41 protein-coding genes and 1 other RNA gene are annotated in these 48,283 nt (G+C 67.0%); 32 read left to right on the top strand and 10 right to left on the bottom strand.

The window, feature by feature from the left end; translation table 11 throughout:
- Window positions 1-372 precede the first annotated feature (372 nt).
- From QRM60_RS10345 to QRM60_RS10325, 5 genes are all read left to right on the top strand, one after another.
- Complete coding sequence (locus tag QRM60_RS10345) at window positions 373-714, top strand: hypothetical protein (protein ID WP_285446142.1); 342 nt, start codon at window positions 373-375, stop codon at window positions 712-714.
- Window positions 704-976 (top strand): hypothetical protein, encoded by a 273-nt coding sequence (locus QRM60_RS10340; RefSeq protein ID WP_285446141.1) that lies wholly within the window; start codon window positions 704-706, stop codon window positions 974-976. Before QRM60_RS10345 ends, QRM60_RS10340 begins: the two co-directional genes overlap by 11 nt.
- A complete protein-coding gene (locus tag QRM60_RS10335) occupies window positions 973-2,508 on the top strand; it encodes a PepSY-associated TM helix domain-containing protein (RefSeq protein WP_285446140.1) in 1,536 nt (511 codons plus the stop codon). The genes QRM60_RS10340 and QRM60_RS10335 overlap by 4 nt, the downstream gene beginning before the upstream one ends.
- A gap of 172 nt (window positions 2,509-2,680) precedes the next feature.
- The gene (locus tag QRM60_RS10330) at window positions 2,681-3,145 is read left to right on the top strand and encodes a metallophosphoesterase family protein (protein WP_186829451.1); all 465 of its coding nucleotides are present in this window, start codon (window positions 2,681-2,683) and stop codon (window positions 3,143-3,145) included.
- Window positions 3,146-3,274: 129 nt separating this feature from the next.
- Window positions 3,275-4,423, top strand: coding sequence for an aldo/keto reductase (locus QRM60_RS10325; RefSeq protein WP_285446139.1), 1,149 nt, complete (start codon window positions 3,275-3,277; stop codon window positions 4,421-4,423).
- Between the two features lie 206 nt (window positions 4,424-4,629).
- Here QRM60_RS10325 and QRM60_RS10320 read toward each other — a convergent pair whose 3' ends face one another.
- From QRM60_RS10320 to QRM60_RS10310, 3 genes are read right to left on the bottom strand one after another with little or no spacing between them, the layout of a single operon-like run.
- Window positions 4,630-5,589 (bottom strand): rhamnogalacturonan acetylesterase, encoded by a 960-nt coding sequence (locus QRM60_RS10320; protein ID WP_285446138.1) that lies wholly within the window; start codon window positions 5,587-5,589, stop codon window positions 4,630-4,632.
- Window positions 5,590-5,611: 22 nt separating this feature from the next.
- Window positions 5,612-7,231, bottom strand: coding sequence for a carboxylesterase/lipase family protein (locus tag QRM60_RS10315; protein ID WP_285446137.1), 1,620 nt, complete (start codon window positions 7,229-7,231; stop codon window positions 5,612-5,614).
- The gene (locus QRM60_RS10310; protein ID WP_285446136.1) at window positions 7,228-8,217 is read right to left on the bottom strand and encodes an alpha/beta hydrolase; all 990 of its coding nucleotides are present in this window, start codon (window positions 8,215-8,217) and stop codon (window positions 7,228-7,230) included. The genes QRM60_RS10315 and QRM60_RS10310 overlap by 4 nt, the downstream gene beginning before the upstream one ends.
- 206 nt (window positions 8,218-8,423) lie before the next feature.
- Here QRM60_RS10310 and QRM60_RS10305 point away from each other — a divergent pair, with 206 nt between their 5' ends.
- The 10 genes from QRM60_RS10305 (at window position 8,424) to QRM60_RS10260 (ending at window position 19,681) form a co-directional block, all read left to right on the top strand.
- On the top strand, window positions 8,424-9,245 hold the full coding sequence (locus tag QRM60_RS10305) for a 2-keto-4-pentenoate hydratase (RefSeq protein ID WP_285446135.1): 822 nt from the start codon (window positions 8,424-8,426) through the stop codon (window positions 9,243-9,245).
- Between the two features lie 36 nt (window positions 9,246-9,281).
- Window positions 9,282-10,280 carry a TRAP transporter substrate-binding protein gene (locus tag QRM60_RS10300; protein ID WP_011035404.1) on the top strand — a complete coding sequence of 333 codons (999 nt, stop codon included), beginning with the start codon at window positions 9,282-9,284 and terminating at the stop codon, window positions 10,278-10,280.
- Window positions 10,281-10,290: 10 nt separating this feature from the next.
- A complete protein-coding gene (locus QRM60_RS10295; RefSeq protein WP_161960236.1) occupies window positions 10,291-10,812 on the top strand; it encodes a TRAP transporter small permease in 522 nt (173 codons plus the stop codon).
- Entirely contained in the window at window positions 10,812-12,095 is a 1,284-nt protein-coding gene (locus QRM60_RS10290) for a TRAP transporter large permease (protein WP_005989684.1), read from the top strand. The genes QRM60_RS10295 and QRM60_RS10290 overlap by 1 nt, the downstream gene beginning before the upstream one ends.
- Before the next feature lie 98 nt (window positions 12,096-12,193).
- The gene (locus tag QRM60_RS10285) at window positions 12,194-13,774 is read left to right on the top strand and encodes a family 43 glycosylhydrolase (RefSeq protein ID WP_274341401.1); all 1,581 of its coding nucleotides are present in this window, start codon (window positions 12,194-12,196) and stop codon (window positions 13,772-13,774) included.
- A 140-nt stretch (window positions 13,775-13,914) separates the two neighbouring features.
- On the top strand, window positions 13,915-14,973 hold the full coding sequence (locus QRM60_RS10280; protein WP_042596642.1) for a LacI family DNA-binding transcriptional regulator: 1,059 nt from the start codon (window positions 13,915-13,917) through the stop codon (window positions 14,971-14,973).
- An 870-nt stretch (window positions 14,974-15,843) separates the two neighbouring features.
- Window positions 15,844-16,698 carry a 5-dehydro-4-deoxy-D-glucuronate isomerase gene (kduI, locus tag QRM60_RS10275; protein ID WP_285446134.1) on the top strand — a complete coding sequence of 285 codons (855 nt, stop codon included), beginning with the start codon at window positions 15,844-15,846 and terminating at the stop codon, window positions 16,696-16,698.
- Between the two features lie 75 nt (window positions 16,699-16,773).
- Window positions 16,774-17,529 carry a 2-dehydro-3-deoxy-D-gluconate 5-dehydrogenase KduD gene (gene kduD, locus QRM60_RS10270; RefSeq protein WP_011035409.1) on the top strand — a complete coding sequence of 252 codons (756 nt, stop codon included), beginning with the start codon at window positions 16,774-16,776 and terminating at the stop codon, window positions 17,527-17,529.
- A 157-nt stretch (window positions 17,530-17,686) separates the two neighbouring features.
- On the top strand, window positions 17,687-18,349 hold the full coding sequence (locus QRM60_RS10265; RefSeq protein ID WP_076037498.1) for an RpiB/LacA/LacB family sugar-phosphate isomerase: 663 nt from the start codon (window positions 17,687-17,689) through the stop codon (window positions 18,347-18,349).
- Between the two features lie 213 nt (window positions 18,350-18,562).
- Entirely contained in the window at window positions 18,563-19,681 is a 1,119-nt protein-coding gene (locus QRM60_RS10260; protein ID WP_285446133.1) for a GDSL-type esterase/lipase family protein, read from the top strand.
- Between the two features lie 258 nt (window positions 19,682-19,939).
- Here the strand turns inward: QRM60_RS10260 and QRM60_RS10255 are convergent, their stop codons facing one another.
- Both QRM60_RS10255 and phhA read right to left on the bottom strand, forming a co-directional pair.
- Complete coding sequence (locus QRM60_RS10255) at window positions 19,940-20,584, bottom strand: DUF4375 domain-containing protein (protein WP_042596648.1); 645 nt, start codon at window positions 20,582-20,584, stop codon at window positions 19,940-19,942.
- A gap of 410 nt (window positions 20,585-20,994) precedes the next feature.
- On the bottom strand, window positions 20,995-21,885 hold the full coding sequence (gene phhA, locus QRM60_RS10250; protein ID WP_285446132.1) for a phenylalanine 4-monooxygenase: 891 nt from the start codon (window positions 21,883-21,885) through the stop codon (window positions 20,995-20,997).
- Between the two features lie 127 nt (window positions 21,886-22,012).
- On the opposite strand from phhA, the gene QRM60_RS10245 reads away from it, so the two are divergent.
- The 3 genes from QRM60_RS10245 (at window position 22,013) to QRM60_RS10235 (ending at window position 25,221) form a co-directional block, all read left to right on the top strand.
- Window positions 22,013-22,495, top strand: coding sequence for an Lrp/AsnC family transcriptional regulator (locus tag QRM60_RS10245; protein ID WP_230433723.1), 483 nt, complete (start codon window positions 22,013-22,015; stop codon window positions 22,493-22,495).
- A 261-nt stretch (window positions 22,496-22,756) separates the two neighbouring features.
- Window positions 22,757-24,973, top strand: a complete 2,217-nt coding sequence (locus QRM60_RS10240) for a TonB-dependent siderophore receptor (protein ID WP_285446131.1) — start codon at window positions 22,757-22,759, stop codon at window positions 24,971-24,973.
- Between the two features lie 173 nt (window positions 24,974-25,146).
- Window positions 25,147-25,221: non-coding RNA, sX9 sRNA (locus QRM60_RS10235), on the top strand.
- Window positions 25,222-25,526: 305 nt separating this feature from the next.
- On the opposite strand, the gene QRM60_RS10230 is transcribed toward QRM60_RS10235, so the two are convergent.
- From QRM60_RS10230 to QRM60_RS10220, 3 genes are all read right to left on the bottom strand, one after another.
- Window positions 25,527-26,564, bottom strand: a complete 1,038-nt coding sequence (locus QRM60_RS10230; protein WP_115557081.1) for a patatin-like phospholipase family protein — start codon at window positions 26,562-26,564, stop codon at window positions 25,527-25,529.
- Window positions 26,565-26,904: 340 nt separating this feature from the next.
- On the bottom strand, window positions 26,905-27,921 hold the full coding sequence (locus tag QRM60_RS10225) for a TIGR00266 family protein (protein ID WP_115557080.1): 1,017 nt from the start codon (window positions 27,919-27,921) through the stop codon (window positions 26,905-26,907).
- Window positions 27,922-28,193: 272 nt separating this feature from the next.
- The gene (locus QRM60_RS10220) at window positions 28,194-29,030 is read right to left on the bottom strand and encodes an ATP-binding cassette domain-containing protein (RefSeq protein ID WP_285446130.1); all 837 of its coding nucleotides are present in this window, start codon (window positions 29,028-29,030) and stop codon (window positions 28,194-28,196) included.
- 154 nt (window positions 29,031-29,184) lie between these two features.
- On the opposite strand from QRM60_RS10220, the gene QRM60_RS10215 reads away from it, so the two are divergent.
- Genes QRM60_RS10215 through QRM60_RS10200 form a run of 4 tightly spaced genes read left to right on the top strand, consistent with a single transcriptional unit; the run spans window position 29,185 to window position 33,039 of the window.
- Window positions 29,185-30,390: a fatty acid desaturase gene (locus tag QRM60_RS10215; RefSeq protein ID WP_103701231.1), complete on the top strand. Its 1,206-nt coding sequence runs from the start codon at window positions 29,185-29,187 to the stop codon at window positions 30,388-30,390.
- A gap of 28 nt (window positions 30,391-30,418) precedes the next feature.
- A complete protein-coding gene (locus QRM60_RS10210; RefSeq protein ID WP_012436985.1) occupies window positions 30,419-30,772 on the top strand; it encodes a hypothetical protein in 354 nt (117 codons plus the stop codon).
- 60 nt (window positions 30,773-30,832) lie between these two features.
- Entirely contained in the window at window positions 30,833-31,570 is a 738-nt protein-coding gene (locus QRM60_RS10205; protein WP_011035421.1) for an ATP-binding cassette domain-containing protein, read from the top strand.
- On the top strand, window positions 31,567-33,039 hold the full coding sequence (locus tag QRM60_RS10200) for a glycine betaine ABC transporter substrate-binding protein (RefSeq protein WP_285446129.1): 1,473 nt from the start codon (window positions 31,567-31,569) through the stop codon (window positions 33,037-33,039). The genes QRM60_RS10205 and QRM60_RS10200 overlap by 4 nt, the downstream gene beginning before the upstream one ends.
- A 121-nt stretch (window positions 33,040-33,160) precedes the next feature.
- On the opposite strand, the gene QRM60_RS10195 is transcribed toward QRM60_RS10200, so the two are convergent.
- Window positions 33,161-34,342, bottom strand: a complete 1,182-nt coding sequence (locus tag QRM60_RS10195) for an aminotransferase class V-fold PLP-dependent enzyme (RefSeq protein ID WP_285446128.1) — start codon at window positions 34,340-34,342, stop codon at window positions 33,161-33,163.
- Window positions 34,343-34,407: 65 nt separating this feature from the next.
- Here QRM60_RS10195 and egtB point away from each other — a divergent pair, with 65 nt between their 5' ends.
- From egtB to QRM60_RS10180, 3 genes are read left to right on the top strand one after another with little or no spacing between them, the layout of a single operon-like run.
- A complete protein-coding gene (egtB, locus tag QRM60_RS10190) occupies window positions 34,408-35,697 on the top strand; it encodes an ergothioneine biosynthesis protein EgtB (RefSeq protein WP_285446127.1) in 1,290 nt (429 codons plus the stop codon).
- Window positions 35,694-36,680, top strand: a complete 987-nt coding sequence (gene egtD / locus QRM60_RS10185) for an L-histidine N(alpha)-methyltransferase (RefSeq protein WP_014509477.1) — start codon at window positions 35,694-35,696, stop codon at window positions 36,678-36,680. The genes egtB and egtD overlap by 4 nt, the downstream gene beginning before the upstream one ends.
- Window positions 36,681-36,697: 17 nt before the next feature.
- On the top strand, window positions 36,698-36,970 hold the full coding sequence (locus QRM60_RS10180) for a DUF3253 domain-containing protein (protein ID WP_285446126.1): 273 nt from the start codon (window positions 36,698-36,700) through the stop codon (window positions 36,968-36,970).
- 185 nt (window positions 36,971-37,155) lie between these two features.
- On the opposite strand, the gene QRM60_RS10175 is transcribed toward QRM60_RS10180, so the two are convergent.
- Complete coding sequence (locus QRM60_RS10175) at window positions 37,156-40,866, bottom strand: indolepyruvate ferredoxin oxidoreductase family protein (RefSeq protein WP_285446125.1); 3,711 nt, start codon at window positions 40,864-40,866, stop codon at window positions 37,156-37,158.
- A gap of 161 nt (window positions 40,867-41,027) precedes the next feature.
- On the opposite strand from QRM60_RS10175, the gene QRM60_RS10170 reads away from it, so the two are divergent.
- From QRM60_RS10170 to QRM60_RS10140, 7 genes are all read left to right on the top strand, one after another.
- Window positions 41,028-41,666 carry a tetratricopeptide repeat protein gene (locus QRM60_RS10170; protein WP_115557074.1) on the top strand — a complete coding sequence of 213 codons (639 nt, stop codon included), beginning with the start codon at window positions 41,028-41,030 and terminating at the stop codon, window positions 41,664-41,666.
- 306 nt (window positions 41,667-41,972) lie between these two features.
- Entirely contained in the window at window positions 41,973-42,890 is a 918-nt protein-coding gene (locus tag QRM60_RS10165; RefSeq protein ID WP_285446124.1) for an AEC family transporter, read from the top strand.
- A 66-nt stretch (window positions 42,891-42,956) separates the two neighbouring features.
- A complete protein-coding gene (locus QRM60_RS10160) occupies window positions 42,957-44,021 on the top strand; it encodes a hypothetical protein (protein WP_161962862.1) in 1,065 nt (354 codons plus the stop codon).
- Between the two features lie 358 nt (window positions 44,022-44,379).
- Complete coding sequence (locus tag QRM60_RS10155; RefSeq protein WP_011035431.1) at window positions 44,380-45,012, top strand: ParA family protein; 633 nt, start codon at window positions 44,380-44,382, stop codon at window positions 45,010-45,012.
- Between the two features lie 15 nt (window positions 45,013-45,027).
- Entirely contained in the window at window positions 45,028-45,504 is a 477-nt protein-coding gene (locus QRM60_RS10150) for a histidine phosphatase family protein (RefSeq protein ID WP_011035432.1), read from the top strand.
- A gap of 3 nt (window positions 45,505-45,507) precedes the next feature.
- Window positions 45,508-46,080: a YceI family protein gene (locus QRM60_RS10145; RefSeq protein WP_012436993.1), complete on the top strand. Its 573-nt coding sequence runs from the start codon at window positions 45,508-45,510 to the stop codon at window positions 46,078-46,080.
- Entirely contained in the window at window positions 46,077-48,056 is a 1,980-nt protein-coding gene (locus QRM60_RS10140) for a phospholipase D family protein (protein WP_228419741.1), read from the top strand. Before QRM60_RS10145 ends, QRM60_RS10140 begins: the two co-directional genes overlap by 4 nt.
- Window positions 48,057-48,283: the final 227 nt, after the last annotated feature.

Genomic DNA, 48,283 nt, shown 5'->3' with positions numbered 1-48,283 from the left:
CATCCATTTGGCCTTCTTGGCCCTATTACTCAGAAGATCGTGAACAGGTTCTTAGTGGGTGACACCGGCCACGCCTCCGTTGGAGGTAGTCGTGCTGGTCATCGTTGAACAGGCAGCCCTGGGAGGGCTGCCGGGCACAGCCGCCGCCATGCCTCTTGTCGATCGTCTTCGCGGGAGAGCTGTGCGTGCGCGTTTTACAAAGGGTGGGTCGAACTTGGTGTGTGCGGGCGCGTGGAGCCGATTGGCCAGCGCGTGCGCGTCTGTGTAGGCAGAACGGCGCACTGGTGCGGGCGTTGCCGATCCCGCGCGCTGGCATGCAACGGCGCCAGCGCGGTGTCGAGACTTCGGCTGCACGGCATGGCACCACGGCGCATGTGCGTAGTCGCGTCTGCGGTGGACTGCAAGGCCGCGCACATGCATAGCCTGATGACGTGCCTTTACCTGCTGTGCGCGGGCGCTGCGGCGTGCGGTTTTTATCTCGCCACCGCGCATCAGCGCCTGTGGCTGCGCAGCCGCCCGCGCGCCCGCGTGCTGCGTGCAGGCGCCAGCGTGCTGCTGGTGCTGGCGGTTATCTGCGCCATCGCCGCCTTAGGCACCTGGGCCGGCGTCTTCTCGGCACTGACGGCAGCGATGCTGGCCGCGGTGGCCCTGCCATTTCTGGACGCCTGGCAACAGGCATGCACGCAACGCCGGCAGGTGCGCCATGTGGAGTAGATGGGTGGCGGCGGTGCTGCTCGGTTTGCCGCTGGCGGTGGGCGTGGTTGGCCTGTGCGCGGTGTTGCTGCCTGGCCCGCAGCGTAGCTACACGCTGGCCTGGCTGTTGTTGATGTTCCCAGTGTGGATTGGCGCCATGGCCTTGCCGTTCGTGTTTCGCAGTGCTGCGCGCGCCTGGCTGTGGTTAGGCGGGGTGACCGTGCTGTGCTATCTCGCGCTGGTAGCGATCAAGGCGCTGGGCTGGGTGGAGGTGATTGCATGAAGGCTGCAACCTTGCGCGCGTTTCTGTCCGTGCACAGCTGGATGGGCCTGCTGGCGGGCATGGCCTTGTTCATCGCGTTCTATGCCGGTGCCATCACTGTGTTCACGCACGCATTGAGCAGCTGGCAGACCACACCGCCTGCCACGCAGGCTGCACCGGCGGACCCGGTGGCCGCCGCGCAAACCTTGCTGGATACGGTGATTGCCGCGCACCCGCAGGTGGCCGAGTCGTTCCTGGTGCTGCTGCCCGGCGAGCATGGGCCGCTGGCACGGTTGTATTGGTACGGCCCGCAGGCCGATGCCAGCGGTGGCATGCGCCAGTATCAGCTCAGCAGCAGCGGTGCGCTGCTGGAGCTGCCGCAGCGCGTGGGCTTTGCCGATTTTCTCTACGACCTGCATTTCACTGCCGGCTTGCCACGCACCTTCGGCACGTATCTGTTCGGCGTGGTGAGCGTGCTGTACGGGCTGGCCCTGGTCAGTGGCGTGGTGCTGTATGCGCCGGTGTTCTTCAAAGACCTGTTCGCGCTGCGCATCGGTGCCAACCTCAAGCGCCTGTGGCAGGACGCGCACAATGTGGTGGGCATGCTGTCGCTGCCGTTCCATGTGATCTTCGCCTGGTCCGGTGCGGTGTTGTGCCTGGGTGTGCTGCTGCTGGCGCCGTTCCAGTTTCTGGTCTTCGACGGCAAGTTGTTGCAGATCCTGGAGCCGGACTTCGAACTCACCCCGCATGTGGAACCGGCCAACCGCGCAGCGCCGGTGTTGCCGATAGCGACCTTGCTGGAGAAGGCACGCGCCGCCAGCCCCGGCTTCGTGCCGGAAAGTGTGAGTTACCACGACGCAGGCGATGCCAATGCGCGCGTGGAAGTCTATGGCCATCACGATCAGCGCCAGCTCAACACGTTGGGCGGTGTGGCATTGGAAGGCGCCACCGGCAAGGTGCTGCGCGTGCTCTCGCCGCGCACGATGCGCGCCGGTACCGCCGCCTTACGTGGCCTGCAGGGGCTGCACTTCGGCAACTTCGGGCATGCGCCGCTGCAGTGGCTGTATTTCCTGCTCGGCCTGGGCGGCGCCTTCCTGTTCTACAGCGGCAATTTGCTGTGGATCGAGACACGCCGCAAGCGCCGTCAGCTTGCGCAGCCGCGTCGCACCCATGCCATGGCACGGCTCACCGTCGGCGTCTGTCTGGGCAGCGTGGCCGGGATCTCGGCGTTGTTCAGTGCCGCACGGGTGCTGCCGCCGGGTCAGGAGCGCGTGGTCTATTACGCGGTGTTCGCCGTTTGCGTGCTGTGGGCGGCGCTGCGCCCCACTGCACGCGGCGCGTATGAAGTGCTGCTTGCCTGCGCGGCGTTGACCGCGGCAATTCCGCTGGCCAGCTGTTTTTCCGCAACGGGCCTGGTGCTGCCCTGGCACGACACCCTGGTGTTGACCGTCGACGTGGTCGCCCTGGTCATGGCGTGGAGTTACTGGCAACTGGCGCGCGCCAGCAAGCGGCGTGGCGCGCAGGGCGACCCGAACAGTGTGTGGGCATGGTGATGGCCGTGGCGTTGTGCAGCGTGCGGCCTTTGCGATTTCGCCAACGGCTGTAGTGCCATTGGATGGGGTCGCAGCAGTCAACGGCAACAGTCATCGCGTTGCACACTGACACCTGCTGGACGCCGCAGGGCGCATGCTGTGCGGCATTGTTTGCAACGCTTGCCTTATCACGATGCCCGCTGCCCAACGCATTGGTTTGATCTCCGACACGCACGGTCTGTTGCGGCCCGAAGCGGTGGCCGCACTGCAGGGATGCAGTGCGATCCTGCATGCCGGCGATGTGGGCGGGCCGGAGATTCTGCAGGCACTGGCCGCGCTGGCGCCGCTGCATGCGATTGCCGGCAATATTGATATCGCGCCCTGGGCAGCCGCGCTGCCACCCACGCGTGATCTGGTGATCGCCGGCGTGCGTATCCACATGCTGCACGATCTGAAAACGCTGGCGCCTGATGTGCAGGCCGATGTCATTGTCAGCGGGCATTCGCACAAGCCGCTGGTGCACACGCGCGCTGGCGTGCTGTACGTCAATCCCGGCAGTGCCGGGCGCCGCCGCTTCAGCCTGCCCATCAGCGTGGGCACGTTGTGGCTGGGCGATGGCGCACCGCGTGCGGAGCTATGCGTGCTGGACGTGCGCTGACGCAGTTGCCGCGTGTGTGACGTGCACCACGCGCGTGGCCGCACACGCGCAGCAATCACGGCAACGATGACCTGGCCTGCACACCGGCGCGCCCATCCTCGTGCGCTGATTCGTTGCGAGGACATCAGCATGAATACACGTCGCCAATTCCTGTCTGCTGCCGCGGCCGGCACCACGGCGCTGGCCGCATCGCCATTGCTGGCACAGTCGTCCGCACCCGGAAGCGTGATGCCCACGCGCGGCCGCACGGCGGCCTCTGCCGTGCCAACTAGCGCTCCAGCCAAGGGCGCACGTTATCGGCCGACCACGCGGCTGGGCTTTGGCGGCGTTGCGATCGGCAATGGGTTTGCCCCTGCCACCGATGCGCAAAGCGAGCAGACGCTGGCGGCGGTGTGGGACTCGGGCGTGCGCTATTTCGATACCTCGCCGTGGTACGGGCTGGGCCTGTCCGAACGCCGCACCGGCCATCATCTGCATAACCATGCCGCCGATAGCTACGTGCTCTCGACCAAGGTGGGGCGCTTGCTGACCGCGACCGACAAGCCACCGAAGACCATGTGGCAGCAGCCGTCGCCGTTCGATTACCGCTACGACTACAGCGCCGCCGGCGTGCGCCGCTCGATCGAAGACAGCCTGCAACGGCTGGGGGTGTCGCAGATCGACATCGTGTACATCCACGACCTCTCACCGGAAAACGAAAAAGACCTCGGCATGCCGTGGGAACAACGCTTTGCCGAGGCCGCCAAGGGCGCGATGCCGGAGCTGACCAGGATGCGCAAGGAGGGCCTGATCAAGGCCTGGGGCTTTGGCGTCAATCGCCCGGAACCGGCCTTGCGTGCGATTGAAGAAGCCGACCCGGATATCTTCTTGCTGGCCTGCCAGTATTCGTTGCTCGACCACGCGCAGGCCTTGCACGACACCTTCCCGAAGATCGCCAGGCACGGCGCGTCGGTGGTGGTGGGCGCGCCGCTGCTGGCCGGTTATCTGGCCGGACGCGACCGCTATCTGTACGAGGGCACGGTGCCGGAGTGGGCGCCGGCCAAACGCCGGAAGGCCCTGGCGATCTGCGACAAACACGGCGTGGATCTGCGCACGGTGTCACTGCAATTTGCTGCCGCACCAGAGGTGGTGTCGGCAGTGATTCCCGGCGCACGCACGGCCGAACAGGCGCAGGCCAACGCGGCCTCGATGCGGGTGGCGATTCCTGCCGCGCTCTGGGAAGACCTCAAGCGCGCGCAGGTGATCGAAGCGGATGCACCGGTGCCGGTGGCTGGATGATCTGACTGCCCGCTGCTGGTTGCGAGGAGGGTTTGGAGAAGGTTAGCCGCGTGCAGTGAGAGGTAGCGCGCTGTCTCCATTGCAGTGCTGACGAGGTCGTCGCAGCACTGCAATAAGCAACCGTCCTTCAGGCGGCGTGCCCGCAGTCATGGCGGCGCGCCCATCTGCAGTGAGCTGTTGCACGACAGCAACAACCACTAAGAACATCACGGAATCAACAGCGGTCGCAACGCAGGCACTTGCTGCGCCAACTCATCGGCCACGATCGCCGCAAACAGGTCCGCACCATCGGCGCCGAGATGCGTGTAGTCGAACGCGAGCTTGGCCTGGCCCATCGGTTCTGCGCTGGCGTTGTCCTGCGCGGTGGCAGCGGTGGTGGTGGTCTTCGCCACTGATGCAGGCGCCGAAGAGGGCGCAACCGTCTGCGCCGGCGTCTTGCCGATGGTGGTGCCCGACTGCGCGGCAACCAGTTGCGCCGGCTCTGCCGGGCGCTGCGCCAGCCGCATTGCCAGCACCGGGCCCATGCCTTGCACCAGCGCCCGGCTGCGTGCGTGCAGGTCGATGAGTGGCACCTGCAGCTCGCGTGCCACCGCACGCGTGGCCGCTGCCCACGGCGCCAGGTCGTCGATCAACTGGCCGCGTTCGAATTGCCGCCGCGTCAGCGGCGTCACCAGCACCGGCAGCGCCCCGGCCGCACGCGCTTCGTTGACGTAGCGACGCAGGTTGGCCGGGAATTCGGTGGCCAGATCGGTCGAGCGCCCCGGCTTGCCGGGTTGATCGTTATGGCCGAACTGGATCAGCACCACCACCTGCCGATAGCCGCCGCTGCGTAGCTCCTTCAGCGCGATCTCCCACGAGCCTTCGGCGCGGTAGTTGGACGTACTGCGGCCACCGCGCGCCAGGTTGAGGCAGCTCAGAAACGAGGTGACATGCTGCGCACAAAAGCTCGGTCCCCAGCCGCCTTGCACGGCGGTGGTGGAGTCGCCCACCAACACGATCTTGCTGGCGGCCAACGGTGTGTTGGATGTCGCGGACACGGACACGGGCACGGTGGACGCCGGCACCGCTGGCGCTGCTGCAGCGCCCGTTGCACCAGCGGCCGCCTGCGCCGACAACGCCATGCACATGGCCAATAGCGTCAACACCGCGAAAGAAAACATACGCATGGATCACCGTAGAGCAGGGCGGTCAGAACGTGCCGCGTTGAATGAAGGGGGCTTGTTGATACAGCTGCCGCTCGCCGCCGCGCGGGTCGTTCGCCAGCTGGCTGGGTAGATCGAACAGCAGCGTCTCGCGGCGTTCCAGCGAGTACTGTTTCCAGCGCGGCAGGCTGCGATGATTGGGGTCGCCGTGACGCGCGAACGCGAGCAAGGCCGTGCTCATCTGGTCGGCCATCTGCTGCGCGTCATGGCTATTGCCGGTACGCGATCCTGGCTGGGCAATGGTGTCGAAGACCAGCGGAATATCCAGCGTGTGGAAGGCGCCGAACTTGCCGCCGTCCAGTGGCGAGCCCCAGTCGAGTTGATACGCCCAGGTCGGTGCGCCCTGGCGTGCGCGTGCCTCGGCTTCCTCGATGGCGCCGCGCCAGGAGCGCCCCGCCGTGGTGGCCGCGAAAAACACCTGCGACGGCGTGTAATGCGGATACAGCCGGCGGTAGTGCGCAATCACCACCTGCGGCAGCAGGTCCACGTATTGCTGGGCTTCCAGCTTGGCCGGCAACGTGTCCCAGGTCAGCGCGAAGTTGCCTGCATCGTTGCCCAGAAACGCACGCGTTTCATCGCGTGTATTGCCGATCACCATCGGGATGCGCGCCGACTGCACCGGTGCGGTCGGCCAGAACGGATGCACCGGCAACGCACGCGCATCCAGCACCGGGCCCAGATACAGCGCGCTGTTTTCCACCCGCGAGGGGTCGCGCACCTGCGCGGCGGCCAGCAGCTGTGCCGCCGGCAGGGTGCGAATGCGCGCCAGCGTGTCGGGTGAAAGTTTCAGCGCATCCAGCAACAGCTGCGCGCGCTGGGTGGCCGCACGTGGGCCGGCGGCGGTGACCTGCTGGCCGCTCATGGTCCAGGCCCGGTGGAACAGCCCGCGCGCCGCCGGCATCGCCATCAGCGTGGCGATCTTGGCACCGCCGCCGGACTGGCCGAACACGGTGACATTGCCCGCATCGCCGCCGAATTCCGCCGCATGCGCGCGCACCCACTGCAAGGCCTGGATCAGGTCGAGCTGGCCGGCATTGCCGGAATCGGCAAACGTCGCATCGCCGAGCTGCGCCAGGTACAGATACCCGAACACATTGAGGCGGTGATTGACGGTGACCACCACCACATCGCCGCGCGTGCACAGACGGGTGCCGTCGTACAGCGGGTCGCTGCCGGAGCCGGTGGTATAGCCGCCGCCGTGGATGTAGACCAGGATCGGCCGCTTGCCACCATCGCGCAGCGCCGGCGTCCACACGTTGAGGAACAGGCAGTCTTCGCTGGTGGGTTCGCTGGCCTTGGGCTGCGGGGCGGCCGCACCGTAGGCAGTGGCATCGCGGATGCCGTCCCACGGCGTTTCCAGCACTGGCGCCTGAAAGCGCCGTGGCCCGGTGTCGCCCCCATAGGGAATGCCCTTGAACACGCAGATGCCCTGGCTGCGCACACCGCGCACCTGGCCGCTGCGCACGCGTGCCACCGGTGTGCTGGTGTCGCGCGGCGCTGCCGGTGCGGCGGCGCTCAGGCCGGGCACTGCGGCGGCAGCGCCGGCCAGCAGGCCGCCACACACCAGCAGGCGGCGGCGCGGATCAACGCGGTTGGCGCGCGTCACCGCGGCGCATCCTGCGGCGTGGCGGGTGCGCTGATGTGCTGGATCCAGGCCTGGGCCAGCTGTGGCCACGCGGCCAGGGTCAGGCCGGTGGTGCCGCGGGTGCCGAAGCCATGGCCGCCCTGCGGGAACACATGCAGCTCGCTCGGCACGCCGGCGCGCAGCAGCGCATCGTGCATGAGCAGGCTGTTGCGTACCGAAACAACGGTGTCGTCCTGGGCATGCAGCAGGAAGGTGGGCGGCGTGCGTGCATCCACGTGCCATTGCGGCGAATACGCGCGCACCTTGGCGGCGCTTGGGGCATTGCCGAGCAGGCGTTCGCGCGAGCCCATGTGCGCGTTGGCGGCGTCCATGTCGATCACCGGGTAGATCAAGAGCTGGAAATCCGGGCGTGCGCTGAGCGTGTCGGCGCGGTCCACCGCTGGATACACCTGCGCGGCATAGCGGGTGCCCAGGCTGGCGGCCACATGCCCGCCGGCGGAAAAGCCCATCACGCCCACGCGCTGCGCATCGATGCCATAGCGCGTGGCATTGGCGCGGATCAGCCGGAGCGCGCGCTGCGCGTCGGCCAGCGGCACGTCCGCGCCATTGGGGCGGCCCTCGCCGGGCAGGCGGTAACGCAGCACGAACAGGGTGATGCCTGCCTGGTCAACAAACCCCGGCACCAGCGAGGTGCCTTCGTTGTCCAGCACGATGCGCTGGTAGCCGCCGCCGGGCGTGACCAGCAGCGCGGTGCCGTTGGGCCGGGCAGGGCGGTACACCACCATGTACGGCGCGCTGATCGACTGGATGTAGCGGTCCGGCACGGCCGCATCACTGCTGCGCTCCACGATGCGCTGCGGTTGCGGCAGCGCGGTGTCCCCCGGTGCCATTCCGGCCGGCCACAGCGGAATGCGGCTGGCCTGCTCGGCGGCGGTGTCCGCACTGGGGCGCTCGTCGGTGGCGGCGGCAGCGGCGCCAGCGCTGAGCAAGGCCAGGCTGAGAAGCATGCCCCGGCAGCCTTGTACGACAACGGAAACGGCACGCCGGGCGCGCCTGCGATCGGTGTATTGCATAGACCCCTCCCAGGGTTTGCTTCGCTGCAGTGCACATGTTTGCCGCACTGCACATTGCCAATGACACCGGTTTACCATATACAGCACACCGTGCCGCTGTCGATTGGCAGTGCAACAAAACATCCATCAGGGAGACACCCTTGAGCAACGACGCCGCCACCCCGCCTTCGTCCACGTCCACGCTGTCCAAGATTGCCCAGCGCTTCGTGGAGGCCCGCCGTGCAGGCGCGTCGCTGCCCGACTTTCCAGGGGAAATCCCCGACGATCTGGTGACTGCCTACCAGGTGCAGGACATCGCCATCAGCCAGTGGGACGACCAGGTGGTCGGCTGGAAGGTGGGCTATATCGCCGCCGAGCGCCGCGACCACTCCGGCGACGAGCGCCTGCTGGGGCCGATCTTCGCCAACAAGCTGTGGAATGCCACCGGTGGTACAACCGAGTTCCCGATCTACGAAGGCGGCTTTGGCGCGGTGGAAGCGGAGTACGTGCTGATGCTCGACGCCGATGCCCCGGCCGAGCAGACCCACTTCACCCCGGAGCAGGCCGCCCATGTGCCGGCCACATTGTTCATTGGCGTGGAGATCGCCAGCAGCCCGCTGGCCACCATCAACAAGCTGGGCCCGCGCGTGGTGGTCTCGGATTTCGGCAATAACAACGGGCTGATCCTGGGGCCGGAAATCACCGACTGGCTGGACCGTGACGAAGCTTCGCTGACCGCGCAGACCCTGATCGACGACCAGGTGGTGGGCACGGGTGGCGCCACCACGCTGCCCGGCGGGTTGCGTGCGGCCTACGCTTTTGCGCTCAGCCGTTCGGCTCAGCGCGGGCGCCCGCTCAAGCGCGGTGATCTCATCGCCACGGGCAATGCCACCGGTATCCATGATATCGAAGTGGGACAGCGCGCCCTGATTCGCTTTGCCGGCTTCGGCGACATTTCCTGTACGGCTGTGTCCGCCAAATAACGCGGATGCAGTGACCAGACGCTTGGGAGGGCGCCAATGATCACTCGCAGACATTTCCTCGGTGCCGGGCTCGGCGCCGCCGCCGCCAGTCCTTGGCTTGGCGCCGGTGCCACCACACCGATTCCCGGCGGGCAGCTGCTGACCGCCACCGACGTGCACGTGGGCGACTACCCCACCGTGGAAGCGGTGCGCTGGTTCGGCAAGCAGCTCGAAGCACGCACCAATGGCCGGCTGAAGCTGCGCCAGTACCACTCCGGCCAGCTGGGCCGCGAGTCCGAGGCGATCGACATGGCGCGCTTTGGCGCCATCGACATCACCCGCGTGTACTCCGGTGCGTTGAACAACACCTTTCCGCTGACCCAGGCACTGTGCCTGCCGTACGTGTTCGACTCGGTGCCGCATCTGCGCCGCGCCATCGACGGCCATGTCGGCGACAGCGTGTTGCGCAGCTTCGAACAGCGCGATCTGGTCGGCCTGGCCATCTACGATTCCGGCGCGCGCTGCTTTTACAACACCAAGCATCCGCTGCACCGTCCGGAAGATCTCAAGGGCCTGAAGTTGCGCGTGGCCTCTTCGGACATCTTCCTCAAGCTGATGCGCATGCTGGGCGCAAACCCCACGCCAATGTCGCTGGGCGAGACGTTCTCGGCGATGGAAACGCACATGATCGACGGTGCGGAAAACAACATGCGCAGCTTCCAGTCCAGCCGCCATTTCGAAGCGGCGCGCTACTGGTCGCAGAGCGAGCATTCGTACGCGCCGGACATCCTGGTGATGTCGCGCAAGAGCTTCGAATCGCTGAGCCCGGCCGACCGTGGCCTGGTGGTGGAACTGGCGCGTGCGTCGGTACCGGTGATGCGCACGCTGTGGGATGCCTCCGAGGCCACCGCGCGGCAGCAGGTGATCGATTACGGCGTCAAGCTCAATCAAGTCGACATGCCGGCGTTCCGCGCCGCCGCCGCGCCGCTGCTGGCTGAGTACCGGCGGCAGCCGGAGATCGAAGCGCTGTACCGCCGCATCCGCGATTTTGCATAGAGGTGACCCGATGACCGAACCCGCATCCGTCAACGTGCCGGTCGCGCCATTGCAGCGCGCGCTGGACCGCGTTTCCAACTTCGCCATCGGCGTGGCAGCCATTGCGCTGCTTGGCCTGGTGGTCGTGCAGGGCTGGCAGGTGTTCACCCGCTACGTGCTCAACGACTCGCCCAGCTGGACCGAGCCGGTAACGCTGCTGTTGCTCAGCACCGCGCTGAGCCTGGCCGCCGCCGCCGGGGTGCATACCAACCGCCATTTCGGCTTCTATCTGCTCGGCGAACACATGCCGCCGCTGGTGCGCCGCGTGTTCGACGTGATTCGCCCGGTGATGATCATCGCCATCGGCGCGGTGCTGGCTTGGTGGAGTGCGGTCCTGTTGCTGGACGGGCTGGACATCAAGATGGCCGGCGCGCAGATGCCGCAGAGCATCAACTACCTGCCGCTGTCCATTGGCGGTGCGCTGATGGTGGTGTTTGCCTTGTACAAGTTGTGGCGTGTGCTGCGCCCGATCCACACCGGAGGAGTGCGCTGATGGGCATCGCCATGTTGTTGGGAACCTTTGTGGTGCTGCTGCTGATCGGCGTGCCGGTGGCCTACGCCTTGGGCGCGGCGGCACTGGCCACGTTGCTGTATCTGGACCTGCCCACGGTGGTGCTGGTGCAGCAGATTTCCGCCGGTAGCGGCTCGGCGTCGTTGATTGCGATTCCGCTGTTTATCTTTGCCGGCGAGCTGATGCTGCGTGGTGGCATTTCCGAACGCCTGATCGCGCTGGCGTCATCGCTGGTGGGGCGTGTGCGCGGTGGGCTGGGCCAGGTCAGCGTGCTGTCGTCGCTGTTCTTCGGCGGCGTGTCCGGCTCGGCGATTGCCGATGTCTCGGCGGTTGGCGGCACGATGATTCCGCAGATGATCAAGCGCGGCTACGACCGCGATTACGCGGTGAACGTGAGCATGACCGCCGCGCTGGTGGCGTTGCTGGTGCCGCCTTCGCACAACCTGATCCTGTTCTCGGCCGCGGCCGGCGGTGGCTTGTCGATCGCCGATCTGTTCGCGGCCGGCATCGTGCCTGCGTTGCTGATGACCGCCGCCATGATGGTCACCGGCTATGCGGTGGCGCGCCATCGCGGCTACGGCACCGAGCCGTTCCCGGGTTGGCGTGCGGTGGCCTTGCGCCTGTTCGGCGCACTGCCGGGCCTGGGCTTGGTGGCGCTGATCTTCATCGGTATCCGCGCCGGCATCTTCACCGCGGTGGAGAGTGCGGCCATCGCCGTGGTGTATGCGTTGATCGTCACCGCATTGCTGTATCGGCAGTTGCGCTGGGCCGAGTTCTTCGCGGCGGTGACGCATGCTGCGCGCACCACCGGCGTGATCCTGTTCGTGATCGCCACCGCGGCGGTGTTCGGCTGGTTGCTTGCGTACCTGCAGGTGCCGGCGGCGGCGGTGAAGTTCCTGCAGGCCATTGCCGACAGCAAGAACACCGTGCTGCTGATGATCGTGGTGATGCTGCTGCTGCTGGGCATGTTCATGGACCTGGCGCCGAAGATCCTGATCTGTACGCCGATCTTCCTGCCGGTGGTCAAGGCCTACGGTATCGACCCGATCCACTTCGGTCTGGTGATGGTGCTGGCCGGCGGTATCGGTTTGATCACCCCGCCGATCGGCTCGGTGTTGTTCATTGGTACCTCGATTGGCGAAATCACCGTGGCCCAAAGCATGCGCACCATCTGGCCGTTCTGGCTGGCAGCGTTGTGCGTGTTGCTGATCGTGGCGTTCTTCCCGGAGCTGTCGCTCTGGTTGCCCAGGGCACTGCGCGCGTAAGCGCCAGTGCCGGCGGGAGTCTCCCGCCTTCATCCAGCGGCCGGCGCTCCAGGTGCCGGCCGCTGCATCGCCCCGCACACCGGGGACAAGGAGAGAGCATGCGGTTTCGAACCACCCCCCTGGCCCTGCGTTGGCTGACCACCGGGCTGCTGCTGTGCGCCAGCCTGGCCACCGCCGCCGACTGGAAGCGCGGCATCGAGCACCAGCGCATCGCCGACCAAGGCAATGGCACCTTCCTCAACCCGGTCTTGGCCGGCGACCATCCCGACCCGTCGGTGCTCAAGGACGGGCAGGACTACTACCTCACGCTGTCTTCGTTCGACGCCTACCCGGGCCTGCCGATCTGGCATTCGCGCGATCTGGTCAACTGGCAGCCGCTGGGCCATGCCATCACCCAGAACGTCGGCGCGATCTGGGCGCCGGACCTGATCAAGCACGGCAAGCGCTACTACATCTATTTCCCGGCGCGGCGTGGCGACCAGGGTGAGCGCAGCAACTTCGTGGTGTGGGCCGATGACATCAAGGGCCCGTGGAGCAAGCCGATCGACATCGGCCTGGGCAAATACATCGACCCCGGCCACGCCGTGGGCGAAGACGGCAAGCGCTACCTGTTCCTGAGTGGCGGCGACTATGTGCAGCTGTCCGACGACGGGCTGAAGGTGGTCGGCACGCCCAAGCACGTCTACGACGGCTGGAAATACCCGGAAAGCTGGGACGTGGAAGGCTATGCCCAGGAAGGCCCCAAGATCACCCGCCATAACGGCTGGTACTACATGACCACCGCGGTGGGCGGCACCGCCGGCCCGCCGACCGGGCACATGGTGATCACCGCGCGCTCGCGCTCGATCCACGGCCCCTGGCAGAACGCACCCAACAACCCGATCACCCGTACCAAGAGCGCCGACGAGCCGTGGTGGTCGCGTGGCCACGCCACCTTGGTGGAAGGCACCGATCAGCGCTGGTGGATGCTCTACCACGGCTACGAGCACGGCTTCTGGACGCTGGGCCGGCAGGCCTTGCTCGACCCCATCGAGTGGACGCCTGATGGCTGGTTCGTGGCCAAGGGCGGCGACCTCGGCACCCCGTTGAAAAAGCCCAGCGGCCAGGCCCTGCCGCACGGCCTGGCATTGTCGGACGACTTCCGCGCCGCAACGCTTGGCCCGCAGTGGTCATTCTTCAACCCGGCCGCCGACGAGGCCAAGCGCCTGCAGGTGGGCGATGGCGTGCTGCGCCTGCAGGGCAAGGGCAGCGCGCCGCGCGATGCCTCGCCGCTGACAGTGATCGCCACCGACCAGGCCTACCAGTTCGAGGTGCAGATGACCGTGGCACCGGGCGGGCAGGGCGGGGCGCTGCTGTTCTACAGCGACAAGCTCTACGCCGGGGTGGGCAGCAATGGCGAACACTTCGTCATGCACCGCTACGGCGAGGAACGCCCGGCCAAGCTGGCACCCAGCAGCAAGGGCGGCGCACTGTGGCTGCGCGTCACCAATAACCGCCACATCGTCACCATCCACACCAGCACCGACGGCACCAGCTGGACCAAGTACCCGGTGCAGATGGAAGTGTCCGGCTACCACCACAACGTGGCCGGCAAGTTCCTGGCACTGAAACCGGCGTTGTACGCCGCCGGGCAGGGCCAGGTGGAGTTCCGCAACTTCCGCTACCGCGCTCTGGACTGACCGTTCTGCATCGCCAGGCATGCCGCGGCGCCACTGGCCGCGGCCCGCCACAGGGTGCGAAACGGGACATCGGCAGGCTCCGCTAGGGCCTGCTGGCCCGCTGGCCGGTAGAATCCAATCAACTCGAACGGTTGACCGCTATGCCCGCCCGCAAGAATCCCGAAGAGGGAATGCCCGGCCTGCCGAAGGGCAAGGTAGCAACGATCAACGACATCGCGCGGATGTCGGGCGTGTCCAAGAAGACCGTCTCGCGGATCATCAACAACTCGCCGCTGGTGCGGCAGGACACCCGCGAGAAGGTCGAGGCGCTGATGCGCGAGGTGGGCTACGCGCCCGACCCGCTCGCCCGCGGGCTGGCGTTCCGGCGCTCGTTCCTGATCGGCATGGTCTACGACAACCCCACCGCCCAGTACATCGTGGACATGCAGTACGGCGCGCTGGACGCCTTGCGCGGCTCCAGCTTCGAGCTGGTGGTGCACCCCTGCGACAGCCGCAGCCCGGGCTATATCGAAGGTGTGCGCCGGTTTGCCCAGGCGCAGAAGCTGCACGGGGTGATCCTGGTGCCGCGTGCCTCCGAGGACCAGGCGCTGGCCGACATGCTGGCCGAGATCGGTTGCCGCTACACCCGCATCGCCTCGATCGCGCTGGACACCACCTCGCAGACGGTGATCACCCACGACCGCGACGGCGCGGCCGAGGCGGCCGACTACCTGCTCTCGCTTGGCCACCGCGACATCGCCCTGGTCACCGGCCCCAGCGCCTACCGCTCCTCGATCGAGCGCACCGCCGGCTTTGCCGACGCCTTGACCCGGCGTGGTATCGAACTGCCGCCCGAGCGCATCGTGGAAGCCGGCTACACCTTCGAATCGGGCGTGGCCGCGGCCGAAAAGCTGCTGCTGGGCAAAAAGCGCCCCACCGCCATCTTCACCGGTAACGACGAAATGGCCGCCGGTATCTACAAGGTCGCCCTACGCGCCGGCATCAGCATCCCGCGCCAGCTGTCGGTGATTGGCTATGACGACAGCTCGCTGGCCTCGCGCCTGTGGCCGCCGCTGACTTCGGTGCGCCGCCACACCCGCGACACCGGCCGCACCGCCGCCGCCATGCTGATCCAGCCCGACAACGCCCCGCAGCTACCCACCGCCAGCGTGCGCCCGCACCTGATCGTGCGCGACTCCTGCCAACCGCCGGAAGATTGAGGGAGATCAAAGCCTAGGGAGGGACGCCAAGCAAAGCAAAGCGCTGGCGATTCACTTGTGACGGCGCGTGGCGACGCGTTGGTCATGGCAGGCGTTGGCAATCCACCGAGGCGCACCCAACACTGCGCGCCGCCCAGTACCCTCATCCGGCGCTACGCGCCACCTTCTCCCGAGGGGAGAAGAAATCAAAGCCCCTCTCCCTCCGGGAGAGGGGTTGGGGTGAGGGTACGGCGGCAGACCGCCATCTGAGAAGGCTCAGCCATGAGCTCAGGTGGGAGGCCAGAAGCCTCCCCCGACCAAGCCAAGCCGTGCCCCAACACTGCGCGCCGCCTCGCACCCTCATCCGGCGCTACGCGCCACCTTCTCCCGAGGGGAGAAGGGAATGGCCCCTCTCCCTCCGGGGCGAGAAGGCACGGCTCACGCGCCATGGGCGCGCGTGCCTTCGAGCGCCCGCGGCGCACGCGCGGGCCGGGGCGCGGAGCGGGGGTTGGGGTGAGGGTACGGCGGCAGACCGCCATCTGAGAAAGCTCAGTCATGAGCTCAGGTAGGAGGCGCAGAAGCCTCCCCCGGCCAAACCAAGCCATGCACCCGACATAGCGCGCCGCCTCGCACCCTCATCCGGCGCTACGCGCCACCTTCTCCCCAGGGGAGAAGGAATCAAAGCCCCTCTCCCTTCGGGAGAGGGGTTGGGGTGAGGGTAGGGCGGCAGACCGCCATCTGAGGAAGCTCAGCCATGAGTTCAGGTAGGAGGCGCAGCCGCCAGCCCCACGCGCCGCTTTCGTGCACTGCGCAATGACACCGGTTTACCAGAGCCGTTAGAATGGCGTGGTGCGGGCTTTCATTCCCCCTCGCTTGCCACCGGAGATGCGCATGTCCCTCTATTGCAAGACCCACTACGCCACCCATCCGGACGCCCTCAAGGGCGCCAGCAACGACACCCTGCGCGAGCTCTACCTGCTCGACGGCCTGTTCGTCGCCGATGCGGTGACCCTCAAATACACCCATTACGAGCGCTTCGTGCTCGGTGGCGCCGCCCCGGTCGGCAAGACGCTGGAACTGCCCAAGCAGACCGAGCCCGCCTCGGCGGCCGGCCACCCGTTCCTGGAACGGCGCGAGCTGGGCGTCATCAATGTCGGCGCCGGCACCGGCACCGTCACCGTGGACGGCACCGCCTACACGCTCGGGCCCAAGGACGGCCTGTACGTGGCGATGGGCAGCACCGAGGTGAGCTTTGCGTCTGCCGATGCCGCCAACCCGGCGCAGTTCTATCTGGCCTCGACCCCGGCGCATGCGCGCTTCGAGACCAAGCAGTTGTCGATCAAGGACGCGGTGGCACTGGAGCGCGGCGCGCTGGAAACCAGCAACGAGCGCACCATCTACCAGTACATCGTGCCGGCCACCTGCCAGTCTTCGCAGCTGCTGCTGGGCCTGACCGTGCTCAAGCCGGGCAGCGTCTGGAACACCATGCCGCCGCATCTGCACGACCGCCGCAGCGAGGTGTATTTCTACTTCGATCTGGGCGCCAGCGACCGTGTGTATCACTTCATGGGCGAGCCCGACGCGCAGCGCCACATCGTGATGCAGAACAACGAAGCGGTGGTGTCGCCGCCGTGGTCGATCCACATGGGCGCCGGCACCAGCAACTACGCCTTCATCTGGGCGATGGGTGGCGAAAACCTCGATTACACCGACATGCACGTGCTGGATATCTGCCAGCTCAAGTAATGCCCCGCCGCCGCGCCAACGGGTGCGGCGGCTCCATCATCGAACGCGGCATGCCGCATCTGGAGCGATAAGGTAATGAGCAATCCGTTCAGTCTCGAAGGCAAGGTCGCACTGGTCACCGGTGCCAACACTGGCCTGGGCCAGGGCATCGCGCTGGCACTGGCAGAGGCGGGCGCCGACATCGCCGCCGCCGGCATCCAGGCACCGACCGAGACCGAAGAAAAGGTCAAGGCGATGGGCCGCCGCTTCGTCGCCATCGAAGCCAACCTGATCAGCATCGAGCCGGTGCAGCGCATCCTCGACGAAACCCTTGCCGGCCTGGGCCGTCTGGACATCCTGGTCAACAATGCCGGCCTGATCCGCCGCACCGATGCGGTGGATTTCAGCGAGCAGGATTGGGACGACGTGATGAACGTCAACCTGAAATCGGCGTTCTTCATGTCGCAGGCCGCCGGCCGCCACTTCATCACGCAGGGCAGCGGCAAGATCATCAACATCGCCTCGATGCTGTCGTTCCAGGGCGGCATCCGCGTGCCGTCCTACACCGCCAGCAAGTCCGGCATCGCCGGCATCACCCGCCTGCTGGCCAACGAGTGGGGCAGCAAGGGCGTGACCGCCAACGCCATCGCTCCGGGCTACATGGCCACCGACAACACCGCGCAGCTGCGTGCCGACCAGGACCGCAACAAGTCCATCCTGGACCGCATCCCGGCCGCGCGCTGGGGTGTGCCGGCCGACCTCGGCGGCGCGGCGGTGTTCCTGGCCAGCAGCGCCTCGGACTACGTCAACGGCGCGATCATCCCGGTCGACGGCGGCTGGCTGGCGCGCTGAAAAATGCGTCGTTTCCTTCTCCCTCCGGGAGAAGGTGCCCGCAGGGCGGATGAGGGTCGGTATGCACGCGCACAAACCCGACATGCATGACGTCCGCCACGCAAGCACGCATCAACCACATTCCAACCAACTTCCCCAACGAAATCGGAGCATTCCCATGAAAATCGCACTCATGAATGAGTTTAGCCAGGCCGCCAAGAACCCGGTGATCCTGCAGCAGCTCAACGACGTCGCCAGCGAGCAGGGCCATGACGTGTTCAACGTCGGCATGGACGGCGACAACGACCACCGCCTGACCTACATCCACCTGGGCATCGTCGCCAGCCTGCTGCTCAACGCCAAGGCCGTGGACTTCGTGGTCGCCGGCTGCGGCACCGGCCAGGGCGCGATGATGTCGCTCAACGCACACCCGGGCGTGTTCTGCGGCTACTGCATCGAGCCGACCGACGCCTACCTGTTCGCGCAGGTCAACAACGGCAACGCGTTGTCGCTGGCGTTCGCCAAGGGCTACGGCTGGGGCGCGGAAATCAACGTGCGCTACATCTTCGAAAAGGCCTTCAGCGGCGAGCGTGGCCTGGGCTACCCGGCCGAGCGTCGCGAATCGCAGGCCGCCAACGCCGGCATCCTGACCCAGGTCAAGCAGGCCACCGCCAAGTCCTACCTGGACGGCCTGCGCGCGATCGACCCGGAGCTGATCAAGCAGGCGATCGGCGGTGCGCGCTTCCAGCAGTGCTTCTTCGACAACGCCCAGGACGCGGAGATCCGCAGCTTCGTCGCCGGCGTACTGGGCAAGCCGGAAGCCGCTGCCGCAGCTGCTTAACTAGCCCCGCAGCGCTAAAGCCCCTCTCCCGCCGGGAGAGGGGTTGGGGTGAGGGTACGGCGGAAGACAGCAACTCCAAACGAAGAAAGCTTGAGACGACGGCAGTACCGTCCAACATTTCCAATGCAGTCGCACCCTCATCCGCCCTTCGGGCACCTTCTCCCGATGGGAGAAGGGACACCGCGCTGTCCTAAACACTCTTCCGGAGCCACCATGCGTCTGCTTCTCTTCGCATCGTTGCTGCTGCTCTTGGCAAACATCGCCAGCGCCAATCCAAACCACATCTTCATCGCCGGTGATTCCACCGCCGCCGAGTACGGCCCGGATCGCGCACCGCAAGCTGGCTGGGGCCAGATGCTGCAAGGCTGGTTCGACCCGGCGCAGTGGCAGGTCTACAACCACGCCAAGGGTGGGCGCAGCACACGCAGCTTCATCGCCGAAGGGCGGCTGGATGCCATCGCCAAGGACATCCGTGCCGGCGACGTGCTGCTGATCCAGTTCGGCCACAACGACGCCAAGCGCGAAGACGCCACGCGTTACACCGATCCGCAAGGTGACTACCAGCAGTTCCTGCGCCGCTTTATTGCCACCGCGCGCGACAAAGGCGCCACGCCGATCCTGATCACCCCGGCCGCACGCTTGCTCTACGACTTCGGCGCACTGCTCGACACCCACGGCCGCTACACCCTGGCCATGCAGCAACTGGCCGCGCAGGAGCAGGTGGGCCTGATCGATCTCAACGCCAGCTCCAGCGACTGGATCCGCGCGCTCGGCGAACAGGCGGCCAAACCGTATTTCCTGTTCGTGCCCGAACAAGGCAAGACCGATGGCACCCACTTCAGCCAGGCCGGCGCCACCGCCATTGCGTGCCTGGTCGTGCACGGCTGGGTGCAACTGCAGCCGGCGCTGAAACCCCAGCTCCGCCGCGATGCCGATTGCGGCGCGGCGCCGGACACCGCCGCTCGCCGCGCGGCGCAGGCGCATCCCTCGCTGGTGGTGCATGAGCGCGATCTGCCGCGCAGCCAACCCGGCCCACATGGCGGTGCCGGCCCCACCACCGCTTATCCGTTCTTTGCCGACGCGCCGGAGCTGAAGTTCGTGCTGCGCAAGCGCGTGCTGCACAAGGGCGCCGGCATCGGCCTGCATCTGCACGACAAGGACGAGATCTACTACGTCGTCAGCGGCCGCGGCCTGTACGCGCTGGATGGCAAACAGTACGCAGTGAGCGCCGGCGATGCACTGCTCACCCGCCCCGGCAGCACGCATGCGCTGCAGCAAGTGGGCGAGGAAGATCTGGTGATCCTGCTGACGTATCTGGCTGCCAAATCCTGAGGCACTGTGTTGCCGAGGCACTGTGCAGTGCGGTGCACGGCTCGATGACGCGATGCGTTGCTGAAAAGAATGCGCCGTTCGCCGAGCACGCAGCGCGTGTACGTTGTTACCGCGTTACCGCGTTGCAAGTTGCAAGTTGCAAGTTGTGGCGTTGCATGTCGCGCAGCCGAGGTCATCAAGCGCAGGCGGTGCAGTGCGGCCACTGGACTGCCACATCGAAGTGGCCTGCGGCGCTGTTCAATCGTCACCGCAACTGCCTCAGGCCTTGTCCACCCCGTAGTGGATCAACCCCAGCCGCGCCAGCGCGCTGGACTGGCGGTAATACACCTCTTCCCAGCCATCCACGCGCTGGCGGTCGGTTTCGCTCATCGCATCGAGAATGTCTTCGATGCTGAGCAGGTCCGGGTCTTCTTCGAGCCGCTCGAACACTGCGCCCAGGCCATCGATCGCCTGGCGCACCTGGCTTGCACCGATCGCGGTGAGCGCCTGCAGCGCGCAGCTGCGGGTCAGCGCATCCCAGTGGTCGAAGTAGCGCGCGTAGCCGCTGTCGCTCATGTCCGCGTCCAGGCGGGCCAATGCCACCAGCTCGCGTTCGCCCGGCGTCAGCGCATCGAAGCGCCCGCGCACCGCCACCAGCCGTGCCTGTGCGCGTGCGGTGCGTCGGCGCCACAACAGCATCGGCATGTTGAGCAGCCCCTGCGCGCTGGGCGGCGCCACGGCGGGCCAGTTCACGCCATGGCTGTCGTCGGTGAGTTGCCACTGCGCGCGCTGCGCTGGCGTGGCCTTGGCCAGCAGCCGCTGCGCCTGGATCGGCTCGTCGATGCGCATGCCGTTGTCCAGCGTAAACAGCAGGCGCGTGTCGTCCAGCTCCAAGCGCCGGATGCGGAGGTGCGTCAGGTCCATGGGCAGCAACGGTGTGGGGAATCCCGACCTTAGTGCGGGCCGGCGGTGCTGTCGAGTCGGTGCGCCGAGGTCGAGCGCGCTTGCGGTGTTTCGACCTGCTTGAACAATGCTGTGGTTAGCAGGCGATCCGCCACCGGTCGACCCGTGCAGGGAATGTGGAGTGGGCGCGTGGTACAGGGGAAAACACCAACGTTGGTGCACGTGCCGACTCCTATCGACACCGAAGCACTTCTCGCAGCTGGCAGCGCTTGCAGCAATGCGGTGCACCGGCGACGCATGCAGCGCGTCTAGCTCGCCTCAGGTAGGCGCTTCCTGCGCAAGAGTGCAGGCGCTAGCACGCCATCATCACCGGCTGCGAATCAGCGCAAGCGCCACCACACCAGGCCGAACACGCCAGCGCCACCATCCCCTCACACGTCGCCATCGCGGCTCCAGCCCTCGCCGCTGCCGCGCTGCAGGACCTGGTCGGTTGCCAGCACCTCGCCGGCCGGCACCTGCGGCTGTTGCGCCAGCGCGGCATAGAGCGGGGTGAAGTCCGGGGCGGTGGCCTCCATCAGCTGCGCAAAGCTGTCGATGACGAAGTAGGTCTTCTGGAAACTGTCGATGCGATAGCGCGTGCGCATCACCCGCTGCAGATCGAAGCCCACCCGGTTCGGCGCCGCCGATTCCAGCGAATGCAGCGATTCGCCCTTGGACGAGACGATGCCCGCGCCGTAGATGCGCAGCCCCTGCGGCGTGGCAATCAGCCCGAATTCCACCGTGTACCAGTACAGCCGGGTGAGATTCTGCAACGCGTCCGGGCCAATCCCGTGCGCCTTGACGCCACCGCGCCCGTAGGCCTGCATGAAGTCGGCAAACAGCGGATTCATCAACAGCGGCACGTGCCCGAACAGGTCATGGAACAGGTCTGGTTCGGCGATGTAGTCGATCTGGTCCGGCCGACGGATCCACCAGGTCACCGGGAAGCGCCGGTTGGCCAGATGATCGAAGAAATCCAGCTCCGGCAGCAGCCCTTCCACACCGACCAGCGTCCAGCCGGTAGTCGCCTGCAGCACCGCGTTGAGCGCGTCGAAGCGCGGAATCTGGGTGTCGTCCATGCCCATCGCGTCCTGCGCCTGCAGGAACTCATCGCAGGCCCGCCCGACCAGCAGCGTGCGCTGCCGCCGGTACAAGGTGCCCCAGGTGGCGTGGTCGTCGGCGCTGTAACCATCCCACGGCTGCTCCACCACCGCGGTGGTGTAGACCGGCACATAGCCCTTGTCGGTGAGCTGGTTCTCGACGCGGCGCGGCGCAGTGTTCATGCGGTGTGGTTCCCGAAACGGATGGCTTCACCTTAGCTAACTGACCACGCAACGGGATTGCGAATGTTGCGGACCGGTGGCCGTTCGACGCAAGATTCGTGCGTCATCCCTTGCTGCTGCGCAACATATGGATCAGCCAATCGCCCTGGACCGCACCGATCTGCGCCTGCTCGCGCTGCTGCAGACGCAGGGGCGCAGCAGCAACGCCGAGCTGGCCGCGCAGGTCAATCTCTCGGCCTCGGCCTGCCTGCGGCGCACCCAGCGGCTGGAAGCGGCCGGCATCATCGCCGGCTATGGCGCGCGCCTGGATTCGCGCGCGCTGGGCCTGGGCCTGCAGGCCTTCGTGCGGGTGCAGCTGGAACAGCATGGCCAGCCGGACATCGAGCACTTCGCCGCCGGCGTGCGCGGCTGGGACGAGGTCGTGGCCTGCTGGGCGCTCACCGGCGACATGGATTACCTGCTGCAGGTGCAGGTGCGCGACCTGGAGCATTTCTCGCGGTTTTTGCTGGACCGCCTGCTCAACGCCACCGGCGTGTCGGATGTGAATTCCAGCTTCGTGCTGCGCACGGTGAAGGCCCCGGAAGGCTTGCCGCTCTCGCATCTGGCGTAAGCGCGTAGGGGCTTAGACCGCGGGGTTGCCAGGGGCGTCCTCGCGCCAGCGAGCGCGGCACAGCGCCGCACCCGGTTCCGTGCGCTTGCTCAACAAACGATAACGATTTACATTTGCATAACACTGGCAGCGTCCAGCCGTGTCCCCCGTCGAACCGCCAGCCCACCGGGCCAGCCAGCTTGTCGTCCGGGTGGATGCCGACGCGTGCCTGCCGCTTCCTGTCACTGACGCGCCGCGTCTGCCCGATCGATGAGACCCCCGATGCCTGCCAAGACCCTTCCTCTGGCCACGCTGTCCGCTGCGCTGCTGTGCGCATTGACGATGACGCCCGCCGCCGCGCGTGCCGCCGACCTGGCCGATGCCGATGCCAACGCCAAGACGCTGGACGCGGTGAGCGTCAACGGCACGGTGAGCCGCGCGCAGCCGGCCACCACCACGCGCCTGCCGCTGACCCTGCAGGAAACCCCGCAGTCGGTGAGTGTGATCGGGCTGCAGCGGCTGGAAGACGAGTCGCTCTTCAGCATCGACGACGTGATGCGCAACGTCACCGGCGTCAACGTGTCGTTCTACGACACTCAGCGCCCGCTGTATTTCGCGCGCGGCTTCCAGATCACCGACTTCCAGGTCGACGGCCTGCCCACCTATAGCGGCGCGACCAATCAGGAATACGACACCGTCTTCTATGACCGCATCGAAGTGATCCGCGGCGCCAATGGCCTGCTCACCGGCGCGGGCATTCCCTCGGCCACGGTCAACCTGCTGCGCAAGCGGCCCGGCAAGGAGTTTGATGCCTCGTTCGCGGTGAGCGCGGGCACCTGGGATTTCCGCCGCATGCAGGCCGACGTCAACGCACCGCTGACCAGCGACGGGCGTTGGCGCAGCCGCGTGGTGGCGGCCTGGCAGGACCGCGATTACTACTACGACCGCTACCACGACACCAAAATGTCCGGCATGGCGGTGCTGGAAGGCGACCTGACCGAGAGCACCACTCTCACCGTTGGCTATCAGCGCCAGGACAACGCCCCGGTCGGTTCGACCTGGGGCACGGTGCCGTTCTTTGCCGCCGATGGCACGCTGGCCAATCTATCCCGCTCGACCAATCTGGCACCGGAGTGGACGCGCTGGCAGCGCGAAACCAGCACCGCGTTCGCCAACCTGGAACAACGCATCGGCGAGGACTGGTTGCTGCGCGTCAACGCCGCGCACACCAAGGGCAACGTGCAGAGCCTGCGTGTGTACGGCACCGGGTATCCGGCTGCCGACGGCAGCGGCATGTTCCTGCGCACCGGTGTGGGCGAGACCGAAGACACCCGCGACAGCGTGGATGTGTATCTGTCCGGCGGTTTCTCGCTGTTCGGGCGGCAGCACGATGTGGTGGTGGGCGGCAGCTGGCAGGATCTGCAATCCACTTCGTACGGCGTGGCGCAGACCTATCCGGACGACTGGGCCACCTGCCCCAACGCCTTTGGTCCGCCCGAACGCTGCTATTTCATTCCCAACATCCGCAACTGGGACGGCAATGCGTCCGAAGTGACCTACGCACGCAACGGCCGGCGGAGCGAGGGGCGCACCACCCAGCGCGGCGTGTATGCCTCCACGCGGTTCCGCCTGGCCGACCCGCTGTCGTTGATCGCCGGCGCACGCCTGAGTTCGTGGGAAACCCGCACCCAGGCCTTCAATACCAGCGGCACCTACACCGGCACCAGCGGTCGCTACGAAGTGAGCGATGAAGTCACCCCGTACGTGGGCCTGATGTACGACATCGTGCCGGATGTATCGGTGTACGCCAGCTACACGGAAATCTTCAACCCGCAGAACTACCGCGACAAGGACAACAACCTGCTCGCGCCGGTGGAAGGTTCCAACCTGGAAGCCGGCATCAAGACGCAATTGCTCGACGGCCATGCGATGGCCACTGCCGCCGTGTTCGAGGCCAAGCAGGACAACTTTGCCGTGCGCGACATGACCCAACCGGAGTCCTCGCTGCCGGACGGCAATTCCGCCTACATCGGTGTCAACGGCACCAAGAGCCGCGGTTGGGAAATGGACTTCAACGGCGAGGTGCTGCCCGGCTGGACCATCAATGCCGGCTACACCCACGTCAAGGTCACCCGCGCGCCTACGGATGCGATCTACGCCAACCTGCCGGAGGACTATTTGCAGCTGTCCACCCAGGTGCGCCTGCCAGGCGCGTGGGACCGGCTGAGTATCGGTGGCGGGGTGAGCTGGCAGAGCGCGGTCCGCGGCTTCAACATTGCGCGCCCCACCGGCGATGGCAGCGGCGCCACCACCCCGGTGACCGTGGTGCAGAACCCGTATGCGCTGGTGCATTTCAACGCCAACTACCGCATCAGCGAGCAATGGACCGCCACGCTGGCGGTGCGCAACGCCTTTGACAAGACCTACTGGGCCAACCTGGATTACCAGAACTACGGCGAGCCGCGGTTTGTCAGCGTGTCGCTGCGTTGGCGGTATTGAGGCGTTGCGGTTGATGTTGCGGGGTCATCGGTAACGCATCGCGGCCAAGGCCGCTCCTACAGGGGCGGCCTTGCGGCTGTTGCAGGTGTGCCAACGGCGCGCATTGCCCTAAGAGCAGCTATCAAAACGACTGCGCAGCCGCCAGGCGGGCGCGGCCGGTGCTCGGAATCGGCATGTACCCACGTACATTCCGGTTCCTCCGCGCCGTCCGCACCCACCTGACGACTGCTCGCTACGTTTTGTTAGCCGCTCTAATAACGCGCCGGCTGTCGTAGGAGCGGCCTAGGCCGCGAAGCCGTCCCGACACACCATCACCACACCCGGAACCGCCGTGCCGTTGTAGGAGCGGCCTTGGCCGCGACTGCGTTCCGCCACACGTGCTGTTCTTCAACGCGCATTTCCACACACGCATGTCATATCACTCACAGCCGTCGATCGCCTCTCGCCAAAACGGCGCACATCAAATCAGTGCACCAGCACATCAAATCAGCGCACCACACTGATCGGCCTGTAACACGACCCACGCGCATCTACATCCGCACCAACACGCGCATCAAGGCGCCACGCATTCCTCATCCTTGCCGCGCAACCTCTGCCAACGCGAGCGTTCTTCCAGGCAGCGCTTGTACGCCTCCTGCTTTGCCGCCTTGGCCTGTTCGGCCGCACTGCGGGTGGCGCTGCTGCGCTGCGCCTGCAACTGCGCGATCTTGGCGCGGATCTGCGGCATCACCGCCATTGCCGCGCGTTCGCCCTCCAGGATTGCGGCGCCGCGCTGGTTGAAATCAGCCGAGCCGATGTCGTTGACCTTGGGGCGGATCACCACGTCGGCGCGCTTGAGTTCGGCCTCGCCCAGGCGCTGGCCCATGATCGAGATCGACTGGTTGACCGTGCCCAGCAAATCGCCGGGATTCTTGCCGCTGGCCTTGCTGGAAATATCCACCGCCACCACGAATTCGGCGCCGAGCTGGCGCGCCGCATCCACCGGCACCGGGCTGACCACACCGCCGTCCACATAGTGGTACTGGCCGATGGTCACCGGCTCGAACACGCCGGGAATGCTGCTGGAGGCGCGCACCGCCTGGCCGGCATTGCCACGCACGAACACCGTGCGCTCGCCGTCTTCCAGCCGCGTGGCGACCGCGGCGAATGGCTTGCGCAGTTTGTCGATCGGCTTGCCGCCGAGCTGTTCGTTGACGTAGTCCTGCAGCTTCTGGCCCTGCACCAGGCCACCGGAGAACAAGCGCACGTCGCGGATGCTGGTCTGGTCCAGCGCCACGGCCTTTTCCTGCATCTGGAAGGCGTCCATGCCGCTGGCGTACAGCGCGCCCACCACGCTACCGGCGCTGGTGCCCGACACCACCACCGGTGCAAACCCGTTGGCTTCCAGCATCTTGATCACGCCGATATGCGCAAAGCCCTTGGCCGCACCGCCGCCGAGCGCGACGCCGATCTTCACCGGCTTGGGCGCAGTGGCAGACGGCGCCTGCACCACCGGCGCGGGCGTGGCGGGACGCGGTTCGCCACCACAGGCCGAAAGCAGGCCGATCAGCGACAGCAAGGCAAGGGAGCGTGGGCGACGGAGCGCAGTCATGGCGACGGAAACGTAGGTGGAAAGGCGAGGGAGAATACACGCGCACCCCCCAACGCCGCGCGTCCCATTGGTCTTCTCGGCAGCCGGGCTGTGTCAGGGATGTAGCACGGAGCGCGCTGCCACCTGCGTGGCGACGGGCCTTCGGGAGCAATCACTGTGTCGCCGCGTGCCTTTACCCGCCCGCGGCGTCGCGCGCGTGCCTGCAGGCGCTCCGGAGCGCGCACGGCAATCGTGCGTAGACCGCGCCGCATCAGCGCCGCAGCAGAACGCTTCGGTTAACCGCGGCTGGTGCGTTTACGGCAACGCGTCGCACCAGCCGCGGTCAACCAGTCTGCTTCGATCAGAACCGGTTGTCGCCATCCAGCAAGCGGCCCAGTCCACCCAGCACCGACCCTTCGCCGCGTTGTTGGCCACCGGCTTGCGGGGCGGCCTGCAGCATGCGGCCGGCCATGCGCGAGAACGGCAGCGATTGCATCCACACCTTGCCCGGGCCGGTGAGGGTGGCCAGGAACACGCCTTCGCCGCCGAAGAACATGCTCTTCAGGCCGGCGATGCGGCGCACGTCCATGTCCACGCTGGCGTGGTAGGCCACCACACAGCCGGTGTCCACGTCGATGCGTTCGCCCGGCGCCAGGTCGCGTTCCACCACGGTGCCGCCGGCATGCACGAACACCCAGCCGTCGCCTTCGAGTTTCTGCATGATGAATCCCTCGCCACCGAACAGGCCGGTGAGGATCTTGCGCTGGAAGGCGATACCCAGCGATACGCCGCGCGCACCCGCCAGGAAGCTGTCTTTCTGGCAGATCAGGCGGCCGCCGTGTTCGGACAGCCGCAACGCCAACACGGTGCCGGGGTAGGGCGCGGCGAACGCCACCTTGGCCTTGCCGCTGCCGGCGTGCGTGAACACGGTGGTGAACATGCTTTCACCGGTCACCACACGCTTGCCGGCCGAGAGCAACTTGCCCATCAGCCCGCCACTGCTGCCGCCCTGGCCATCGTGCGAGCCATCGCCGAACACGGTGTCCATCTGCACCGCGGCGTCCTTGTACATCAGCGCACCGGCTTCGGCGATGGCGCTCTCGCCCGGGTCCAGTTCGACCTCGACGAACTGCATGTCGTTGCCGACGATGCGGTAATCGATCTCGTCCGCGCGTGCGGCGCCTGTGCCGCTCAACGGCGGCGGCATGCTGCCGGCGCCCTGCAATTCGGCCAGCTGGCGGGCGGGTGTCCAGCCGTCGAGGCCGTCGCGCCAGGCCAGCGCGTCGGGCTGGCGCTGCGCATGCGCGCGGGCGCTGGCGTCATCAAGCGGGCCGATCCGGTCGGCCTGTCCGGGAATATGGAAATACCACTGTGCCATCGGGACGACTCCTGTCTGCGGTGCGCCGAGTCTAAGCGCAGCGGCCGGCCCGCTGTCCCCTGCCCAACGTCATGGCGCGGCGCACCGGTTGGGCAGGGTTGGGGCGCCGCTTCGGGCAGACATGCACGACCCGCCGCGTGCACATTGCCGCCGCCAACGCGCATGGCACGGCCGCCAGCTCAGCCCGCGCATCGCACTGCACCGCACACCTTAGAGCGGAAACAAAACGTAACGCCCGCCTGGCGGCTGCGCAGTTGTTTTGATCGCTGCGCTTAGTCAGCGCCCACCGTCGCCCAGTAGCGCTCGCCATCGCGTTGCACCCGCACCGGGCCATCGAATGCCGCCGACAAACGGTCGTCGGTGAGCATGTCCGCGCGGCTGCCATCGGCCAGGACACTGCCAGCGCGCAGCAGGATCACCCGGTCGATCTCCGGCACGATTTCCTCGATGTGGTGGGTCACCAGCACCAGCGTGATGCCTTGCTGGGCGAGGTGACGCATGCTGTCGAGCAGGTGCTGCCGCGCCACCAGATCCAGGCCGGTGGATGGTTCGTCCAGCAGCAGCGCCTGTGGCCGATTGACCAGCGCACGCGCGATCAGCACACGCCGTGTTTCGCCGGCCGACAGCTCCGCGTACGGGCGCTCCAGCAACGGCAATGCACGCACCAGCGCCAGTGCTTCGCGTGCACGGGCGCGCATGTCGTCGCTGATCTCGCGGTGCGGCGGCACCACATAGCTGGCGAAAAACCCGGAGAGCACGGCGCTTTCCACATCCAGCTCGGGCATCTGCGCCAGGTTGCCGCTGAGATCGCCGGTGACGATACCCAGATGCGCGCGCAGGCGGTCCACCTGCCAGCGTGTCTGCCCCAGCACCTTCACCGCGGGCTGGCCATCGCCACGCGCCAGCGGATACAACTCGCGCGTGATCAATTTGATGAAGGAGGATTTGCCGCAGCCGTTCGGGCCCAGGATGGCAGTGTGCTGGCCCAGCGCGATGCGCAGGCGTAAGGCGTGCAGCACGCGCACCTGGCCGCGGATCACGCTGGCCTGGTCGAGCTCGATCAGTGGCGGGGCATCGGGTGTGGCGGAGGAGTCGACGGCAACAGACATGCAGGTGGGATCGGGTAACGGTAAGGAAACGAGACGTGTGAACCGCTTTAGGAATGTAGGAGGCACCCTACGCATCCGAAGGGTGAAGTTTGCCGCCATCGCCCCCATCATGTCTGTATCCACCGACACGATGGCGCACTGCCTGGAGATGCCGATGTTGTCCGATTCGATCATCGACGTTCTGACCTCCGGCATCGCCGGCCTGGGCGTGTGGGGGATGCTGGCCGTGCTGCTGGTGTTCACCCAACTCACCATCTTCGCGGTGACCTTGTACCTGCATCGCAGCCAGGCGCACCGCGGTGTGGATTTCCACCCGGTCATCGCGCATTTCTTCCGTTTCTGGACCTGGCTCACCACCTCGATGATCACCCGCGAGTGGGTGGCGATCCATCGCAAGCATCACGCCAAGGTGGAAACCGAGGAAGACCCGCACAGCCCGCAGACCAAGGGCATCGGCCAGGTGTTCTGGCGCGGCGTGGAGCTGTACCGCGAAGCACGCGCGCAGCGGGCCGACATCGAGCAGTACGGCAAGGGCGCGCCCAATGACTGGATCGAGCGGCATCTGTACACGCCGCACGCCAACGCCGGCCCGATCGCGCTGCTGGTGATCAACAGCGTGCTGTTCGGGCTGCCCGGTGTCGCACTGTGGGCGATCCAGATGGCGTGGATTCCGTTCTGGGCCGCCGGCGTGGTCAATGGCCTGGGGCATTGGTGGGGTTATCGCAATTTCGAGTCCGCCGACACCTCCACCAACCTGACCCCGTGGGCGCTGTGGATCGGTGGCGAAGAACTGCACAACAATCACCACGCCTTCCCGAGTTCGGCGCGGTTTTCGATGCGGCGCTGGGAGCTGGACATCGGCTGGATCGCGATCCGCTGCCTGCAGGCGCTGGGCCTGGCCAAGGTGCTGCGGGTGGCGCCGTCGCTGGACATCCGCCCGAATATCGCTGTGCCCGATGCCGATACGCTCAAGGCGCTGTTGTCGCACCGCTTCCAGGCCATGACCGACTACCAGCGCAACGTGCTCAAGCCGGCCCTGCGCGAAGAGGCCGCCGCCACCGGCGCCAAGCTGCGCCAGTTGCTGCCGCGCCGCCTGCGCAAGGGCCTGGTGGACGATGGCCGCTGGCTCAAGCCCGATGCGCGCGAACAATTGCAACACTGGGTGGCGCAACGCCCGCGCATGCGCACGCTGGTGGAATACCGCGCGCGCCTCACCGCCGTGCTGGAAGCGCGCAGCCACGATGCGTCCGAGCGGCTCAAGCAGCTGCAGCAGTGGTGCCATGAAGCCGAAGCCAGCGGCAACGCGGCATTGCAGGCGTATGCGGCACGGCTCAAGGGTTATGCGCTGAGTGGCACGTAACACGAGCGTTGCGCGCGCGGGCGTTTGCGTGCGTGCGCTGCTGCACGCGCTGCCCCGTGTGCTGGCCTGCGGCGCACTGTGCGCAGTGGCGGTGGCCGCGCAGGCCCAGGTGCAGGACAGCCAGCAGTATCTGCAACGCATGGACACCGATGGCGATGGCCGGGTCAGCCGCGATGAATATCTCGCCTGGATGAGCTATGCCTTCGATCAGCGCGACCTGGATCACGACGGCGTGCTGCAAGGCGAAGAACTGCCGGGCCGGCGTGGCAAGCCGATCACCCGCGCCGCACACCGTGCCACGCTGGTGGAGCGTTTCGCACGCCAGGATGCCAATGGCGATGGCTATCTGAGCGCGCGCGAACTGCTGGCACCGCCGCGGTGAAACCTGCACGCACGTGCGCCTTCGCGCCCGTCTGACGCGGCGCCCGGCAAGCTCGGCCGTATGTTCACTCTCGACCAGGTCAGCCGTCGCTACGGCCAGGCCATCGCCCTCGACCAGGTCAGCCTGTCGTTCGCCAGCGGTGTCACCACTGCGTTGATCGGCCCCAGCGGCGCCGGCAAGTCCACCGTGCTGCGCATGTTGGTGGGCCTGGAATGGCCGGACAGTGGCAGCGTCACCTTCGATGGCGCGCCATTGCGGCGCGACGCGCTGCAGGCGCAGCGGCAGCGCATCGGTTACGTGATCCAGGAGGGCGGCCTGTTCCCGCATCTGGACGCACGCAGCAATGTGGTGCTGCTGGCGCAGACGCTGGGCTGGACGCCGCAACGTATCGCGCAACGCCTGGAGACCTTGTGCGCGCTGTGCCAGCTGCCGCCCGCGCTGCTGGCGCGCTACCCGGCCGAGTTGTCCGGTGGTCAGCGCCAGCGCGTGGGCCTGATCCGCGCCCTCATGCTGGACCCGCCGGCGCTGCTGCTGGACGAACCACTGGGTGCACTGGACCCGATCGTGCGCTACGACCTGCAGGCGCAGATGCGCGAGTTGTTCGCGCAGCTCGGCAAGACCGTGGTGCTGGTCACCCACGACGTTGCCGAGGCCGCGTATCTGGCCGACACGCTGGTGCTGATGCGCGCCGGCCAGGTGGTGCAGCAGGGCAGTGCGCGTACGCTGCTGGAACAGCCGGCCGATGCGTTCGTGCAGCGCTTTCTCACCGCGCAGCGCAGCATCGGTGATGCCGCATGATGCGCGCGCTGTTGATGGCTTTTGCATTGTTGATCTGCAGCGGTGTGGTGCAGGCCGCGCAGGTCACCATCGGCTCGAAGAACTTCACCGAAGCGGTGATCCTGGGCGAGATCGCCACCGCCGCCGGCCAGCGCGATGGCGTGCAGGTGCAGCACCGCGCCCAGCTCGGTGGCACGCGCATTCTCTGGCGCGCACTGGAGACCGGGCAGATCGATGCGTATGCCGATTACACCGGCACGCTGGCGCAGGAATTGCTGCAGCTGCCCAAGGCCAGCCACGCCGAACTACGCGCCGCACTGGATGCACGCGGCTTGGCAATGACCGACTCGCTGGGCTTCGAAAATACCTATGCGTTCGGCATGCGCCGGGAGCGTGCGCAGGCATTGGGCATCCGCAGCCTGTCCGATCTGGCTCGGCATCCGGACCTGAAGATCGGCCTGAGCAATGAATTCATGCAGCGTGCCGATGGCTGGCCCGGCGTGCGCGGCGCCTATGCATTGCCGCAGCGCGCCGCCGGGCTGGATCACGACCTGGCCTACCGCGCCCTGCAGAGCGGGGCCATCGAGGTCACCGATCTGTACAGCACCGATGCGGAAATTCCGTACTACCAACTGCAGGTGTTGCAGGACGACCGCCATTACTTCTCCGAGTACCAGGCAGTGTTCCTGTATCGCAAGGATCTGGCCCAGCGTGCGCCGAAGATGGTGGCCACGCTGCAAGGGCTGCAGGGGCGCATCGACGAAGCCACCATGCAGCGGCTCAACGCGCAGGTGAAGCTGGAGCGCAAGAGCGAAGCCGCCGTGGCCGCGCAATGGCTGGGCGTGGCGCCGGCATCGGCCACCGATGGCCGCGTTGCGCGCTTGCTGCAGCACACCTGGGAGCACCTGGCCCTGGTGGGCATCTCGCTGGGGCTGGCCTTGGTGATCGCATTGCCGCTCGGCGTGCTGGCCGCGCGCCGGCCGCGGCTTGGTCAGGTGGTGCTGTCGCTGACCGGCGTGCTGCAGACCTTGCCGTCGCTGGCGGTGTTCGTGTTCATGATCCCGTTGTTCGGCATCGGCGCCAAACCGGCGATTGCGGCGTTGTTTCTCTACAGCTTGCTGCCGATCGTGCGTAACACGCATGCCGGGCTGACCTCGATCCCGCGCGAGTTGCGCCAGACCGCCGAAGCCATCGGGCTGCCGGCATGGACGCGCTTGTGGCGTATCGAACTGCCGCTCGCGCGCCGCACGATCGTGGCCGGCATCCAGACCGCGGCGGTGATCAATGTGGGCACCGCCACCCTGGGCGCATTGATCGGCGCAGGCGGCTACGGCCAGCCGATCCTCACCGGCATCCGCCTGGACGATATCGGCCTGATCCTGGAAGGCGCCATTCCCGCCGCCGTGCTGGCCTTGCTGGTGCAGGCGCTGTTCGAAGGCCTGGAGCGCTGGGCCACGCCGCGTGGGCTACGCCTGAGTCAGCGCGGTTGAGCAGCTGCAAGGTAGGAGCGCGCTTGCGCGCGACGGAGCTTGATCGGTAACGCCGCATCGCGCGCAAGCGCGCTCCTACTGGCCCCTGGGCCACCCGCGCCGCACGTCGGCAACCCACCATTCACCCACGCGGCAGAGCAGCCACCAGCTCTGCAAGCGCCTGCCCGGTCACGCTCAGGTGCGGGGCAATGCGCAAGCGCCCGTGACGCTGCGTGCAGACCGCACCCAGCGCACGTAGCGTGGCGGCCACCGACGCCAGTTGCGCAGCCGGCGGTTGCAGCGCGGTCAGATGCGGCGCATGGCCTGGCGTGCACCAGCTGGCCAGGCCATGCGCTTGCAGCGCGGCGTCCCACTGCGCGGTGAGCGCGCCCAATGCGTGCGCGATCCGTGCCGGTTGCCAGGCGGTGATCTGCTGCAAGGCGGCGGTCGCCATGGCCAGGCGCAGCGGGTCGGCCACGCCACCGGCGTCGTAGCGGCGCGCACCAGCCCGGTAGTCGGGCGCTGCGGCGATGGGAAATTCCCAGCTGCTGCCCGCATCGCGGCCACTCCAGTGTTCTTCGATAGGCACACCACGTGTGCGCCAGCGTGGGGCCACCCAGAGCCACGCCAGGCCCATCGGGCCCAGCAACCATTTGTGGCCCACGCTGACCACAAAATCCGGCCGCCAGCGCGGCAGATCGGTTGGCAGCACGCCCAGGCTCTGGCTCAGATCCAGCACCAGCGCCGCTCCGCGCGCGTGCACGGCGTCACTGATGCGGTCCAGGTCCAGTTGCCGGCCATCCAGCCAATAGGCGTGCGGCAGGCTCACGACGCGCAGCGCCGCCGTCTCGGTGATTGCCTGCAGCACCGCCTCGGTCAAAGGCTCCCCCGCTGCCATCGGCACCGCGACAATCTGCGCGCCCGCCTCGGCGCAGCGGCGCTGCCAGATCAGCAGGTTGGAGGGGAACTGTCCTTCCAGCACCAACACGGCCTCGCCGCGTTGCAGCTGCAGGTTGCGCGCGGCCGTGGCCAACCCGTGTGCGGCCGAGGGCACCAGCGCCACCGCATCGGTATCGTCATCGAACAGGCCCGCCGCCAACGCACGCAGTTGCTCGATCTGCTCCACCCATGCAGCGAACGACAACTGCCATGGCGTGGCCTGCGCATCGATGGCCTGGTGCGCCACCGTTTGCACGGCCCGCAGCATGGGCCCGCGTGCGGCGGCATCCAGATACGTCACGGCCGGGGGCAGCACGAATGCCTGCTCCCGCTGCGACCAATCCAGGGGTGTGGGTAGCGAACGGGACAACGGTGCGGCGCTCATGCGCACAGCTTAACGCGCAGCGACATGCCGCCCACACGGCGCGTTCACGGTCGCTCCCCAAGCATATGGCGATGTCTGCACAATCACCCCTGCTGGTCGACCACCAGCAACAGCAGCTGACGCTGTTGGAACGCTACGCGCAGACCCGTGCGCTCAGCGATCGTCTTGCCGCACCCCTGAGCGCGGAAGACGCGATGGTGCAGAGCATGCCCGATGCCAGCCCCAGCAAATGGCACATGGCACACACCACCTGGTTCTTTGAACGCTTCGTGCTGCAGACCGACCCACAGTACGTGGTGTTCGACCCAGCGTGGGATTTCCTGTTCAACAGCTACTACCAAAGCGTAGGCCCGATGCATGCGCGCGCGCGCCGGGGTGTGTTGTCGCGGCCATCGCTGCAACAGGTGCGTGACTACCGTGCGGCAGTCGATGCGCAGATGCAGCGCCGCCTGCGCGATGGCCTGCTGGACGAGGCCACCTGCACCATCGTGCAGCTGGGCATCCAGCACGAGCAGCAGCACCAGGAACTGTTGTTGACCGACATCAAACATGCGCTGTGGAGCAATCCGCTGCAGCCGGCCTACCGGGAGGCGCAGCCCGTGCCGGCGGCGGCGTCTAGCGCCTTGCGCTGGCATGCGCGCGACGAGCAGATCGTGGAGATTGGCGCGGCGTCGTGGCCACAGGCCGAGGCTTTCGCCTACGACAACGAATCACCGCGCCACCGCGTGCTGGTCGGTGCGCATGCACTGGCGCACCGCGTGGTCAGTAATTCCGAATACCAGCAGTTCATCGATGACGGTGGCTACCGCAGCGCCGGCGCCTGGCTCAGCGATGGCTGGGCGATGGTGCAGGCGCAGGGCTGGCAGCGTCCGCTGTACTGGGATGCGGACGGGCGCGAATTCACCCTCGAAGGCTGGCGCGTGCGCGATGCGCATGCGCCGGTGTGCCATCTGAGCCTGTTCGAAGCCGACGCGTTCGCGCGCTGGGCCGGTGCACGCCTGCCCACCGAGGCCGAATGGGAACAGGCCGCCACCGGCATTGCCGTGCACGGCAATTTCGTCGACAGCGATGCCCTGCATCCGCGCGCAGCCGATGCGGTGGACACCGGTCTGCAGCAGCTGTTCGGCGATGTGTGGGAATGGACCGGCAGCGCGTATCTGCCGTATCCCGGCTTCGCACCCTGGCCCGGGTCGCTGGGCGAATACAACGGCAAATTCATGAACGCGCAATGGGTCTTGCGCGGCGGCAGTTGTGCCACGCCTGCCAGCCATGTGCGCGCCAGCTACCGCAACTTTTTCCCCTCCGATGCGCGTTGGCAATTTGCCGGCGTGCGCCTAGCCAAGGATCTGCCGTGAACGCCGCCGCCCACGCCACCCAACGCGCGCATGCCGCGCTGACCGACCTGCGCCCGCAGCCGGACGACATCACCGCCGATGCCCTGGCCGGCCTGTCGCAGACGCCCAAGACGCTGCCGTCGAAATATTTCTACGATGCGCGCGGCTCGCAGTTGTTCGAAGCGATCACCCGCCAGCCCGAGTACTACCTCACCACCACCGAACTGAGCCTGCTCGAGGCCAGCATGAGCTCGATCGCGCAGGCGATCGGCGCGGGCGTGCATGTGGTGGAGTACGGCAGCGGCAGTGGCCGCAAGACCGAATTGCTGCTGCAGGGCCTGCGCGATGTGGTGGCCTATACGCCGCTGGAAATCTCGCGGACCGCGCTGCTGGAAAGCACTGCGCGCCTGGCCGAGCAATTTCCGCAGATCCAGATGTTGCCGGTGTGCACCGACTTCACCCGGCCGCTGCAGCTGCCGGCCGCACAACGCCCGGCACGCCGGCACGTGGTGTTCTTCCCAGGCTCGACGCTGGGCAATTTCACCGACACCGCTGCGATTGAATTGCTGGATGCGATGCGCCAGACCATGGGCGCCGATGGCTGCGCCTTGATCGGCATCGATCTGGACAAGGATGCCGCGCTGATCGAGGCGGCGTACAACGATGCCGCCGGGGTCACCGCCGAATTCACGGTGAATCTGCTGGCACGGCTAAACCGCGAGATCGGCAGTGATTTCGACCTGGAGGGTTTCCGCCATCGCGCGGTGTATGCGCGCGAACGCGGCCGCATCGAAACCTTCCTGGTCAGCCAGCGCGCGCAACGTGTGCACGTGGGCGGGCAGGAATTCACCTTCGCCGAAGGCGAGGCGATGCAGGTCGAATACAGCTACAAGTACACCGACGCCCGCTTCGCCGAACTGGCCGCCGCGGCCGGCCTCAAGGTGACGCATGGCTGGAACGATGCCAAGGACTGGTTCGGCTTGCGGCTGCTACGCCCGCTCTGACGCCGCGGCCGCACGCGGTGCAGGCACCTGACGACGCGCAGATGGCGGCGCTGATCGTCGACCTGCTCGCACGGCGTGAGCCGCAGCACTCGATCTGCCCGTCGGAGGTGGCACGCGCACTCAGCGAGGATGCCGCGATCTGGCGGGCGCTGATGCCGCAGGTGCGCGCCACCGCGGCCGCACTGGTGGGAGAGGATGTGGTGCGCATCACGCAGCGTGGCCAGCCTGTGGATCTGGACACGGTACGCGGCCCGATCCGCTTGATGCGCGGGCCACGCTTCCCGCGATAACTGCTGCGCTTGCGATCGCGCGGGAGGCGGTACACGCACGGTCTGGAAGCCAGGACGTGATCCAACGATGTCAGGCCTAAGACCCCGCATCAGTCACGCAAACCCGCTGACCGCGCAGCCAAACCGCCACTGCCTGTGGCGCACGATCGGCGCCACGCATCCCTCATCCGTAACGCATTAGCGGCTTACGCCGCCTGCACCACATGCAGCGCCTTGGGGTTGCGCCATTGCGCCAACAGGGCGGCTTCGCGCGCCTTGGCCTCGCGCAGGTGCGCGTCCTTGACGTGCCCGTAGCCGCGGATGTGTTCGGGGATGCTGGCGATCTGCGCGGCCAGGCCCACGTTGTCGTTGTCCAGGCGCTGCAGCAGCGTGTCCACCGTTGCCAAATAATCGGCAATCAACTGACGCTCGCCGCGACGTTCGGCGGTGTAGCCGAACACGTCCAGTTTGCCGCCGCGCAGGAACTTCAACCGCGCCAGCAATTTGAAGGCACTGAACATCCACGGCCCATATTCGCGTTTGATGGGCTGCCCGTTTGCATCCTTCTTGGCGAACAACGGCGGGGCCAGATGGAAGCGCAGCTGGTAGTCGCCTTCGAACTGCTGCTGCACACGGCGCTGGAAATCGCCGCGCGTATACAGCCGCGCGACTTCGTACTCGTCCTTGTAGGCCATCAGCTTGAAGGCGTAGCGCGCCACCGCAGCGCTTAGCGCGGTGCTGCCCGGTGCGCGTTGCGCTTCGTGCGTGCGCACGCGTTCCACCAGCGCACGGTACTGCTGGGCGTAGGCGGCATCCTGGTAGTCGGTGAGGAAGTGCACGCGCCGCGCGATCGCCTCGTCCAGGGACTGCGCCAGCTGCTCGTCATCCAATGGATGCACCGGCGCATCACCGTCAGCGTGCAGCGTGTCGGCATCGGTTTGCGCCAGCGCGTGCGGCGCACTCTGGCCACTCATGTCGTGGTCTTCCCAGCTGCCCGGCCCGCGCGATGGCGGCGTGGCGGCATGCGCGTGGGCGGCCGTGTCCAGCGCAGGTGCCAGGCCTGCGGCGCGTTGCACGGCCGGCAGATCGACCGCGGCCAAACGCCCCCAGGCGAAGGCCTGCTGATTCATCGCCACCGCCGCGCCATTGAGCTCGATCGCCCGCATCAACGCCGCGTGCGACAACGGCACCAGGCCGTGCTGCCAGGCATAGCCGAGCACGAACAGATTGCTGGCGATGGCATCGCCCAGCAGCGCGGTGGCCAATTGCGTGGCGTCCAGCAGCAAGGGCTCCTGCCCGCCGAGGGCGGTGCGTACCCCCGCAATGATCTCGGCTGCCGGAAACTGCAGATCCGGCTGCGTGGTGAAACTGCCCGGCATCGCTTCGTAGGTGTTGAGCACCACCTGGGTGCGGCCGTCGCGCACCTTGGACAAGGCCCAGTAATCGTTGACCACCACCATGTCGCAGCCCAGCACCAGGTCTGCTTCGCCGGCGGCGATGCGCACGGCGTGGATATCGGCCGGCTGGCGCGCGATGCGGATATGCGTGGTGACCGCGCCACCCTTTTGCGCCAGGCCGGTCTGGTCCAGCACCGTGGCGCCCTTGCCTTCGAGATGGCCGGCCATGCCCAGCAACGCGCCGATGGTCACCACGCCGGTGCCGCCGACGCCGGTGATCAGGATGTTCCAGGGCTGCTCCAGCGTGGTGCGTTGTGGCGGTTCGGGCAGGGCGTCCAGCAACGCACTGGCATCGCGCTTCTTGCCCTTGCGCGGCGCGCCGCCATGCACGGTGACAAAGCTCGGGCAGAAGCCCGACACGCAGGAATAATCCTTGTTGCAGTTGGACTGGTCGATCTCGCGCTTGCGCCCGAATTCGGTGTCCTTCGGAAGCACCGACACGCAGAAGCTCTTTTCGCCGCAATCGCCGCAACCTTCGCACACCAGCGAATTGATCATCACCCGCTTGGGCGGGTCGATCAGCTTGCCGCGCTTGCGACGGCGACGTTTTTCGGTGGCGCAGGTCTGGTCGAAGATCAGGATCGACACGCCCTTGATGGTGCGCAGCCGCTGCTGCACCGCATCCAGTTCGCTGCGATCATGAAAGGCCACCTCGCTGGGGAACCGCTCGCGCCGGCGCGTCCATTTGCCGATGTCATCGCTGACCACCACGATCTCGTGGATGCCCTCGGCACGCAGCTGATGCGCGATGTCCGGCACGGTGAGCGTGCCGTCCACCGGCTGGCCGCCGGTCATTGCCACCGCATCGTTGTAGAGGATCTTGTAGGTGATGTTGACGCCGGTGGCGACCGACTGGCGGATCGCCAGCGAGCCACTGTGGAAATAGGTGCCATCGCCCAGGTTCTGGAACACGTGCGGCGTGGCGGTGAACGGCGCCTGCCCCGACCAGGTGACGCCTTCGCCGCCCATGTGGGTGAAGGTGTCGGTCGAGCGGTTCATCCAGGTCACCATGTAGTGGCAACCGATTCCGCCGAGCGCGCGCGAGCCTTCCGGCACCACCGTGGAGGTGTTGTGCGGGCAGCCGGAGCAGTAGTGCGGCACGCGCGGGAACAGCGCGCGCGGCAGCGCCATCTCCGCTTCCTTGGCCTCCATCCAGCGCAGGCGCTGTTCGATCGATGCAGCAATGGCCGCCGACGGCAGCGGGAAGCGCTGGATGCGCTTGCCGATCACCGCGGCGATGGTGGCCGGCGTGAGCTCACCGGTGGAGGGCAGGATCCATGCGCCGTGTTCGTCGTACTTGCCCACGATGCTCGGCCGCGCGCCGGCGCTGGCCGGCCAGTTGTAGAACAGCTCCTTCATCTGGCGCTCGATGAAGGCTTTCTTTTCTTCCACCACCACGATGTCGTCCAGCCCGCGCGCGAACGCGGTGATCCCCACCGGCTCCAGCGGCCAGGTCATGCCCACCTTGTAGACGCGGATGCCGATCTGCGCGCAGGCCTGCGCATCCAGGCCCAGGTATTCCAGCGCCTGCAACACATCCAGATAGCTCTTGCCGGTGGTGACGATGCCCAGCCGCGCCTGCGGCGAATCCAGCACCAGCTTGTCGATGCCGTTGGCGCGCGCGAATGCCTGCGCGGCGGCCACCGCATAGCGGTGCAGGCGCATCTCCTGATCCACCGGCGGATCCGGCCAGCGGATGCTCAGCCCGCCCGGCGGCAGTGCGAAGTCGTTCGGCAGCACGATCTGGCGTGCGAACGGGTCCACGTCCACCGAGGCAGAGGATTCCACCGTTTCGGCGATGGTCTTGAAGCCCACCCAGCGCCCGGTATAGCGGCTCATCGCCCAACCAAGCAGGCCCATGTCCAGGATGTCCTGCACGCCGGCCGGGTTGAGGATGGGCATCATCGCGCTGACGAATTCGTCTTCGGACCCATGCGGCAAGGTGGAGCTGCGGCAGGCATGGTCGTCGGCGGCCAGGGCCAGCACGCCACCAAATGGCGCGGTGCCGGCGGCATTGGCGTGCTTGAACACGTCGCCGCTGCGGTCCACGCCCGGGCCCTTGCCGTACCACATGCCATACACGCCCTGGACGGTGGCGCCCGGGAACAGGTTGGTCTGCTGCGTGCCCCACACCATGGTGGCGGCCAGGTCCTCGTTGAGGCCCGGGGTGAAGGTGACCTTGGCCGCCTCCAGATGTGCACGCGCCCGCCACAGTTCCAGGTCCAGCCCGCCCAGCGGGCTGCCGCGGTAGCCGCTGACGAACCCGGCGGTGTCCAGCCCGGCGGCCACATCGCGCAGGTGTTGCATCAGCGGCAGCCGCACCAGCGCCTGCACACCGGACAAATAGATGCGGCCGTCGGCGCGCGTGTATTTGTGTTCCAGCGTGTAGTCCGCATCCACACGGCCGATCTCCGGCGTGTTGGCAGAGGCGGGGGATGAAAGTGCAGCGGTACTGGTCATGGCGTGCCCGGAAAGGGTGGCTGGAACCTGGGGATTCCAAAACGGCGTGCAAATTGTAACAGTCGCCTTTCACGCGCCCGTCCGCCTGCGGATGCACAGCCGCCGCGCTGCGGTTAGGATGGGGACGGGAAGGGGTCGTTTGCTGTCAGGGGATAAAGCCAGTGAAGAAGCAATACGCATGGGTCGCCGCGTTGGCCGTGCTCGGGGGCGTGTGGTCGATGGCGCAGGCGCAGAGCCTGCCCAAGCCGAAGGAGTTCTATTTCGACGAAGACCGTGCCACGACCAAGCCGGTGGTGGCCGTGCAGGGGCAGGGCGATGCGGTCGTGGATCGGCTGGCCGGCATGGTGCAGCGTGACGCACGCGCCGCCGAGCCACGTGCACAACTCGCAGCGCTGGCCTATGCCGGTGGCCGCACACAGTTAGGCGACGAGCTCTACCAGGGCGCGCTGGCACTGGTGTCCAACGGCAGCCAGCAATACCGCGCCATCAGCTGGAACTACGGCTGGGACCTGTTGCGCGCCGACCAGGCCGACAAGGCCCTGCAGCACTGGGCCAACCTAGCCAACGGCCGCCCGGCCACGCCGGCATGGTTGCCCACCACGCTGGCACTGGGGCTATGGCGCGCTGGACGCAAGCAGGAAGCAGTCGAGTGGTACGCCGCCGCCGTGCGCACCTGGCCGGACCGTTGGGGCAGCACCGCCAACTACGCCAGCCTGCTGCCGGAGTGGCGCGAGGCCGACCGCGCCAGCCTGGCCGAGGTCTTTGCCGCCTGGCAGGCCAACCCGCCCGCGTTCCCGTAAGCCAACCGCGCGCCGCAGTGAATCTGCGGCATGCGAGTAACGCCGCATTGGCGATACAGCGTGGCGCTGAAATCGCGCTGTGCGTCGTCTGCATTCGTGCAGGCCATGGTGGCGTTCGTTGCGCCATCACTCGCCGGGCAAGCGGCTTGCGCAAGCCAGCGTTGTCATCCAGGCGGTGTCATCGGCGATCTGTGCTGAGCAATGCGCAGACCAGGTGACGTGCGTCGTTCCGCGCTGCAGTCGGTCGCAAGCCCGGCACGCACGCTATGCCATCCTGCACACCCGTTTCGAAGACATGACCACGCCATGGCGGTGGATGCATTTGCGTTGATCCTGGCGATGCTGGGGCTCGGGTTGGTGTTTGCGCGGCTGCGCGTGCTGCCGGACAACAGCGCCGATGTGCTCAACCGCATCGTGTTGTACGTCTGCCTGCCGGCCTCGGTGCTGACCTATGTCCCGCGGCTGCACCTGGATGCCTCGCTGGGCGGCGTCATCGCCACGCCCTGGCTGCTCACCGCCCTGATCGTGCCGATGCTGTGGGGCTGCAGCCGTTTGCTTGGCGTGCGCCGCGACGAATACGCCGCGCTGCTGATGTGCGTGGTGTTCACCAACTCCAGTTTCATCGGCTTTCCGATGGTGCGCGCGCTGATCGGCGACCACGCCTTGCCGTATGCGGTGGTCTACGACCAGTTCGGCACCTTCGTGCTGCTGTCCACCTTTGGCCTGTACGTGCTGGCGCGCTACAGCGGCGACACCCCACCCACCGCGCGGATGATTCTGGTGCGGGTACTGCGGTTTCCGCCGCTGTGGGCGCTGGTGTGTGCGTTGACGCTGATGCCCGAACAGCCGCCGGCCTGGATCGGCTCGGGGCTGAAGAGCCTGGCCGATGCGATGTTGCCGCTGGTGATGCTAGCCGTCGGGTTCTCGCTGCAATTGCGCTTGCCGCCGCAGGAACTCAAGCCACTGGCGCTGGGCTTGCTGTTCAAGCTGGCGGTCATGCCGGTGCTGGCATTGCCGCTGTCGTGGGCGCTCGGCCTGCAGGGCCAGATGCTGCAGACCAATGTGCTCGAATCGGCCATGCCGACCATGATCACCGCCGCGGCGCTGGCGATTTCGCACCGCCTGGCGCCACGTCTGGCGGCGGCGATGGTGGGCTACAGCATCCTGTTGTCGCTGCTCACCCTGCCGGCCTGGGCATGGCTACTGGCGCGCCTGGCGGCTTGATGCGCGTGCCTGTGCATGAAATGCTGGCCGGCGGCGCATGCGCGCCTCACAGGACAAGGCACACGGATGCGGACTTCACGATTGATTGGCAGCACGGTGCTGCTCTGGCTGGGCAGCGCGTGCATGGCCTCCGCCGCGCCCGCCGCTGCTCCCACGGCTGATCCCACTAACGATCCGCTGGTGCAGCAGTGGGGACAGCAGGTCGGCGAGATGCTGCAGGCACGTCTGCGCAGCATGGCTGACAGCGGCAAGCCGGGGCCGCTGTATCTGGCCGGCCTGCTGTGGATCGACACCGAAACCGATGCCGAGTCCGACGCCGCGCGCGCCGGCTACGCGCCGCTCCAGCGCGCCTGGCTGCAACGCGCGCTAGACGCGCGGCCGCGGGACCTACTGGTGGCGCGGATGGAAGCGTTGGGCTGCCCCGCTGGCTTGCGCTGCGACCCGCTCGCCGCGCTCGCCTTCCTGGAGCAGGCCGATGCCGGCAACGCCGATGTGCATCTGCGCGCCTACGCAGCGGCGCAACGGCGTGGCGATGCCGCCGCTGCCGAACGCGCCTGGCAGGCTGCGGTGCAGGCAGACCATTTCGACAGTGGCGCGTTGGCCCTGGGCCAGGCCTTGCACGCTGCTTATGCCGATGTGCAATGGCCGGTGCTGACCTCGGTCAGCCTGCGCGCGCAGCTCGATGCACGTGGCCTGCCCTCCACCGGCGCAGACACCGCGATGCTGTTCGCAATGGCGGCGTGGTCCGCGCACGCATTGCCGGCATTGAGCCCGCTGGTACGCCGTTGCGATCCGGCCACGGTGACTCCAGCGCTGCGCGACGAATGCATGGCGGTGCTGGGCAATGTGGCCAAGGACGAGTCCACGCTGGCCACCGCACTGATCGGTGCCAAGCGCATGGCCAGCCTCAGCAGTGGCGCCGATGCCACGCGGTGGCAGGCCCGGGTACGTGAGTTGGCATGGCTGCAGCAGCAACAGCAGGGCCTTGCCGGCGCTGGTAGAGGCCTGGTGTCCGATGGGGATGCGGTGCTGGCGCACGGTGAAGTACCGGCCTTGCGTGCGCTGCTGCAGCGCCAGGGCATTGCCACGCAACCGCCGGCCGGCTGGCAGCCGAGCGCTTCGGTGCAGTAAGGCCGCGCGCAGCACGCGCGTCGGAGCAGCAGGCAGCGCGGTTGTCTTGCGGTTGAGCAGGTCTTCAACTGCAGACCAATCGACAGGGCGCCTGGTTGGTGCGCGCTGCCGATCGGCCACACCCTCACCATTGTGCCCGTGTCCGCTGATCTTGCTGGCTCGGGCGTTGCGTCTTGGAGGTATCACCGCAGCGCTGGCAAAGCGCTATGCGTGATGGCTGGTGCCAACGCCTGCGTTCCCGCATGCACACGATGCTGCACTGCGATAGGCAACGCCGTGGTGCGTTTAACGTGTTTCGACTACTTCCTCACCCGGCCGCGGTGTACGCTGCCGGCTTGCTCCCGGAAGCGAGGCGTGCATGAAGACAGTCCTGGTGGCCGGCTCCAAAGGCGGCGTAGGCAAGACCACGATCGCCACCAACCTCGCCGCACACGCGGCATTGCAAGGCCAGCGCACCGTGCTGGCAGATGCCGATCCACAGGGCTCGTCCACCCGTTGGGCGGAACGCCGCGCCAGTCTGGAAAGCGCGGTCCTGCCGATCGACGCCACCCGACGCCGCAACTGGCAGGCCGCCGTGCCCGATGGCACCGACCAGCTGATCATCGATGCGCCGGCCGGCGCGATGGCCGATGACCTGAGCGGCTTCCTGGACCATGTCGACGCCATCGTGGTGCCGGTGCTGTCCTCGGCGCTGGATATCGAAGCGGTGGTCGGCTTCCTCAACACCCTGGCCAAGGTGCCGCGCGTGCATCAGCGCAAGCTGCCCGTGGGCCTGGTGCTCAACCGCGCCCGGCCGTGGACGCAGACCTCGCAACAGGCCGCCGAGATGATCGGCAGTTGGCCGTATCCGCTGGTGACCCAACTGCGCGACACCCAGGCCTACGTGGTGATGGCCGGGCTGGGGCGCAGCTTGTTCGACTACCGCTCTGCGCAGGTGCGCGACCATCAACAGGACTGGGAGCCGCTGTTGAAGTGGCTCAAGAAAGCCTAGGACCGGAAAGCCCTTATGCGCGAACTGATCTTGCTCCGACACGCCCACGCCGAACCAGCCGACACCGGCCAGGCAGATTTCGACCGCCCCTTGTCGCCGCACGGCATTGCCGAGGCCGAAGCCGCCGGCCGCTGGCTGCGCGAACAACACCTGGTACCCGACCGCGTGCTCTGCTCGCCGGCCCGGCGTTCCCGCGAAACCCTGGAGGCGGTGCTCGAGCTCACCGGCTACATCGAACAACGCCTGGACGAGCGCATCTACGAGGCCACCCCGGGCACCCTGGCCAGCGTGCTGGACGAGCACCGCGAGGCCGAACGGCTACTGCTGGTGGGCCACAACCCGGGCCTGGAACGCCTGGCCGCGCTGATGCACAGCGGTCAGACCGGCGACTACCGCGGCATGCCGACCGCTTCGATCGCCCTGCTGGCCTTGCCGCTGGATGCTGCCATCGAACCCGGCATCGCCCGGCTGACCGCCTTCTGGTGGCCTTGATCCGTGCCACTGTCGCTGCGCTGGGTAGCCTGGCTCGCGCTGTGGGTCGCGTTGCCCTGCGTGGCCCAGCAGAAGGTGCATGCCATCGACCCGGTGCAGTCGCGCTTCGGGTTCGAGATCAGAACCCGCTTCGGGATGAAGATCGAGGGATTGTTCCCGCGGTTCCGGGGTGAGCTGACCGAATCGGCGGATGGGCGCCAGCAGGTGCGCTTCCGTCTGGATGCCGCACAGGTGGAAATTCCGGGCAAGGACCGCTACACCGCGTGGATGCGCGGCGAGGATTTCTTCAACGTGGCGCAGTATCCGGTGGTGGAATTCGAGTCGTTTCCGTACTCCGCCGAGGTAGTGAAGCGGGGCGGCGAGATCACCGGCAACCTGACCATCCGCGGAATCACCCATGTGGAGACCCTGCATGTGGTGCCGGCTGAATGCGCGCGGCCGGGCTATGATTGCGATGTGATCAGTCGAGGTACGGTCCTGCGTGGACGTTACGGAATGAATGCGTGGCAGATGGCCCTGGGCGACAGGGTGACGTTCATTCTCCGTGGGCGGCTGCAGGAGGTCCGGCGCCCGTGACGTCCTTGTTGAGGATTCTTGTGCTGGCAACCTTGTTGCTCGGCACCGGATGCGCCGGCCTGTCGCAAACCGAACGTCAGCGCGCCGCCGGCATTGCCGTGGCCGCGCGCAGCACCGTGGTCACCTGCACCCAGGCCGATCGCTGCGCCCAGCCCTCGCCGCTGCGTGCGCTGGGTGGCGACGCCATCACCGCCTCCACCGCGGCAGCGCCACGCCACTACGCCACCATCGTGGACCACGGCGAGGAGTCGCTGGTTGCGCGGTTGAACCTGATCCGCAGCGCCACCCGCAGCATCGACCTGCAGACCTACATCTTCGACAAGGACGACAGCGCCCGCATGGTGCTGGACGCGCTGACCGCCGCCGCGCAACGCGGGGTCAAGGTGCGGATCCTGATCGATCAGCTCTCGGCGATCGCCGATCTGCAGATCCTGGGCGCGCTGGCCAGCAGCCACGAAAACCTGCAGCTGCGCATCTACAACCCCACCTTCGGCAAGGTGAAGCTCAACTACTTCGACTACGCCGGCAGCGTGGTGTGCTGTTTCCGCCGCTTCAATCAGCGCATGCACAACAAGCTGCTGGTGGTGGACGATGTGCTCGGCGTGGTTGGTGGGCGCAACTACCAGGACGACTACTTCGACTGGGACAGCGAGTACAACTTCCGCGACCGCGACGTGATTCTGGCCGGGCCGGAAGTGCGCGCGATGGCGGTCAACTTCGATGCATTCTGGAACGCGCGCCGCAGCGTCCCGGCCGAGCGGCTCAACGATGTCGGGCGGCTGTTGCTGGACGACGGCCCACAGACCATGCCGCCGGCCAAGTTCCGCCGGCCCGAGCGGGTGGCGCGGGTGGACCGCGAAGCCAATGACCCGCAGTTCGTGCAGGCTGCCTTCGTGGCCCCGGCGATGCCGGTGCAGCGTGTGCTGTACGTGGCCGACCTGCCGCAAAAACACCGCAAGGAACATGGCGCCAAGGCGGTGTCCACCGCGCCGGAGCTGGACAGCCTGATCGCCGGAGCGCAGCAGGAAGTGCTGCTGCAGACGCCGTATCTGGTGTTGTCCGATCCCGCGCAGGAAATCTTCCGCACCTTGCGCAAGCGCGCGCAGCCGCCGCGCATCGTGGTGTCCACCAACAGCCTGGCGGCTACCGATAACCCCATCGTGTATGCGCTGTCGTACAAGTTCAAACGCCGCAACATGCGCGAGCTGGGCTTCAACGTGTACGAGTTCAAGCCGTTCCCGCTGGATGCGCCGGTGGACTACGCCAACCTGCTGCCCGACCCGCTGACGGCCGCCGCGGGCGAGGCCGCCGAGAACGACCGCAGCAATCGCCTGATCGGCGGCAGTGCGGCCGGCAATGCGGTGCGTGGCAGCAGCGGTGGTGGTGGCGGTGGGCGTACGCCTGGCGGCAGCGATGTCGACCGCCGTGTGCTGCGCACCGAGACACGTCCCTCGTTCCTGGGTACCCGCGCGGTCAACAAGCCGTTGCCGGTGACGCGCGCCGGTGCGCGCATGGGCCTGCACGCCAAATCGCTGGTGGTGGACCGCCGCATCGGCGTGATTGGCACGCACAACTTCGATCCGCGCAGCGAGAACTACAACACCGAGGCGGCGGTGGTGATCGACGATCCGCGCTTTGCACAGGCGCTGGCCGCCAGCATCGAGCGCGACATCGCCCCCGACAACGCCTGGACGGTAGCGCCGCGCGAAAAGCCGCCGGTGCTCAGCGGCTTGAACTACAGCGTGGGCAAGGTGTCCGAAGCGTTGCCGGTGCTGGATTTCTGGCCGTGGCGCTACGCCACCAACTACGAATTCCAGCCGGGCCCGGGCTGCCCGTTCCCGCTCAAGCGCCAGGACCCGCAGTTCCGCCAGTGCTACGTGGCGGTGGGCGATTTCCCCGAGGTCAATGTTGGCCCGAAGTGGCTGCTGGTGCGGATGCTGACCGCCTTCGGCGCCGGGCTGGTGCCGATCCTCTGATCGGCATTACCTGCTGCTTGAAACTGCGCGTGCAGGCGCACCGCACGTGCATCACGCAGCAGCAGCGCCGCATGCTGCCGAAAAAGCGCAGCTCACATGGGCGCGCGGCAATCGCATCGCACCGTGTGGCCTAAGCGACCAGGCAGTTGAATCATCGCGCGAGCTCCCGGATGCTCTTACGATTCCCGATTCCCGATTCCCGATTCCCGATTCCCGATTCCCGATTC

Source organism: Xanthomonas sp. fls2-241-TYG-148 (genome assembly GCF_030208815.1).
Lineage (GTDB): Bacteria > Pseudomonadota > Gammaproteobacteria > Xanthomonadales > Xanthomonadaceae > Xanthomonas > Xanthomonas campestris.
This window is presented reverse-complemented; position numbering and strand designations above follow the sequence as displayed.

Coding starts and splice junctions, on each gene's coding strand:
- QRM60_RS10345 (WP_285446142.1), top strand. CDS start 373: ATGTGCGTAGTCGCGTCTGCGGTGGACTGCAAGGCCGCGCACATGCAT.
- QRM60_RS10340 (WP_285446141.1), top strand. CDS start 704: ATGTGGAGTAGATGGGTGGCGGCGGTGCTGCTCGGTTTGCCGCTGGCG.
- QRM60_RS10335 (WP_285446140.1), top strand. CDS start 973: ATGAAGGCTGCAACCTTGCGCGCGTTTCTGTCCGTGCACAGCTGGATG.
- QRM60_RS10330 (WP_186829451.1), top strand. CDS start 2,681: ATGCCCGCTGCCCAACGCATTGGTTTGATCTCCGACACGCACGGTCTG.
- QRM60_RS10325 (WP_285446139.1), top strand. CDS start 3,275: ATGAATACACGTCGCCAATTCCTGTCTGCTGCCGCGGCCGGCACCACG.
- QRM60_RS10320 (WP_285446138.1), bottom strand. CDS start 5,589: ATGCGTATGTTTTCTTTCGCGGTGTTGACGCTATTGGCCATGTGCATG.
- QRM60_RS10310 (WP_285446136.1), bottom strand. CDS start 8,217: ATGCTTCTCAGCCTGGCCTTGCTCAGCGCTGGCGCCGCTGCCGCCGCC.
- QRM60_RS10300 (WP_011035404.1), top strand. CDS start 9,282: ATGATCACTCGCAGACATTTCCTCGGTGCCGGGCTCGGCGCCGCCGCC.
- QRM60_RS10295 (WP_161960236.1), top strand. CDS start 10,291: ATGACCGAACCCGCATCCGTCAACGTGCCGGTCGCGCCATTGCAGCGC.
- QRM60_RS10290 (WP_005989684.1), top strand. CDS start 10,812: ATGGGCATCGCCATGTTGTTGGGAACCTTTGTGGTGCTGCTGCTGATC.
- QRM60_RS10285 (WP_274341401.1), top strand. CDS start 12,194: ATGCGGTTTCGAACCACCCCCCTGGCCCTGCGTTGGCTGACCACCGGG.
- QRM60_RS10280 (WP_042596642.1), top strand. CDS start 13,915: ATGCCCGCCCGCAAGAATCCCGAAGAGGGAATGCCCGGCCTGCCGAAG.
- kduI (WP_285446134.1), top strand. CDS start 15,844: ATGTCCCTCTATTGCAAGACCCACTACGCCACCCATCCGGACGCCCTC.
- kduD (WP_011035409.1), top strand. CDS start 16,774: ATGAGCAATCCGTTCAGTCTCGAAGGCAAGGTCGCACTGGTCACCGGT.
- QRM60_RS10265 (WP_076037498.1), top strand. CDS start 17,687: ATGAAAATCGCACTCATGAATGAGTTTAGCCAGGCCGCCAAGAACCCG.
- QRM60_RS10260 (WP_285446133.1), top strand. CDS start 18,563: ATGCGTCTGCTTCTCTTCGCATCGTTGCTGCTGCTCTTGGCAAACATC.
- QRM60_RS10255 (WP_042596648.1), bottom strand. CDS start 20,584: ATGGACCTGACGCACCTCCGCATCCGGCGCTTGGAGCTGGACGACACG.
- phhA (WP_285446132.1), bottom strand. CDS start 21,885: ATGAACACTGCGCCGCGCCGCGTCGAGAACCAGCTCACCGACAAGGGC.
- QRM60_RS10245 (WP_230433723.1), top strand. CDS start 22,013: ATGGATCAGCCAATCGCCCTGGACCGCACCGATCTGCGCCTGCTCGCG.
- QRM60_RS10240 (WP_285446131.1), top strand. CDS start 22,757: ATGCCTGCCAAGACCCTTCCTCTGGCCACGCTGTCCGCTGCGCTGCTG.
- QRM60_RS10230 (WP_115557081.1), bottom strand. CDS start 26,564: ATGACTGCGCTCCGTCGCCCACGCTCCCTTGCCTTGCTGTCGCTGATC.
- QRM60_RS10225 (WP_115557080.1), bottom strand. CDS start 27,921: ATGGCACAGTGGTATTTCCATATTCCCGGACAGGCCGACCGGATCGGC.
- QRM60_RS10220 (WP_285446130.1), bottom strand. CDS start 29,030: ATGTCTGTTGCCGTCGACTCCTCCGCCACACCCGATGCCCCGCCACTG.
- QRM60_RS10215 (WP_103701231.1), top strand. CDS start 29,185: ATGTTGTCCGATTCGATCATCGACGTTCTGACCTCCGGCATCGCCGGC.
- QRM60_RS10205 (WP_011035421.1), top strand. CDS start 30,833: ATGTTCACTCTCGACCAGGTCAGCCGTCGCTACGGCCAGGCCATCGCC.
- QRM60_RS10200 (WP_285446129.1), top strand. CDS start 31,567: ATGATGCGCGCGCTGTTGATGGCTTTTGCATTGTTGATCTGCAGCGGT.
- QRM60_RS10195 (WP_285446128.1), bottom strand. CDS start 34,342: ATGAGCGCCGCACCGTTGTCCCGTTCGCTACCCACACCCCTGGATTGG.
- egtB (WP_285446127.1), top strand. CDS start 34,408: ATGGCGATGTCTGCACAATCACCCCTGCTGGTCGACCACCAGCAACAG.
- QRM60_RS10175 (WP_285446125.1), bottom strand. CDS start 40,866: ATGACCAGTACCGCTGCACTTTCATCCCCCGCCTCTGCCAACACGCCG.
- QRM60_RS10165 (WP_285446124.1), top strand. CDS start 41,973: ATGGCGGTGGATGCATTTGCGTTGATCCTGGCGATGCTGGGGCTCGGG.
- QRM60_RS10160 (WP_161962862.1), top strand. CDS start 42,957: ATGCGGACTTCACGATTGATTGGCAGCACGGTGCTGCTCTGGCTGGGC.
- QRM60_RS10155 (WP_011035431.1), top strand. CDS start 44,380: ATGAAGACAGTCCTGGTGGCCGGCTCCAAAGGCGGCGTAGGCAAGACC.
- QRM60_RS10150 (WP_011035432.1), top strand. CDS start 45,028: ATGCGCGAACTGATCTTGCTCCGACACGCCCACGCCGAACCAGCCGAC.